This window comes from Allomuricauda sp. TY007, from assembly GCF_010468565.1.
GTDB lineage: Bacteria > Bacteroidota > Bacteroidia > Flavobacteriales > Flavobacteriaceae > Flagellimonas.
The window spans coordinates 1-57,671 of sequence record NZ_WUEG01000013.1 but is presented as its reverse complement, the minus strand read 5'-3'; the positions used below and the strand labels follow the sequence as shown (position 1 = coordinate 57,671).

At 42.0% G+C, this 57,671-nt stretch carries 51 protein-coding genes and 1 tRNA gene (1 of these 52 running past the window's edge); 30 read left to right on the top strand and 22 right to left on the bottom strand.

Translation table 11 applies throughout. The features are described from left to right. Positions 1-893 carry the 5' end (the start) of an outer membrane beta-barrel family protein gene (locus GO009_RS13655; protein ID WP_163626835.1) on the bottom strand. The gene continues 1,558 nt to the left of window position 1, outside the view, so only the first 893 of its 2,451 coding nucleotides appear in the window; it begins with the start codon at positions 891-893; its stop codon lies beyond the left edge, outside the window. Between the two features lie 349 nt (positions 894-1,242). Between GO009_RS13655 and GO009_RS13650 the strand changes: the two genes are divergently transcribed. Next, entirely contained in the window at positions 1,243-1,602 is a 360-nt protein-coding gene (locus GO009_RS13650; protein WP_163626833.1) for a CoA-binding protein, read from the top strand. On the opposite strand, the gene GO009_RS13645 is transcribed toward GO009_RS13650, so the two are convergent. After that, positions 1,586-3,073, bottom strand: a complete 1,488-nt coding sequence (locus tag GO009_RS13645) for a sodium:solute symporter (protein WP_163626831.1) — start codon at positions 3,071-3,073, stop codon at positions 1,586-1,588. The two genes, GO009_RS13650 and GO009_RS13645, sit on opposite strands and share 17 nt — an antisense overlap. A 76-nt stretch (positions 3,074-3,149) precedes the next feature. Between GO009_RS13645 and recR the strand changes: the two genes are divergently transcribed. The 14 genes from recR to GO009_RS13575 all read left to right on the top strand — a co-directional run bounded on the left by recR (position 3,150) and on the right by GO009_RS13575 (position 15,622). Beyond that, positions 3,150-3,770 (top strand): recombination mediator RecR, encoded by a 621-nt coding sequence (gene recR, locus GO009_RS13640; protein ID WP_163626829.1) that lies wholly within the window; start codon positions 3,150-3,152, stop codon positions 3,768-3,770. Between the two features lie 79 nt (positions 3,771-3,849). Next, positions 3,850-5,214, top strand: coding sequence for a dihydrolipoamide acetyltransferase family protein (locus tag GO009_RS13635; protein WP_163626827.1), 1,365 nt, complete (start codon positions 3,850-3,852; stop codon positions 5,212-5,214). Positions 5,215-5,286: 72 nt separating this feature from the next. Further along, complete coding sequence (locus GO009_RS13630) at positions 5,287-6,060, top strand: 3'-5' exonuclease (protein ID WP_163626825.1); 774 nt, start codon at positions 5,287-5,289, stop codon at positions 6,058-6,060. Positions 6,061-6,090: 30 nt separating this feature from the next. Further along, positions 6,091-6,702 (top strand): fumarylacetoacetate hydrolase family protein, encoded by a 612-nt coding sequence (locus GO009_RS13625; protein WP_163626823.1) that lies wholly within the window; start codon positions 6,091-6,093, stop codon positions 6,700-6,702. Further along, the gene (locus tag GO009_RS13620; protein ID WP_163626821.1) at positions 6,702-7,040 is read left to right on the top strand and encodes an Hpt domain-containing protein; all 339 of its coding nucleotides are present in this window, start codon (positions 6,702-6,704) and stop codon (positions 7,038-7,040) included. The genes GO009_RS13625 and GO009_RS13620 overlap by 1 nt, the downstream gene beginning before the upstream one ends. Next, entirely contained in the window at positions 7,041-8,291 is a 1,251-nt protein-coding gene (locus GO009_RS13615; protein WP_163626819.1) for a competence/damage-inducible protein A, read from the top strand. Positions 8,292-8,365: 74 nt separating this feature from the next. Then, positions 8,366-8,593 carry a 50S ribosomal protein L28 gene (gene rpmB / locus GO009_RS13610; protein ID WP_100817573.1) on the top strand — a complete coding sequence of 76 codons (228 nt, stop codon included), beginning with the start codon at positions 8,366-8,368 and terminating at the stop codon, positions 8,591-8,593. Positions 8,594-8,621: 28 nt separating this feature from the next. Continuing rightward, positions 8,622-8,804: a 50S ribosomal protein L33 gene (rpmG, locus tag GO009_RS13605; RefSeq protein ID WP_100817574.1), complete on the top strand. Its 183-nt coding sequence runs from the start codon at positions 8,622-8,624 to the stop codon at positions 8,802-8,804. 38 nt (positions 8,805-8,842) lie between these two features. Next, positions 8,843-8,995, top strand: a complete 153-nt coding sequence (locus GO009_RS13600; RefSeq protein ID WP_014033527.1) for a DUF4295 domain-containing protein — start codon at positions 8,843-8,845, stop codon at positions 8,993-8,995. Positions 8,996-9,170: 175 nt separating this feature from the next. Beyond that, entirely contained in the window at positions 9,171-10,127 is a 957-nt protein-coding gene (gene ftsY / locus GO009_RS13595) for a signal recognition particle-docking protein FtsY (protein ID WP_163626817.1), read from the top strand. Between the two features lie 4 nt (positions 10,128-10,131). Then, entirely contained in the window at positions 10,132-11,796 is a 1,665-nt protein-coding gene (locus GO009_RS13590; protein WP_163626815.1) for an amidase family protein, read from the top strand. A gap of 99 nt (positions 11,797-11,895) precedes the next feature. Further along, complete coding sequence (gene rimO / locus GO009_RS13585; protein WP_163626813.1) at positions 11,896-13,197, top strand: 30S ribosomal protein S12 methylthiotransferase RimO; 1,302 nt, start codon at positions 11,896-11,898, stop codon at positions 13,195-13,197. A 332-nt stretch (positions 13,198-13,529) separates the two neighbouring features. After that, complete coding sequence (locus GO009_RS13580) at positions 13,530-14,009, top strand: DoxX subfamily (RefSeq protein ID WP_163626811.1); 480 nt, start codon at positions 13,530-13,532, stop codon at positions 14,007-14,009. Further along, positions 14,006-15,622, top strand: a complete 1,617-nt coding sequence (locus tag GO009_RS13575; protein ID WP_163626809.1) for a Gfo/Idh/MocA family protein — start codon at positions 14,006-14,008, stop codon at positions 15,620-15,622. The genes GO009_RS13580 and GO009_RS13575 overlap by 4 nt, the downstream gene beginning before the upstream one ends. Before the next feature lie 120 nt (positions 15,623-15,742). Here the strand turns inward: GO009_RS13575 and GO009_RS13570 are convergent, their stop codons facing one another. From GO009_RS13570 to GO009_RS13560, 3 genes are read right to left on the bottom strand one after another with little or no spacing between them, the layout of a single operon-like run. Continuing rightward, positions 15,743-16,876 carry a serine hydrolase gene (locus GO009_RS13570; RefSeq protein WP_163626807.1) on the bottom strand — a complete coding sequence of 378 codons (1,134 nt, stop codon included), beginning with the start codon at positions 16,874-16,876 and terminating at the stop codon, positions 15,743-15,745. A gap of 10 nt (positions 16,877-16,886) precedes the next feature. Continuing rightward, positions 16,887-17,144, bottom strand: a complete 258-nt coding sequence (locus tag GO009_RS13565; RefSeq protein WP_163626805.1) for a hypothetical protein — start codon at positions 17,142-17,144, stop codon at positions 16,887-16,889. A 5-nt stretch (positions 17,145-17,149) separates the two neighbouring features. Continuing rightward, on the bottom strand, positions 17,150-17,602 hold the full coding sequence (locus GO009_RS13560) for an SRPBCC family protein (protein ID WP_163626803.1): 453 nt from the start codon (positions 17,600-17,602) through the stop codon (positions 17,150-17,152). 118 nt (positions 17,603-17,720) lie between these two features. Between GO009_RS13560 and GO009_RS13555 the strand changes: the two genes are divergently transcribed. From GO009_RS13555 to GO009_RS13530, 6 genes are all read left to right on the top strand, one after another. After that, positions 17,721-18,602, top strand: a complete 882-nt coding sequence (locus GO009_RS13555) for a peptidyl-prolyl cis-trans isomerase (protein WP_239057472.1) — start codon at positions 17,721-17,723, stop codon at positions 18,600-18,602. Beyond that, a complete protein-coding gene (locus GO009_RS13550; RefSeq protein ID WP_239057471.1) occupies positions 18,586-19,986 on the top strand; it encodes a peptidylprolyl isomerase in 1,401 nt (466 codons plus the stop codon). Before GO009_RS13555 ends, GO009_RS13550 begins: the two co-directional genes overlap by 17 nt. A 4-nt stretch (positions 19,987-19,990) precedes the next feature. Then, a complete protein-coding gene (locus GO009_RS13545) occupies positions 19,991-20,944 on the top strand; it encodes a MoxR family ATPase (protein WP_163626798.1) in 954 nt (317 codons plus the stop codon). A gap of 104 nt (positions 20,945-21,048) precedes the next feature. Next, a complete protein-coding gene (locus GO009_RS13540) occupies positions 21,049-23,316 on the top strand; it encodes an aconitate hydratase (RefSeq protein ID WP_163626796.1) in 2,268 nt (755 codons plus the stop codon). A gap of 80 nt (positions 23,317-23,396) precedes the next feature. After that, a complete protein-coding gene (locus GO009_RS13535; protein WP_163626794.1) occupies positions 23,397-23,957 on the top strand; it encodes a TlpA disulfide reductase family protein in 561 nt (186 codons plus the stop codon). Beyond that, the gene (locus GO009_RS13530) at positions 23,954-24,520 is read left to right on the top strand and encodes a TlpA disulfide reductase family protein (RefSeq protein WP_163626791.1); all 567 of its coding nucleotides are present in this window, start codon (positions 23,954-23,956) and stop codon (positions 24,518-24,520) included. Before GO009_RS13535 ends, GO009_RS13530 begins: the two co-directional genes overlap by 4 nt. A gap of 3 nt (positions 24,521-24,523) precedes the next feature. On the opposite strand, the gene GO009_RS13525 is transcribed toward GO009_RS13530, so the two are convergent. The 7 genes from GO009_RS13525 to GO009_RS13495 form a co-directional block, all read right to left on the bottom strand. Continuing rightward, positions 24,524-24,976, bottom strand: a complete 453-nt coding sequence (locus GO009_RS13525) for a sterol desaturase family protein (RefSeq protein ID WP_163626789.1) — start codon at positions 24,974-24,976, stop codon at positions 24,524-24,526. After that, positions 24,973-25,815, bottom strand: a complete 843-nt coding sequence (locus tag GO009_RS13520; RefSeq protein ID WP_163626787.1) for a phytoene/squalene synthase family protein — start codon at positions 25,813-25,815, stop codon at positions 24,973-24,975. The genes GO009_RS13525 and GO009_RS13520 overlap by 4 nt, the downstream gene beginning before the upstream one ends. After that, positions 25,812-27,272, bottom strand: a complete 1,461-nt coding sequence (locus tag GO009_RS13515) for an NAD(P)/FAD-dependent oxidoreductase (protein ID WP_163626785.1) — start codon at positions 27,270-27,272, stop codon at positions 25,812-25,814. Before GO009_RS13515 ends, GO009_RS13520 begins: the two co-directional genes overlap by 4 nt. 6 nt (positions 27,273-27,278) lie before the next feature. Beyond that, positions 27,279-28,178, bottom strand: coding sequence for a B12-binding domain-containing protein (locus GO009_RS13510; protein ID WP_163626783.1), 900 nt, complete (start codon positions 28,176-28,178; stop codon positions 27,279-27,281). 176 nt (positions 28,179-28,354) lie between these two features. Further along, the gene (locus tag GO009_RS13505) at positions 28,355-30,001 is read right to left on the bottom strand and encodes a sodium:alanine symporter family protein (protein ID WP_163626781.1); all 1,647 of its coding nucleotides are present in this window, start codon (positions 29,999-30,001) and stop codon (positions 28,355-28,357) included. A 106-nt stretch (positions 30,002-30,107) separates the two neighbouring features. Continuing rightward, positions 30,108-31,211, bottom strand: a complete 1,104-nt coding sequence (locus GO009_RS13500; RefSeq protein WP_163626779.1) for a hypothetical protein — start codon at positions 31,209-31,211, stop codon at positions 30,108-30,110. Positions 31,212-31,370: 159 nt separating this feature from the next. Further along, positions 31,371-31,454 (bottom strand) — tRNA-Leu (locus GO009_RS13495). Between the two features lie 165 nt (positions 31,455-31,619). Between GO009_RS13495 and GO009_RS13490 the strand changes: the two genes are divergently transcribed. From GO009_RS13490 to GO009_RS13460, 7 genes are all read left to right on the top strand, one after another. After that, the gene (locus tag GO009_RS13490) at positions 31,620-32,180 is read left to right on the top strand and encodes a sigma-70 family RNA polymerase sigma factor (protein WP_163626777.1); all 561 of its coding nucleotides are present in this window, start codon (positions 31,620-31,622) and stop codon (positions 32,178-32,180) included. Between the two features lie 121 nt (positions 32,181-32,301). After that, on the top strand, positions 32,302-33,255 hold the full coding sequence (locus GO009_RS13485; RefSeq protein WP_163626775.1) for a FecR family protein: 954 nt from the start codon (positions 32,302-32,304) through the stop codon (positions 33,253-33,255). Positions 33,256-33,406: 151 nt separating this feature from the next. Further along, positions 33,407-36,661: a SusC/RagA family TonB-linked outer membrane protein gene (locus tag GO009_RS13480; RefSeq protein WP_163626772.1), complete on the top strand. Its 3,255-nt coding sequence runs from the start codon at positions 33,407-33,409 to the stop codon at positions 36,659-36,661. Between the two features lie 17 nt (positions 36,662-36,678). Continuing rightward, a complete protein-coding gene (locus GO009_RS13475; RefSeq protein WP_163626770.1) occupies positions 36,679-38,424 on the top strand; it encodes a RagB/SusD family nutrient uptake outer membrane protein in 1,746 nt (581 codons plus the stop codon). An 80-nt stretch (positions 38,425-38,504) separates the two neighbouring features. Next, the gene (locus GO009_RS13470) at positions 38,505-39,635 is read left to right on the top strand and encodes an alkaline phosphatase (protein ID WP_163626768.1); all 1,131 of its coding nucleotides are present in this window, start codon (positions 38,505-38,507) and stop codon (positions 39,633-39,635) included. Next, a complete protein-coding gene (locus GO009_RS13465) occupies positions 39,632-41,401 on the top strand; it encodes an alkaline phosphatase (protein WP_163626766.1) in 1,770 nt (589 codons plus the stop codon). The genes GO009_RS13470 and GO009_RS13465 overlap by 4 nt, the downstream gene beginning before the upstream one ends. A 166-nt stretch (positions 41,402-41,567) precedes the next feature. Further along, positions 41,568-42,839 carry a mechanosensitive ion channel family protein gene (locus GO009_RS13460; RefSeq protein ID WP_163626764.1) on the top strand — a complete coding sequence of 424 codons (1,272 nt, stop codon included), beginning with the start codon at positions 41,568-41,570 and terminating at the stop codon, positions 42,837-42,839. Positions 42,840-42,841: 2 nt separating this feature from the next. Here GO009_RS13460 and deoD read toward each other — a convergent pair whose 3' ends face one another. From deoD to GO009_RS13440, 4 genes are all read right to left on the bottom strand, one after another. Then, a complete protein-coding gene (gene deoD / locus GO009_RS13455; RefSeq protein WP_163626762.1) occupies positions 42,842-43,546 on the bottom strand; it encodes a purine-nucleoside phosphorylase in 705 nt (234 codons plus the stop codon). 10 nt (positions 43,547-43,556) lie between these two features. Next, a complete protein-coding gene (gene deoC, locus GO009_RS13450) occupies positions 43,557-44,198 on the bottom strand; it encodes a deoxyribose-phosphate aldolase (RefSeq protein ID WP_163626761.1) in 642 nt (213 codons plus the stop codon). Between the two features lies 1 nt (position 44,199). Next, complete coding sequence (locus GO009_RS13445) at positions 44,200-44,604, bottom strand: hypothetical protein (protein WP_163626760.1); 405 nt, start codon at positions 44,602-44,604, stop codon at positions 44,200-44,202. A 152-nt stretch (positions 44,605-44,756) separates the two neighbouring features. Beyond that, a complete protein-coding gene (locus tag GO009_RS13440) occupies positions 44,757-45,815 on the bottom strand; it encodes a PAS domain S-box protein (protein WP_163626759.1) in 1,059 nt (352 codons plus the stop codon). Positions 45,816-46,410: 595 nt separating this feature from the next. Here GO009_RS13440 and GO009_RS13435 point away from each other — a divergent pair. Together GO009_RS13435 and GO009_RS13430 are read left to right on the top strand one after the other, a co-directional pair. Further along, positions 46,411-51,552: a gliding motility-associated C-terminal domain-containing protein gene (locus GO009_RS13435; RefSeq protein WP_163626758.1), complete on the top strand. Its 5,142-nt coding sequence runs from the start codon at positions 46,411-46,413 to the stop codon at positions 51,550-51,552. 33 nt (positions 51,553-51,585) lie between these two features. After that, positions 51,586-52,476, top strand: a complete 891-nt coding sequence (locus GO009_RS13430; RefSeq protein WP_163626757.1) for a type IX secretion system membrane protein PorP/SprF — start codon at positions 51,586-51,588, stop codon at positions 52,474-52,476. Between the two features lie 359 nt (positions 52,477-52,835). On the opposite strand, the gene GO009_RS13425 is transcribed toward GO009_RS13430, so the two are convergent. The 6 genes from GO009_RS13425 to GO009_RS13400 all read right to left on the bottom strand — a co-directional run bounded on the left by GO009_RS13425 (position 52,836) and on the right by GO009_RS13400 (position 57,276). Further along, positions 52,836-53,333, bottom strand: coding sequence for a VOC family protein (locus GO009_RS13425; protein WP_163626756.1), 498 nt, complete (start codon positions 53,331-53,333; stop codon positions 52,836-52,838). A 179-nt stretch (positions 53,334-53,512) separates the two neighbouring features. Further along, a complete protein-coding gene (locus GO009_RS13420; protein ID WP_163626755.1) occupies positions 53,513-54,529 on the bottom strand; it encodes a TQO small subunit DoxD in 1,017 nt (338 codons plus the stop codon). 6 nt (positions 54,530-54,535) lie between these two features. Further along, positions 54,536-54,952: a DsrE family protein gene (locus GO009_RS13415; protein ID WP_239057470.1), complete on the bottom strand. Its 417-nt coding sequence runs from the start codon at positions 54,950-54,952 to the stop codon at positions 54,536-54,538. A 6-nt stretch (positions 54,953-54,958) separates the two neighbouring features. Beyond that, positions 54,959-55,357: a DoxX family protein gene (locus GO009_RS13410; protein WP_163626754.1), complete on the bottom strand. Its 399-nt coding sequence runs from the start codon at positions 55,355-55,357 to the stop codon at positions 54,959-54,961. 68 nt (positions 55,358-55,425) lie between these two features. Further along, positions 55,426-55,803 (bottom strand): hypothetical protein, encoded by a 378-nt coding sequence (locus GO009_RS13405; protein ID WP_163626753.1) that lies wholly within the window; start codon positions 55,801-55,803, stop codon positions 55,426-55,428. Between the two features lie 207 nt (positions 55,804-56,010). Next, positions 56,011-57,276 carry an IS256 family transposase gene (locus GO009_RS13400; protein WP_163626752.1) on the bottom strand — a complete coding sequence of 422 codons (1,266 nt, stop codon included), beginning with the start codon at positions 57,274-57,276 and terminating at the stop codon, positions 56,011-56,013. Positions 57,277-57,671: the final 395 nt, after the last annotated feature.

Genomic DNA, 57,671 nt, shown 5'->3' with positions numbered 1-57,671 from the left:
TGGCGTGAGTTTTCCTCGATTCGAAGAATGCTTCCATCGTTGACCCATTTACCGATATTGTTTCCATAATTCCCATAAAAGTTGAATTTTCCATTGCGGTAGTTTAAATCAATGGAGCTATTGAATTTGGCCTCGATACCTTTGGTAAGGCCCATGTTCACGTTTCCGTTGAAGCCAATGTTTGCATTTTTGTGCAAAACAATATTGATGATGCCGCTCATCCCTTCGGGATTGTACTTGGCAGACGGATTGGTGATCAGTTCTATGGATTTAATGGATGTGGACGGAATTTGCTTGAGCAATTGTGCAACGGGAACGTTGGATAGTTTGCCATCGACCATGACACGTACATTGGAATTTCCACGTAGGGTAATATCGCCTGTTTGGGAATCCACATTAACGGATGGAATGTTGTTCATAATATCCGATGCCGAAGCACCTGCTGTGGTAAGGTCTTTCCCTACATTGATTACCTTTCGGTCCACACGTTGTTCTATAGTGGTTCGTTCCGCTACCACCTCAACGCCTTCCAGTTCCTTAGTCTCTTCCTCCAAGATTACGGTTCCCAAGTTCAGGTTTCGTTTTCCTTTGGCTATTACTAGTTTTTGGGAGTAGGTCTTGTAACCGATAAACTGTACTTCAAAAAGAAAGGTGCCATCGGGCAGCTTTTCAATTTCGAAGCTTCCATCTTCGGTAGTAATGCCACCGGTAATGGTCGTTGACCCATCTTCGGATTTGATGACTACCGCTGCGTATGCAACAGGTTGTTTGCTGATATTGTCCACGACCGTTCCGTTAACGGAGCCTAAAGCCGTATCGGGGTCGTTTGCTAAAGAAATTGAAGGAAATACAGTGCACAAGAATAGTGCAAAAAGAATGCTCACATGTCTCATGAGTTGTTCGTTTTTTGATTGATGATTCGATTGATTGATGTTACTTTTAAGACGCTCGATACTGAAGAATGTTACAGAAGAAAATTATTTTAACATTCCTTAACATAAAATATGATGGCTTTGCCCATTTTTGTAGGGCATTCTGGTTTGGAGGGGCAATTGCGGCAAGTCTATAAAAGAAGAAACCCCGGCAAAAATACCGGGGTTATACATTGATAAGCTATACTAAACACTAACCATTAACTATAAAAATACAGTCTTACCAATGACAATATAATATATGAATAATAGACGAGTTTTCCTTTTAAAAGTTACAGTCTATATTAAAGTTTAACACAAAAATTAACAAATGTCAAAAACACTTGTCGTAGGGGCTTCTACAAACCCGGAAAGATACAGTAACACAGCAATTCGTAGGTTGGTTGACAATAATATTGAAACAACCGCATTCGGGATACGTGGGGGAACTGTATCAGGGGTACAAATTAAAGACAACTTGGGTGATTTTCAAAATATTGATACCGTAACTTTATATTTAAGTCCAAAAAACCAAAAGGAATATTATCAAAAAATAGTGGATCTAACACCCCGAAGAGTGATTTTTAATCCGGGTACCGAAAACCCCGTGTTCTACAAAATCCTTGAAAATGCGGGGATTGAGGTAGAAGTGGCCTGTACTTTGGTGTTGTTGGCTACTGGGCAATACTAGTTTTTGGCTTGGGTTCCTTGGTCCTGATCAGCCAAAGACCGATAAATGTCAATAAACCGTTGAGTGGTAACAATTCATAGCCAACCTGATACCCTCCCAAATAATCTGCAGGTACACTGGCGACCAAAACTATGGTGGCAACCGAAGCTAGTGCAACTATCCAAACATAACCATCCTTGATCTTATGCTTGGTGAAGATGCCAAAGGCAAAAAGCCCCAATAAAGGACCATAGGTATAACCGGCCACAGTGAGCAGGCTATCAATAACATTGCTGCTTAGAATATATTTAAATGCGATAATAACAATCACCAATACTACGCTCATTACAATATGGGTACGTTTTCTGATACGCTTTTGTTCTTTATCCTCTTTTTCTTCGACATTTAAAAAGTCCACACAAAAAGATGTGGTCAGGGAAGTAAGTGCACTGTCGGCACTGCTATAAGCGGCGGCAATCAACCCAAGCATAAAAGTAATGGCCAAAGCCAATCCCAAGCCGCCATTTAGGGAAATTTCAGGGAATAACAGGTCGGTTTTAGGAGTGCCATCCATTAAAGGAATTCCAATGCCTTCTCTTTGTGCAAAGATATATAGTAGGGCACCCAATAGCATGAATAAAAATGTGACGCCAACCAGGACAAAACTAAATGAGACCATGTTCTTTTGGGCATCTTTCAAGGATTTGCAAGTGAGGTTTTTTTGCATCATATCCTGATCCAGACCCGTCATACAAATGGTCACGAACATTCCCCCTACAAAGGATTTAATGAAATAGCTTTTATCCAAAAAGCTGTCGGTTATCAAAAATTTATTGTAACTCTTCAATTCTTCCGAAGCCAAGAAGTCACCAAAACTCCATCCCAATTCCTTGTTGATCATCACTATGGAAAGAATTACGGCCAAAATCATAAAAAGTGTTTGCAAGGTATCCGTCCAAACAATGGTTTTGATGCCACCCTTGTTGGTATACAGCCAAATCAATAGGATGGAGATGACCACGGTAAACTCAAACCGCACGCCAAGGTCATCAAAAACAAATTGTTGCAAAACAATGGCGACCAAATACAATCTGAAAGCGGCACCCAACACCCGGGATATAAAAAAGAAAAACGCCCCGGTACGGTGACTTACTTTTCCAAAACGATCATGCAAATACTCGTAAATAGAGGTGAGGTTCAGTTTGTAGTACAGGGGCAACAATACAAACGCTACCACAAAATAGCCAAAAAGATACCCAAGAACCACTTGCATGTAGGTCAATTGGCTATCTCCTACCCATCCAGGAACCGATATAAAAGTTACACCCGATAACGAAGCACCCACCATTCCAAAGGCAACAACGTACCAAGGGGATTGCTTGCCGGCTTTAAAAAAATCGGCGTTGGAATCGTTTTTTCCAGTAAAGTATGAGATAAGGATGAGCACCAAGAAATAGGCACCTATAAGCAACAGAATTTGTGTAGCTGTCATATTTGCAATTTGATTTGCAAAGTACGAAAGTAAATTGGTAAAGGTAAAATCGTAATTTTGTAGTAGAATTGAAGCTATGGAATTTTCATCGAAGCTATTGGAAAATGCAGTTTACGAAATGTCGCAATTGCCGGGAATCGGTAAGCGAACGGCATTACGGCTGGTATTGCACCTGCTAAAACAGCCCGAAGAAAGGACCGAACTGTTGGCACATGCCCTGCTAAAATTGAAGAGCGAGGTCAAATTTTGCAAAAACTGCCACAACATTTCCGATACCGAAGTGTGCGAAATCTGCGCCAATCCCAAACGGGATGAAACCATAGTCTGTGTGGTGGAAGATATCAGGGATGTAATGGCCATTGAGAATACATCGCAGTACAATGGATTGTACCATGTACTTGGGGGTAAAATATCCCCTATGGAAGGCGTGGGTCCCCAAGACCTAAATATAGCATCGTTGGTCAATAAGGTGAAGAATGGGGTCGTAAAAGAATTGATTTTGGCCCTGAGTTCCACCATGGAGGGAGACACCACTAATTTTTATATTTATAAACAATTGGACGGACTGGAGGTCACAACTTCCACGATTGCCAGAGGTATCTCGGTCGGGGATGAACTGGAATATGCAGACGAGGTAACTTTGGGAAGAAGCATCATCAATAGAGTGCCTTTTGAAAGCTCTATAAAAGCTAATTAATGAACATAAATCAAAAATAAGTCGATTTCTTTAGTATTTTTGTAAAATACAAATCAAAATCACTTTGATAAATACGAATATGTCAAAATTTGAATTGAAATTACCGCAAATGGGAGAAAGTGTCGCAGAAGCTACCTTGACCAACTGGTTGAAGGAAGTGGGCGATACCATTGAGATGGACGAGGCCATCTTTGAAATTGCCACCGATAAAGTGGATTCCGAAGTTCCCAGTGAAGTGGATGGCGTGTTGTTGGAAAAGCGGTTCGATGTAGATGATGTCATAAAAGTTGGTGAAGTGGTCGCCGTAATCCAAATAGAAGGTGAAGCTGACCATGTAACAGATGACAGCACCGATGATGCAATGGTGGTAGAGGAAACCGCAGAAGTACCAGCAAGGGAATTGGAAGCCCAAATGGCAGGAGTGAAAGAATCTGTTTCCGCCCCAGCACCCGATTTTTCAAATTCGGAACGATTCTATTCACCTTTGGTGAAGAATATTGCCAAGGAAGAAAATGTTTCCATGGACGAATTGGAGGCCATTGTTGGAACGGGAAAAGAAGGCAGGGTCACCAAGAACGATATTATGGCCTATTTGGAAAACCGTTCCAATGGAAACGAAACCAAAGTAGAAGCAGCACCACAGCAAGAAGTCAATACTGAAAAAGCGGCAACGCCCATAGCACCAAAAGAAACGGTCGCGGACAAACCAAAAGAATCCAAAGTTCAAGTAGGGGCAGGAGATGAGGTGATTCCGCTCACCCGAATGGGCAAATTGATCGCCCATCACATGATCGAGAGTGTATCCACCTCCGCACACGTACAAAGTTTTGTGGAAGTGGATGTGACCAATGTGGTGAACTGGAGAAACAAGGTGAAAAATGCTTTTCAGCAACGCGAAGGGGAGAAATTGACCTTTACGCCTATATTTATGGAAGCCGTGGCCATGGCCCTAAAAAAATATCCAATGATGAACATATCGTTGGACGGGGACAAGGTGATTAAAAAGAAAAATATCAACTTAGGTATGGCAGCGGCCCTGCCCGATGGCAATTTAATAGTTCCCGTGATTAAAAATGCAGACCAATTGAACTTGGTAGGCATGGCCAAAACCGTGAACGATCTTGCCAGTAGAGCCAGAAATAATCAGTTGAAGCCCGATGAGGTAAAAGATGGCACCTACACGGTAACCAATGTCGGTTCCTTCGGAAGTGTTTTCGGAACGCCGATCATCAATCAACCACAAGTGGGAATCCTTGCTTTGGGCGCCATCAGAAAGATGCCATCGGTCATCGAGACCGATCAAGGAGAATATATTGGTATCCGCAGTAAAATGTACCTATCACACAGTTACGACCACCGTGTTGTAAATGGTGCCTTGGGGGGTATGTTTGTAAAAGCCGTGGCCGATTATTTGGAAGCTTGGGACATAAACAGGGAAATATAACGGAAAACCGTTCATATTCTTTTCACTATTCTTAATTTAGAAGCCCAGTGAATTTTATTTAAAACGTCCCACATGCAATTACAATTGACCAAACCTATCTGCTTTTTCGATTTGGAGACCACGGGAACCAACGTAGCGAAGGATAGGATAGTTGAAATATCCATCCTAAAGGTTTTTCCCAATGGAAACAAGGAAAGCAGAACATGGTTGGTGAACCCAGAAATGCCGATTCCGGCAGAATCTGAGGCCATTCATGGAATTTCCGATGAAAAAGTGGCCAACGAGCCCACATTTAAACAGTTGTCCAAAGACATTTATGCCATGATCCGCGATAGTGATTTGGCAGGTTTCAATTCAGACAGGTTCGATATTCCACTGTTGGCGGAGGAAATGCTCCGGGCCGATGTGGATTTTGATATGAAGAGCATGGTTTCCGTAGATGTCCAGACCATTTTCCATAAGATGGAAAAGCGAACGTTGGAAGCGGCCTACAAATTCTATTGTGATAAGAATTTGGACGGTGCGCACAGTGCTGAAGCCGATACCATGGCCACTTATGAAGTTCTGCTCGCACAGTTGGAAAGATACCCCGAACTGGAAAACGATGTTAAAAAACTATCGGAGTTCACTACCCGAAAACAAAATCTCGATTTTGCCGGTTTTATTGGATTGGATGAAGAGGAAAACCCTATTTTTTCCTTCGGAAAACACAAAGGGAAAACAGTGGATGAGGTCATGGAAAAAGAACCAGGATATTTTGGTTGGATTTTGAACGCCGACTTCCCGCTGTACACCAAAAAAGTACTTACCCAAATAAAGTTGAGCAAGCTCAACAATAAATTTTAAGATAAGAAGCGTTAACCCCCATAACAGATTATGAAGCTGATTTGTATAGGACGCAATTATGTTGATCATATTGATGAATTGAATAATGAGCGTCCGGATGAACCTGTGGTTTTTATAAAGCCCGATTCTGCTATTTTACCCAAAGAGCAAGATTTTTATATCCCCGAATTTTCTCAAGATGTACATTATGAAGTAGAGGTATTGGTGAAAATCAAAAAAGTGGGAAAACATATTTCCAAAGAATTTGCCCACAAGTATTATGACGAAATTGGGCTGGGTATAGATTTTACGGCAAGAGACCTTCAATCCAAATTAAAATCCAAAGGATTGCCCTGGGAAAAGGCCAAAGGATTTGATGGGGCGGCCGTGGTAGGCAAGTGGTTGTCCAAAAACAAATTTAAAGATTTGGACAATCTAAATTTTTCACTGTCAAAAAATGGAGAAAAAATGCAAGAAGGGAATACCTCTTTAATGCTGTGGAAAATAGATGAAATTATAGCGTATGTATCGACGTATTTTATGCTGAAAAAGGGTGATATCATCTTTACCGGTACGCCTGCCGGTGTTGGTAAAGTAAGCCCAAATGACTACCTTGTCGGTACATTGGAAGGAGAGCAACTGTTTGATATTAATGTAAGATAATGATTTACAACCTCGATAAAATAAATGAAATGGCCGAAGGTGATGAGGATTTCATTACCTCGGTAATTTCTGTGTTTTTGGAAGAAGTTCCAGAAGATTTGGAAAGCCTTGAAAAGGCAATCAGCTGTAAGGACTACGAAAACATATACAAGCTGGCGCACAAAATTAAACCCAACGTGGATATTTTGGGCATGGAACAAACAAGGGCCAAGGCACTCGAAATAGAAACCTTGGGCAAAACAACAGGCAGTATGCAGGAAATAGAGGAAAAATTTCCCATCCTTAAAAAGGATGTGCTCCAAGTGGTCACCGAACTGAAAAACGACTTCAATTTATAGATGCAAGCCGAAATAATTACCATTGGGGACGAAATTCTCATTGGCCAGATTGTAGATTCCAATTCAGCGTTCATTTCCAAAGAACTGAACAAAATTGGGGTCTCGGTCTATCAAATTACTTCCGTACAAGACAATAGGGAACATATACTCAAATCTTTAAAAGAAGCAGGGGAACGTTCGTCGGTGGTCATTATTACAGGTGGGTTGGGCCCCACAAAAGACGATGTGACCAAGCACGCCCTTTGTGAGTTCTTTGAGGACGAACTTGTTCGGGACGATTCAGTATTGTCTCACATTGAAGAGCTTTTCAAAAAATATATTACAACCCCAATTTCGGATTTGAACAGGGAGCAAGCCATGGTTCCATCCAAGGCTACGGTGCTGCACAACGAATTTGGTACCGCTCCTGGCTTGTGGATAAAAAAAGGGAAGACCGCCTTTGTTTCACTTCCAGGTGTACCTTATGAGATGAGAAATCTCATCACCAAATCCGTATTGCCCAAAATTGTTGAAGCATACGAACGTCCCCATATTGTTCATAAAACTATTATGACCTATGGTATGGGAGAGAGTGCCGTGGCGGAAAAACTGGAGGATTGGGAGAATGACCTGCCATCTTTTATAAAGTTTGCCTACTTGCCTAATCTTGGGAGCGTAAGGTTGCGGCTTTCTGCCAAAGGAACGGATAAAGAAGCCTTAATGGCCGGCATAGAGGAACAGGTTAAAAAGTTGTATCCTTTGATTGGCGATATAATTTATGGTGAGGAGGAGGAAGATGGACGAGTGGAGAAACAAATCGGTACTTTGTTGACCAATAAAAAAATGACATTGTCCACGGCCGAAAGTTTTACGGGCGGCAGTATTGCAGAAAGAATTACCGCAGTTCCGGGAGCATCCAATTATTTTAAGGGAAGTATAGTGTGCTATGCCACCGAGATGAAAGTGAAATTGTTGGACGTGCCACAAGAGCTTATAGATAAACATTCCGTAGTCAGCGAAGAAGTTGCCATGGCCATGGCCAACAATGTGAAGAAAAAGCTGGAAACCGATTTTGCGATTGCCACTACAGGTAACGCGGGGCCCACCAAAGGGGATTCCGATGCCGATGTTGGAACCGTTTACATAGGAATAAGCACACCAAAAGCTACTTTTGCCCAAAAATTTGTAATGGGCAAGCATCGGGAAAGGGTTGTCAAAAAGTCTGTAAACAAGGCTTTTGAGCTCTTGTACAAAGAAATTTTAAATTTCTGAAAAAGATTTTTGTACGTCCCATTAAAATGGTATAAATTTGCAGCCTCAATAAAATCACTCAAATAGTTAGGGAGATGTCTAAAGTTTGTGAAGTAACAGGAAAAAAGGTGATGTTTGGAAACAACGTTTCCTTTTCTATCAATAAGACCAAAAGGAGGTTCGATGCGAATATCTCCAAGAAGAGATTTTATATTCCAGAGGAAGATCGTTGGGTAACCTTGAACGTTTCTGCCCGTGGGTTGAAAATCATCAACAAAAAAGGAATCTCTGCTGTCTTGAAGGAAATCAATTCCAAAAAGTAAGTTGTAAAAGCATTATAAGTACAATACAATGGCAAAGAAAGGAAATAGGGTTCAGGTAATTTTAGAGTGTACAGAACACAAGGAATCTGGTATGCCAGGTACTTCTAGGTATATTACCACAAAGAACAAGAAGAACACGCCAGATAGGATGGAGATCAAAAAGTATAATCCTATCCTTAAGCGTATGACCGTTCATAAAGAAATTAAGTAATAGCTTTTTACAAAGTAAATAGCATAAAAATATAAGCCATGGCAAAGAAAACAGTAGCAACACTTCAGTCATCATCCAAAAGATTGACAAAGGCCATCAAAATGGTTAAATCTCCTAAAACTGGAGCATACACTTTTGTAGAGTCCGTTATGCCACCAGAAATGGTTAATGACTGGTTGAACAGCAAATAAGGAAATCTCCTTGTAGACAATATAGAAGCCGCTTTTTTAGCGGCTTTTTTATTTTCTTGACTTTGTATTTCACCAGCCTATGCTGCAATCATAAGGGTAATCCGTCCCGATCAAATTTTGTATTAACAAAACTCCCCTTACTTTCCTATCTTTGACCATTAGCAAAGAACACAGGATGAGCTTATTCAAAAATATATTTTCAAAGGATAAAAAAGAGACCTTGGACAAGGGGCTCGAAAAATCCAAAACCAGTTTTTTTGGTAAACTGGGCAAGGCCGTTGCAGGTAAATCCAAAGTGGATGATGAAGTATTGGACAATCTGGAAGAAGTTTTGGTTACTTCCGATGTAGGCGTAAATACCACCCTAAAAATCATAGATCGTATCGAAGAACGTGTGTCCCGTGACAAATATATGGGCACCGATGAACTCAACACCATTCTTCGAGAAGAGATTGCAGGTTTGCTTTCCGAAACAAACTCGGGCGAGGATACCGAAATTTCAGTTCCACAGGATAAAAAACCATACGTGATTATGGTGGTCGGCGTAAATGGTGTGGGAAAAACAACCACTATCGGGAAATTGGCCCATAAGTTTAAGGCAAAAGGGCTAAAAGTGGTGCTGGGTGCTGCTGATACCTTCCGTGCCGCCGCCATAGACCAATTGGAAGTTTGGGCAAAACGGGTGGATGTGCCCATCATCAAACAAAAAATGGGGAGTGACCCCGCTTCCGTTGCCTTTGACACCCTAAATTCCGCCGTAGCAGAAAACGCCGATGTGGTTTTGGTGGATACCGCAGGGCGTCTGCACAACAAGGTCAATCTAATGAACGAGCTTTCCAAAGTGAAGCGCGTAATGCAAAAAGTAGTCCCCGACGCGCCTCACGAGGTGCTTTTGGTGCTAGACGGATCTACGGGACAGAACGCATTTGAACAGGCCAAACAATTTACCAAGGCCACCGAAGTAACCAGTTTGGCCGTAACCAAGTTGGACGGAACAGCAAAAGGTGGGGTTGTCATCGGAATTTCCGACCAATTCCAGATCCCCGTAAAATATATTGGTGTAGGTGAGGGTATCGAAGATCTTCAAGTGTTCAATAAATATGAATTTGTCGATTCATTCTTCAAAATATAATATCATGTTCAGATATTTTCTATGTGCTTTTCTACTCATCGGAGGATTCATTTCTTGTAAAGATAAAAATGCTGAACCCAAGGAGGATATTGTTCTCTGGACACCCTATAACGATTCCGCTGAGGTTGCTGCCAATGCAGATCACGAGAACAAGAGGATGCGCTATAAATTCATCCAGAGCAAGGTCTTGGATAAGAACGAAGTGTTTCTTCCTCTGTATGACGAAGTATCCCAGTTCACCGAAGCGCAATACGAAAAAATGAAACCTTTGGTTTTGGAACAGGATATCCCAACCATTCAAAACCATATTGATGATGGAACTTTCACCTACGAAGATTTGGTATTGTTCTACCTACATCGAATTTATAAATACGAGTTGCCGAACAAAACCACCTTAAACACCATAATTGCATTGAATCCAAAGGTGCTTGAAGAAGCCCGTCAACTGGATGAGAGCAAGGAGATCCATCATCTTATTTATGGAATGCCCATTTTATTGAAGGATAATATAGGAACCTCCGAAATGAAAACCACAGCAGGTGCCATTGTTCTCAAAGAAAACCAGACCGATGATGCTTTTATCGTGGAACGTCTAAAGTCAAAGGGAGCATTAATTTTAGGTAAGGTAAACCTAAGTGAGTGGGCTAACTTTATTTGTAGTGTATGTCCCAATGGCCAGAGCGCCATAGGCGGACAGACCTTAAATCCCTACGGAAGAAGGATTTTTGATACGGGTGGTTCCAGCGCGGGCAGTGGAACTTCTACAGCGGCCAACTATGCCGTGGGTGCAGTTGGAACCGAGACTTCAGGAAGCATACTTTCACCATCCAGTCAGAATTCTGTAGTGGGATTGAAACCGACCATTGGCTTATTGAGTCGAACAGGGATTGTGCCCATATCGAGTACCTTGGACACCCCAGGTCCCATGACTAAAAATGTGACGGACAATGCCATTCTGTTGGATGCCATGTTGGGGAAAGATGAAGCAGACTACAAATCAGTGACTGCGGAACCGGGTATTTTATCCGCTTGGATGAATCCAGAGCCGCTTCAAGAAATCCGTTTGGGTGTGATGAAGAATTTAATGGAGCGGGATTCCATTTATGCTACGAACGTCGAAGCATTACGGGAGGCTGGCGCACAAATCGTAGAATTTGAAGCTAAGAATATTCCTTTGGAAGGGTTCACTACCTTGTTGAATTTGGATATGAGGGAGGATTTGCCTGCTTATATAAGTGCGGAGGTCAAGGATAAAGATGCCGTGCGAGTGGAATCAGTAGAAGATGTGGTTGCCTTCAACCAACAAGATTCCTTGGTGAGGATACCTTACGGACAGGAACGTTTTGATGGTATTTTGGCAGATTCGACCACAACTGAGCAATTTGAAAAAATCAAACAAAATCTAAAGGAATCGGGTAGGGCCTTTTTCAATATCATGGAAGAAAAGCAGCTTGATGCCGTGTTGAGCATCAACAATTACCACGCTGGCTATGCAGCAGTGGCCGAATATCCCGCTTTGACCGTTCCTATGGGATATAAAGTTGATGGCGAGCCCGAAAGTTTGACTTTTATTGGCAAACCTTTTTCTGAAGCACATTTACTCCGTATCGGTAAAGCCTTTGAAGAATTGACCAAGGTTAGGAAAATGCCTGAAGGATATCAGGAATAACCAAACCGTAAGAGTTCTTTTCAATTCCATAAATATTATAGTTCAAAGTGATTGTAATGCTCTGTGTTATTGTATTTTTGCACTCCATTTAAAGGAACTATGCGCACAAAATCGCTCAAAAGGAACAAAATCAATGTGGTAACCTTAGGTTGCAGTAAGAACGTCTACGACTCGGAAGTGTTGATGGGACAACTGCGTGCCAATAACAAAGAGGTGGCTCATGAGGAGGAAGGCAATGTAGTGGTAATCAATACCTGCGGATTTATTGCCAATGCAAAGGAGGAAAGCGTCAATACCATTTTGGAGTATGTTCAAAAGAAAGAGTCCGGAGATGTGGACAAAGTTTTTGTGACCGGTTGCTTGAGCGAGCGCTATAAACCAGATTTGGAGAAAGAAATTCCCAATGTGGATGAGTATTTTGGGACTAGTGACCTTCCCAATTTGTTGAAAGCGCTTGGCGCCGATTATAAACACGAGTTGATTGGCGAGCGTTTGACCACTACACCAAAAAACTACGCCTACCTTAAAATTGCCGAAGGTTGCGATAGGCCTTGTTCGTTCTGTGCCATTCCATTAATGCGGGGCAAGCACCGTAGCACACCCATTGAAGAATTGGTTGCTGAAGCTGAAAAGTTGGCGGCCAATGGGGTAAAAGAACTGATTCTGATTGCCCAAGACCTTACTTACTACGGTCTTGACCTTTATAAGAAAAGAAATTTGGCAGAATTACTTCAGGCCTTGGCCAAAGTAGACGGCATTGAATGGATTCGTTTGCACTACGCATTTCCAACAGGATTTCCAATGGATGTTTTGGAGGTGATGCGCAACGAGCCCAAAATCTGTAATTATATTGATATTCCACTTCAACATATTGCCGACTCCATACTTAAAAGTATGCGACGCGGTACTACCCAGGCCAAAACGACGAAGTTGTTGCAAGATTTTAGGGAAGCCGTTCCCGAAATGGCCATTAGAACCACATTGATCGTTGGCTACCCAGGAGAAACAGAGGAAGACTTTGAGACCTTAAAGAAATGGGTCCAAGAAATGCGCTTTGAACGTTTGGGCTGTTTCACGTACAGTCATGAGGAGAATACCCATGCCTACAATTTGGAAGACGATGTTCCCGAAGAGGTGAAACAAGAGCGGGCCAATATTATCATGGAAATCCAGTCCCAAATTTCTTGGGAACTCAACCAAGAGAAAATCGGGGAAACCTTCCGTTGTATCATCGATAGAAAAGAAGGGAATCATTTTGTGGGACGTACTGAGTTTGATTCTCCCGATGTAGATAACGAAGTGCTTATTGATGCGACCAAACATTACGTAAAAATCGGTGACTTTGTCAACATCAAAATCACGGACGCTTCGGATTACGATTTGTTTGGTGAGCCAGCCTAAGGGTTTTGCTTAGGGCAATATTCTTCTTCTTATCATCATAGGCGCGTGATTCCATAATATACTTGCTCTGCCTTGCACAGTTTGGTGTATTATCTCAACATGCTTTTATTTGACGAAAATTCTTTTCAACCATTTGTTTAAAGTCGCGATTTTGATGTTTAAACAGAAGCAATAGGTCTAATCCTTGAAAATGACATTTGTCATGGTATTTGGTGGTGGTGTTAGGTACTTTTAGTATTTCAAAATAAAAGAAGATCAGATGTGTCATTTCCCAATTCTTGATTTCTAAAACATATCAGAAGCAACGATTGTTTGCAATTAACTATATAACTATGAACCAAAATCAAAATAAACTGAAAGCAAGTGTTACCCTGCTTCGTATTTTTATCGGGTGGCACTTTTTATTTGAAGGTGTGGTGAAGATGTACAATCCCGAATGGACATCGTTTGGGTATTTGGCAACCGCGCAAGGACCTTTTGAGTGGTTTTTTACCATGTTGATCGGCGATGCAACCATAGGTTGGGTGGATACTTTGAACATTATTGCCCTTATGGTGGTTGGGGTCACCTTTACCCTTGGAATCTTTGAAAATATCGGGGCCATTGTGGGCATTGGTCTGCTGGCATTGTATTTCTTGGCCCATCCACCATTTCCCGGTTTAACACAAATGAACGCAGAAGGAAACTACTGGTTGATCAATAAGAATTTAATTGAACTTGTGGCCTGTGTTGTGATTTACCAACTACCAACAGGCAAATACTTTGGCCTGGATTACCTTAGAAAGTACAAACTTAAAACTCAGGAACAATGAAATGGACTAGAAGGGATCTTTTACTAGGATTGGGAGGCCTGCCCATACTCGGAGCTGTATGGTGGGCAGGAGCGGCGACCTCTGTGGGGTCTAGAAATAAACGCACGGAAATATTGGAACAACTTAATATAAAACCATCATTGCCCCCTGCTGTTCCGGCTATTGGCGGTGAACCTGTTCGAATCGGAATTATAGGTTTTGGTATCCGAGGGGAACAATTGACCAGGGCATTGGGCTTTGCCACGGACGAATGGAAAGAAGAAATGCGTTTGGAAGCCGAAGAAGATCCGAACAATAAAAGATTGGAGGATTTTGAGAAACAAGAACCGCTCAATGTAAAATTGGTAGGCATTTGTGATGTATTCGATGTACGTGCTGAGAAATTCATCAACTCCTTCTCTACGGATGATAATAAAATCAAAAGGTATGTGACCTACAAAGATATGATTCAAAGTGGCGAAGTGGATGCCGTGGTAATCGCTACGCCAGACCACTGGCATGCACCTATGTCAATCGAAACTTTGAATAACAATGTGCATGTCTACGTGGAAAAACCCATGACGCATACTGTTGGCGAGACCTATACCTTGCGTGAAGCGGCCGAAAAATCCGATGCGGTTTTTGCGGTAGGACACCAACATAGACAAACCTTAAGTTTTGGCACGGCCCGCGACATTGTGGAAAAAGGAACGCTGGGGCATGTGTCCTTGATCCAGACAAACACAAACAGGAACGACGACAACGGGGCATGGAACTACGATATTCACGAAAAAGCCAGTCCCGATACCATTGATTGGGAACAATTCTTGGGGTCGGCACCAAAGGTGCCGTTCAACAAAAATCATTTTTTCAGATGGCGTAAATGGTGGGCCTATGGCTCCGGACTTTCCGGGGATTTATTGACGCACGATTACGACCGCTTGAACTGCGTCCTCAATATGGGAATTCCAGCTTCGGTAAGTGCTTCAGGTGGAATTTATACCCATAACGATGGCCGAAATGTTCCCGATGTGATTCAAGTGAATATGGAATTCCCCGATTTCAGTACGGGAAGCAGTCAAACCAAGGGCAAGGAAAAAGGAATGACCTTTTGCTATAGTGCTACCTTGGGCAACGGTTTCAACCGCCCAACTATTTTAATGGGTCACGACGCCACAATGGAACTGGGCAATAGATTAACGGTTTGGCCCGATGGGGCGTCTACCCGGTATGCCGATATGTTGGAAATGGAAAAAATGAGACCTGACGTACCTATCTATCAATACGACCCAGCAGCGAATGCAACAGATGCCGTATCATCGGCAACATCGCAGTACTTTGCCGATAAAGGCCTAATGTGGACTTATATTGATGGGGTTCGTGTAGATTCTACCTTTTTGCACATGAGGGAATGGTTAAGTGTTATTAAAAATGGTGGAAACGTAAGCTGTGGCATCAAAGAAGGTTTTGATGAGGCTATTTCTGCCCACATGGCAGGTTTATCCTGGAAGTTGGGAAGAAAAATAGAATGGAACGCAGCAAGCCAAACCCTAAAACCGATTGAAGGTATAGATTTTGACCAAGTGCTCTTGGGTAACGAAAACTGGAACATGCAACCAGAAATGGTTGGATGAGGTTTCTTGACTTTTATGGATTCTTCTAGTCCGGAAGGTGGGATATTGCCGAAAAGAATTTGATTCTTGGGTCAATATCCCACTTTTTCTTAGGGCTCAAAGAGAGGTGAATTTTTCCAGTCAACGTTTACGACTTAGCTCATACTCGTATAGTTCCCGACCCAATTGTGCCAAAAATGGAATGCCCACTTCGTCGTATTCGTAGGCATCATCATTAAAAATACCATCACTATTGACCAATATCGTTGCCGTGAGCATAAAATCAACATTGTTTTTGGTGTCCTTGATATAGGCGCAATCTGTTAACGTGCCGTATGCGTACCCCACCTTGTTATATATTTTGATGTGTTCGGGCATGGGCTCGGTGCTATCGCCAAACATAAAAAACTTTACATAGCTGTCATAAAACTCATCGGGGTCATAACCTAATTGGGGCGGAAGTGTGTGCATGGCGGTCAACAAATATTCGCGTTGATCATCACTCAGGTCAAAACGTTGTTCCCTTGGGAATGCTTCAGGAAAGATGATACGTTTTAAAAGCGCAGTTTGTGCCTCGATGGGATAGTAGTTTTTCAACGAAAAATCAAAAGGACCCATTTGTAAAGATTCATCCGAAATAAAACCTTTTCCTTTTTTAACCCTATTCAATTCAAGTGGTTTAATGGGCGAATTTATAATGGGTTCGCTCAATGAGGTCGTGGAATCGTTTAGGTAAAAAACCAATGGTTTTGTAGTTACATCATCAGCATTGTCCGTAGATAAACGATGGGCTATCCTAATGGGCGAAACGCCTCTTCTTTGCATTCTTTCATTCAAGTCGTCTTGCCCTAAAAACTCTACCAATCGGTTGTTGGCAGCATTGTCCGAAACGGCAAAAATTTCAGAAATGGCCTTTGTGAATGTTGTGTTTACGGAATCACCTTCAACAAAAAACCGGGTGTTTAGGGAAAGTGAGTCAATTTCGTTGAGTTTTTCCGCAGCGGCCACTGCAGCGGGGAACTTAACCGTGCTTGCAGGGTAGAAATAGTTGTTTTTATCCACCTGAAAATCAAAATCCGTAAAAATAATGCTGTCATTTTTTCGGTCTATCCGGGTATACCGGACCTGGACTTCGTGCTTGTCCAGATGATCCATTACCCTTTTAATTTTTGGGTCTTCGGAAGAAAGGACATTGGCCAGAGGGTCGGTCGGGTTGTTTTTTGCACAAGATGTGCCCCACAAGAGCAAGCTCAATACAGCAACTCTAAGCCACATAGATAAAAAATTAAATTTTCCCTGAATACACTTGGCCCCGATGAGGTTTAAGAATGCTTCTTACCTCTTTAAGTTCGACCTCGTCCACCACCAAATAGGCGATACTATGTGTAGGGCTAAAATGTTCCAAGCCTTCAAGGTCGTATTTTAGTTCCTCGACTTCAGCAAATTCTTTAAGGTGTTTAAGGTAATGTTCGGCCGTATGTGATGCGGTTGGGCCCCTAAAGTCCCAAATAATCTTGATTTTTCTGTCCAAAAGTTTTTCCATGGTTTTTATGAGTCGGTTACGGATTTGCCGGTTTCGGCGAAGGATTTAAAATCTTGCATGTATTTTAGGGACTGTTTTTTAAACGCCCCGGGCATAAAAAGCCCCATAAGTTTCATGCCAAATCCCGAAAATTGGAATTCAGACTCGGAAATCCAGCGGGTTTTGCCCCCTTCTTCCTTAAAATAATTTTTTTGAATATTGTGCACACCTTTGGTGTCGTAAATGGTGTGCAGTTCGTCGGGAAGGTTTCTTTTGATGATGGTCTCTACCATAGTGATTTCCCGTTTGCCCATTTTGTAACTGAGGCTCATTTGGGCACCTTCCTGTCCAGGGTTTTGTGATAGTTGTTCATAGTTGACAAGACCTCTTTGCCAATGCCTCATGTTTTGGGGATCGTCCATCTTTTTGATGAATTCTTCCCTTGGGACATCAACAACAATTTCGGTAGTGTACTTCATGTTTGGTTTGGTTTTGCACTAATGTAGCAATTTCTGGCATCTATCTCCAACTAAAAAAAATCTGTTAATGAAATTAGAACCTTCTTGTAAGGGATTTTGTAATTGTTATTTTTGCGAAATGCTTAAGCACCAAAAAAATACGCTGTTCCTTCTTTGCGCTTTTATAGCAATCCTCGTTTCTTCTTGCGAGGGCATGTTCAACAAGGAAGAAGAAAAGGAACCTTTGGCAAGGGTTGACGAAACTTTTTTGTACAAAGAGGACATTGCTTCCTTGATCGGGGATGATATGACAGCGGAGGACAGCACCATATTTGTGACGAATTATATAAACAATTGGGCATCGAAGCAATTATTGTTGTCCAAATCTAAAATAAACCTGCCCGAAGAAAAGTTGGCCGAATTTGACCGTTTGGTGTCCGATTATCGGGCCGACCTTTATACAAGGGCTTATATAGAAGCATTGGTGAACCAATCCCAAGACACTTCCGTTACCAAGGCACAGCTACAGGAGTTTTACGAGCGAGAGAAAGAGAACTTTAAACTGAACGAAAAATTGGTGCAGCTCAGGTTTGTGGGTATGTCCGAAAAGTTTTTGGACAGGGACGGTGTAGAGGCCAAAATAAAAAAATGGGACGATTCGGATAAGAGGTATTTGGATTCTATCGCGGTACAGTTTAACAAAATTCATTTTAACGATTCTATTTGGATAAGTACATCACGGGTAATCGAGGAAATCCCACCTTTAACGCGGGCAAATGAGGAAACCCACTTAAAAAAATCACAATTTTTTGAGTTACAAGATTCGTTAGAGGTATATTTGGGCTTGGTGACCAATGTGTTGGAAGTCAACGAAACAGCTCCTTTTGATTATGTGGAGCCGGACATCAAACAATTGATATTGAACAGGAGACGGTTGAACTACATAAAAAAACTGGAAACCGAAATTATTGATGAAGCTATTAAGAAGAATGAATTTGAGGTTTATGACAAAGAAAATTAAAGGACTTTTTATTGCATTTTTTGCATTGTTCGGTATGGTACAAGCGCAGGAAACCGACGAAGCATTGGGTATAAAGGATTCCACAAGTAACACCAAAAAAGTAAAATTGGATGGTATTGCCGCCGTGGTCGGGGATTACGTGATCTTGGAATCGGATATCGATAAAACATTGATAGACCTTCAAAATCAAGGGGCATCCACCGAAGATGTTACCCGATGCAACCTATTGGGCAAACTTATGGAGGATAGATTGTACGCTCACCAAGCGGTACAGGATAGTTTATTGGTGTCCGACGATATGGTAAATGCCCAAAGTGATCAGCAGATACAACAACTTACCCAACAAATAGGTAGTGTTGAAAAAATGCTGAGCTATTATAAAAAGCCCGATATGGAAAGTTTCCGAGAAGAACTTTTTGAGATCAACAAACTGCGTATGCTCTCCGAAAAAATGCAAAACAAAATTGTTGAGGAAATCGAGGTGACCCCAGAAGAAGTTCGCCAATTTTTCTATAAAATTCCAGAAGATGAAAGGCCTGTTTTTGGAGCAGAACTGGAAATTGCACAGATTGTGAAACAGCCAGAAGCACCAGAGGAGGAAAAACAAAAGGTCATTGACCAGTTAAAGGAAATTCGTCAGGACGTTTTGGAAAACGATGCTAGCTTTAATGTAAAGGCAATTTTGTATTCACAAGATCCAGGTTCTAAATCCAAAGGAGGTTTTTATAGTATGACGAAAGAAACTCCGTTTGTAAAAGAATTTAAGGATGTAGCCTTCAGTCTTCAAGAAGGGGAGATATCGGAGCCCTTTGAAACAAGTTTCGGTTATCATATTATTTATATAGAAAAAATCAGGGGACAAGAGTTGGATCTTCGACATATCCTGATGATTCCTAAAATTCCTCAAAGTGCTATTGATAAGGCCGTAAATGAATTGGATACTATCCGCCAACAAATTTTGGATGGCAAATACACCTTTGCAGAGGCTGCATTGAACTTTTCAGACGAAAAAGAGACCAAGTTCGATGGTGGATTGCTCCGTAACCCAGTAAACTTTGATTCCCGTTTTGAGCTGACCAAAATGGATCCAACACTATACAATCAAGTTAGGGATTTAAAGGATGGTGAAATATCACGTCCCATTCGTGAAGATGACCAAAGAGGAGGAGCTCCCAAGTTCAAAATCATGAAGATTTCCAACAGATATGACGAACACGAGGCAGATTTTGCAAAAGACTACATGAAAATCCAGGAACTGGCACTACGAGAAAAACAATTCAAGGCCATTAAAGAATGGATGGACGAACATATAGAGGATACTTATATCCACGTTGACTCCGAAAGTAGGAACTGCGATTTTGCAAACAACTGGGTAAAGGAATAATTGTATGTCGGATGTGGTTGCAGTAGAAAATCTGGTAAAAAAGCACCAAGATTTAAAAAAAGAGATTGCCAAGGTCATTGTGGGCCAAAATGAAGTGATCGAGCAAATACTACTATCCGTTTACACGGGGGGGCACTCCTTGTTGATCGGTGTTCCCGGTCTGGCAAAAACCTTAATGGTCAACACCATTGCACAAACCTTGGGGCTGGATTTTAAAAGAATCCAGTTTACGCCCGACCTAATGCCCAGCGATATTCTAGGAAGTGAGGTGTTGGACCAAAACCGAAACTTCAAATTTATAAAGGGACCTGTTTTTGGCAATATCATTTTGGCGGATGAGATCAACCGTACACCACCAAAGACCCAAGCAGCTTTACTGGAAGCCATGCAGGAGAGAGCTGTGACCATTGCAGGAAAGCAGTACAAATTGAATCGGCCCTATTTTGTACTGGCCACACAAAACCCGATAGAGCAAGAAGGGACCTACCCATTGCCCGAAGCGCAATTGGACCGTTTTATGTTCGCCATAGAGCTGAAATACCCCTCGATCGAAGAGGAAATCCAAGTGGTGAAATCCACTACTGCAGATGATGAGGTCCAGATAAACACACTTTTCAATGCCGACGAAATCATCCAAGTGCAACATTTGGTAAGACGTATACCCGTACCGGACAATGTTGTGGATTATGCGGTTAGGTTGGTCAATAGCACAAGACCAGACCAAGAAGGTGCGTCCGATTACGTAAAAAATTATATTGATTGGGGAGCGGGCCCAAGGGCGTCACAGAACCTCATTTTGGCCGCCAAGGCCCATGCAGCAATCAATGGGAAGTTCTCTCCGGACATTGAAGATGTTAAGGCAGTTTCCTTGGGAATCCTTCGCCACAGGATATTAAAAAACTACAAAGCGGAGGCTGAAGGCATCAATGAGGAAAAAATTATCACGGAATTGTTGTAAAAAATAAGAAAGTCAACACTTATTTAGTGCGATTCTAATTCCAAATTACTTCTCATTTTAGTAAATTTACCGAATTACGAAAATCTTAAAAACTCAATTGTATAATGGCATTTGATATAGACATGATTAAGGGTGTTTACGCTTCCATAGGGGAACGTGTGGAAAAAGCCCGTGAATTGGTGGGCAAGCCCCTTACACTTTCCGAAAAAATCTTATACTCCCACCTTTGGGACGGTAAACCCGAAAAAGCATTTGTAAGAGGCAAGGATTACGTTGACTTTGCACCCGATAGAATCGCTTGTCAAGATGCAACGGCGCAAATGGCCTTGCTTCAATTTATGCAGGCGGGCAAGGATAAAGTAGCGGTACCTACAACAGTTCACTGTGATCACTTGATCCAAGCCAAGGATGGCGCAGCCACGGATTTAAAGCACGCCAACGAAACCAGTAAAGAGGTTTTTGACTTCTTGGGGTCTGTATCGAACAAATATGGAATTGGGTTTTGGAAGCCAGGTGCAGGTATTATTCACCAAGTTGTCTTGGAAAATTATGCATTTCCCGGAGGTATGATGATCGGAACCGATTCCCACACGGTAAACGCCGGTGGATTGGGAATGGTGGCCATTGGAGTTGGTGGAGCTGATGCTGTGGATGTAATGGCAGGAATGGCTTGGGAACTCAAATTCCCTAAGTTGATTGGTGTAAAATTAACAGGAAAACTTTCTGGCTGGACAGCACCTAAAGATGTTATATTAAAAGTGGCCGAAATTCTTACCGTAAAAGGGGGAACAGGTGCCATTGTGGAATATTTTGGCCCAGGAGCCACTTCCATGTCCTGTACAGGTAAAGGAACCATCTGTAACATGGGTGCTGAAATTGGGGCAACCACCTCAACCTTTGGTTATGACGAGTCCATGGAGCGCTATTTAAGAGCTACGGACAGGTCCGATGTTGCCGATGAAGCCAATAAAGTTAAAGAACATTTGACCGCTGACCCAGAGGTCTATGCCAATCCAGAACAATATTTTGATCAAGTAATCGAAATCAACCTTTCCGAATTAAAGCCTTTGCTAAACGGACCATTTACCCCGGATTTGGCAACCGAAGTAGGTACCATGAGGGAAAAAGCAGAAAAAAATGATTGGCCTTTGGCTGTTGAGTGGGGATTGATAGGTTCTTGTACCAACTCTTCCTACGAAGATTTGTCGAGAGCATCATCTATTGCACAACAGGCTTTGGATAAAAAATTGAAGACAAAAGCTGAATTTGGTATCAACCCAGGTTCGGAACAAGTAAGATATACTACGGAGCGTGATGGTATCCTTGAGATATTCGAAAAATTGGATGCCACGATCTTTACTAACGCTTGTGGACCATGTATAGGTCAATGGGCCCGTTATAAAGACCCAAAGAACGCACCAAAGAACAGCATCGTTCACTCCTTTAACCGAAACTTTGCAAAGCGCGCCGATGGAAACCCCAATACACACGCTTTCGTAGCTTCGCCCGAAATGACCGCTGCAATCGCTATTGCAGGTCGTTTGGATTTTAACCCCTTAACGGATAAGTTGATCAACGAAGATGGCGAAGAAGTAATGTTGGACGAGCCAACAGGATGGGAATTGCCACCAAAAGGTTTTGAAGTAAAAGAGAACGGCTATGTTGAGCCACGCGAAGACGGAAGCGGTGTAGATGTGATCGTGGCCGAAGGTTCGGAGCGTTTGCAATTGTTAACCCCTTTTGAACCCATTAAAGCCAGTAACCTTCAAGGAATGAAACTCTTGATCAAGGCATTTGGAAAATGTACTACGGATCACATTTCCATGGCAGGACCTTGGTTGCGTTTTAGAGGGCATTTGGACAACATTGCCAATAACACCTTGATCGGAGCCGTAAACGCCTTTAACCAAAAAACCAATTTGGTAAAAAGCCAATTGACCGGTGAGTATGGAGGAGTTCCGGATACGCAACGTGAATACAAGAAAAAAGGAATCATGACGGTTGTTGTGGGGGACCACAACTACGGAGAAGGTTCTTCACGTGAGCATGCGGCCATGCAACCAAGACATTTGGGTGTTGCCGTTGTATTGGTAAAATCCTTTGCAAGGATTCACGAGACCAACTTGAAGAAACAAGGGATGTTGGCGTTGACCTTTGCCAATGAGGACGATTACGATTTGATCCAGGAGGATGATACGTTCAATATTGTTGATGCAGCTGAGTTTGCTCCGGACAAACCTTTGACCATCGAAGTAGTGCACGCCGATGGAAGTAAGGATACCATCAAGGCAAACCACTCCTACAATGATGCGCAAATCAAGTGGTTCAACGAAGGTTCGGCCTTGAACCTGATTAAGAAACAGAATGCTTAATTGTATCTAACATAATCTGTAAAAACTCCTGATGTTGTAAAAGATGTCAGGAGTTTTTAATTTTTGACAAATAATTTTCAATGAAGATCAACAAAAAGACCATTCTCAATGTTGTATTGATTCTTTTTATCCTATCGTTTTTTGTGACCCCGATCGGTTACTACGGAAAAATTTGGTTGAACAGGGTGTTTGCATTTTCTCCCGAAGTCATCGAAAAAAGCGAGCAACAAAAAATCACCGATTACGATTGGGAGCTAAAAGATGCAGAATGGAACTTTTTCAACTTTGAAAAATCTAAAGGAAAGGTAATTTTCATCAACTTATGGGCTTCATGGCGATTGCCATCGGAAGCAGAGCTTGCAAGTATTCAGGAATTATACGACAAATATAAAGGTGAAGTTGATTTTTACATCATCACCAATGAGGAGAGAGCACCTGTTGAGGCTTTTATGGAAGAGCACGAGTTTACATTTCCGGTAACCTATTTGATCATAGGTGAAAAAATGCCCATTGATCCCAGCGAGGTACCTTCTTCCTATTTAATCGATAAATCAGGAAACATTGTGATTCACGAAGAAGGAATTTCGGATTGGAGCACCAAAAAAGTTTATAAATTAATGGAAAGGTTAATCGCAGAATGAAAATCACCAAAGAACAGATTAGCAACGCTATATGGATATTGGCCATAGTACTCATACTTTTTACCCCTTTGGGCTTTTATCCACGGGTATGGGTCAATAAAATCGTTGCCACAGTAATCAGTCCAAGCACAGTTGACAAGGATGAACAAGCTACATTAAAAAACTATAATTGGGACCTTGTTGACCTTGAAGGTAAATCAACTAACCTTCAATCTAAACAGGGAGAAGTTATTTTGGTGAACGTTTGGGCAACCTGGTGCCCGCCATGTGTTGCAGAACTTCCTGGATTTGTGGAATTGTACTCGGATTATAAGAATAAAGCCGCATTTGCCTTCGTGGCCAATGATGAGAAGGAAAAAGTAAAAGCTTTTCTAAAGAAAAAAGGCTATGATTTACCAGTATATTTTCAGGCTTCGGCCACACCAAAGGAGTTGGAAAGTGGTAGTATTCCCGTAACCTATATTATTGATAAAAAGGGCAATGTAGTAGTGGATAAAACGGGAGCCGCCAATTGGAATTCCGACAAAACCCGTAGCCTGTTGGATAAGTTGATTTCCGAATAGCTATTATTTCTTCTTAAAATATTTGAAAGGGACGACCAACATTCCAAAGCATTCCCCATCTTCTTTGCCCAAATGTTTATGATGGATTTTGTGCGCTCTACGTACTCCTCGCGCATACCAATTATTGGCATTCCTAAATATTTTAAAGCGTTGGTGAATAAATATGTCGTGGACCGTAAAATAAGCAATGCCATAGGCCAAAATGCCAAATCCTAATGGCCATCCATACCAAAACGAGGTGTAACTGCCCAAGTAAAACAACGTCATGCTTACAACGGCGTAAAAAATAAAGAAAGCATCATTCCGCTCAAACCAAGAATTATGGTCTTTTTTATGGTGGTCCTTATGAAGGCTCCATAGAAAACCATGCATAACGTATTTATGTGTAAACCACGCCATAAACTCCATAAAGCAAAAGGTTGCCAAAAATATCAATATCCAAAGTGCTACTTTCATTGTACCAATTGTAATTTATAATTTACGTACGATTGTGCCAACAGACCAAATTTTTGATAATTGGGTACGCGGATCCTAGTGTTTTTGATTTCCAGAGGAGGTGTTCCCTGCAATTTTTGAAGCAGTTTTTTATAATATCTATATGCGGTATAAACTCCAAACTTGGCTTGTTCGGGCAACTGTACAATTCCTGAGTACCCAAGTGCAAAATCGGCCTTGATCTCGTTTACGATACGCTTTTTGGACTCCTCGTCCAGTTCCATCAAGTTGGTGTTCGGGAAATAGGTCCGGTTCAAATGCTCGTAATCAGCTTTTAGATCACGTAAAAAGTTCACTTTTTGAAAAGCGGAACCCAAAGCCATGGCCGATTCTTTTAGTTTTTCATACTTTTCCTTGTCGCCTTTTACAAATACACAAAGGCACATCAATCCAACAACATCGGCAGAGCCATAAATATACTCACGGTATTCATCAAAAGTCTCATAGTTTTTTTTGGTAAGGTCCATACGCATACTTTTCATAAACGACGCTACCAAATGATGTGGAATGCCATACTTGTGATAGGTATACTGAAAGGAATTCAAAATAGGGTTAAGGCTTATTTTGTCCTCAAGGGCCTGTTCCATATCTTTTTCAAAGCCATTGAACAATTTTGCTTTGTCATACTCATGGAAAGTGTCCACGATTTCATCAGCAAAGCGTACAAACCCATAAATATTATAAATATCGGAACGGATGGACGGAGCCAACATTTTGGTGGCCAACGAAAAAGAGGTGCTGTAAGACTGCGTCACGACCTTGCTGCAGTTGTAGGATACTTCGTCAAAAATAGTTTTCATCTTTTTACTTCCTTAATGATTAAATCAGCCACCAATTTTCCGGAGATCAGGGATGGTGGTACCCCTGGGCCGGGGACGGTCAACTGACCGGTAAAGAACAATTTTTTTACTTTGCTACTTTTGAGGTTAGGTCGTAAAAAAGCGGTTTGGCGCAACGTGTTTGCCAAGCCATAGGCATTACCTTTATAGGAATTGTACTGCTCCACAAAATCGTTTACACAGAAACTTTCCTTAAAAATTACTGATTTTTTTACAGTTTGCTTGGTTAAATTTTCAAATCGGTCCATTACAATATCAAAATATTGGTCACGTACTTGTGGTGTATCTTCCAATCCAGGGGCAATGGGCACCAAGAAAAAACCTGTTTCTTTACCATTTGGCGCCATTGTGGCATCGGTTACCGACGGAAAGTTGGCATAGAACAACGGATTGCTGGGCCATTGGGGGTTATCATAGATTTCTTGGGCATGTTTTTCAAAGTCGGTATCAAAAAACAAATTGTGATGTTCAATATTTTCCAACTTCTTGTCAAAACCTATATAGAACAACAGAGAGGAAGGGGCGTAGGTTTTTTTGTTCCAGTATTCTTCGGAATATTGTCGGTATTTTTTGTCCAATAAAGTTTCGGAATGGTGATAGTCGGCACCGCTCACTACATAATCACCAAGATGATTTTTCCCTTTGCTTCTGATGCCCAAGACCTCTCCATCGGATACTAGAATATGTGTTGCGGGACTATTGGTGTGTATGGTTACGCCCAATTCTTCTGCCACACTTTGCATGGCCTTGATGATTTCGTACATACCACCTTTTGGATGCCAAGTGCCAAGACCAAAGTCGGCAAAATTCATAAAATTGTAGAAGGATGGGGTTTTGCTGGGTTTGGCCCCCAAAAAAAGTACGGGAAACTCCAAAGTGGATACCAACTTTGGATTTTTGAAGCGTTTACGCACCTGTTGACTTATGGTTTTAAAAAACTGGTCAACCTTTAAAACGGTTTCTTTGGTTACAAGTTCCAAAGGCGAAAGACCTGGCCTCAACACCACCTTGTTGATAGCGATATTATAATTTTCTTGGGCTTCGGCTATAAATTGTTTCAAATGTTCGCTGCTTCCCGATTCAATGCGTTCGAACTCGCTGCATATTTTATCCATACAGTCACCTATGGTGATAACATCATCTTCGAAGAAAATTTTATAGGCCGGGTTTAGCTTGTCCAACTGGTAATAATCCGAAGTCTTTTTGTTGAAGTCAGCAAAAAAATTATCGAAAATATCGGGCATCCAATACCAACTTGGACCAATATCAAATGTAAAACCATCTTTGATCAATTGTCTTGCCCTACCGCCCACGGTATCATTTTTTTCGAATAGTTCCACCTCAAACCCTGCTTTTGCCAGATAGCATGAGGCGGATAGGGAAGAAAAACCAGAACCGATGACAATTACTTTTTCCATTTGGGCTTAAAGCGATTCTATCAGTTGATTAATGGATTTAAATATTTTGATGGGACCCGAAGGTTGCTCATCCTCAAATTCTTGTATCTGATGACCCAAAGCGTAAAGTTTGGAACCGGGCGATTTTTTTAACACCTTACGGAATCGTTTAAAATAGCCATCAATGTCATCTTTGGTGGGCGCTACGGTAAAGTAGGAAATAAACCTGATGTCATCGTAATACTTTAGTAAATCTTCAAGACTTTCCACGGGCATGGTCTGCCCCAAGTAAATAGTTTTGTAGCCGTTAAGGGCCAATTGGTAATTGATATACAACAGTCCCAATTCGTGTATCTCGTTTTCAGGAAGAAAAAGTACGTATACTTCATCTTTTTTTGTGGGATTTTCAAATTGAAGCTTCTCGGTATGGATGTATATTTTTTGTTTGATCAAGTTGGATATGAAATGCTCGTGGGCCGGGCTTATGGTGTTGGTTTGCCATAACAATCCAAGTTCGTTCAACAGGGGTATAAAGACCTCGTTAAAGATTTGCGTAAACGATTTCTCTTCCATAAGCCCGTTGTAAGTCTTCAAGAAAAGGGATTGGTCAAAATTGAGCATAGATAGTTTCAACGAATTGAGTGCATGGTTCTTTTCACTTTTTTGTGAAACAATCTCATTGACCAATGCGGGTATTTTTTCATCGCCCAACTTGGCAATTTTGGAAATTTTGTACCCATTGTTATAAAGTAGGGTAACGTTCAATAGTTTTTGAAGACTGCTTATGTTGTACGTGCGGATATTGGTGTCTGTTCTTTCAGGGCTGAACAAATTATATCGCTTTTCCCAAATTCTAATGGTATGGGCCTTTATTCCCGAAAGGTTTTCCATATCCCGAATACTAAAAGAAGTTTTTACACTGTTCATCTTTTGCGTTTAAAGATTAAACAAATTTACGATTAAATAGATGCCATCCTAGATTTTTATCATAAAATTTGCACTAACCCTCAAAAAGTTATAAAGGATTGCAGAGTTCAACGTCAAAGTCCTTGTTCTTGATATATTCCTAAAGGCAGACAGGATTTTCCCTTGGAAAAAAACTCTTATAGGTGTTTCTTGCCATTATCTTTTTTAAATGCTGATTTTTTGGCAATCAAATGCATATAGCCTTTGAATTCTTTTTTTACATAGGGGAACAAGATGAGCAAACCGATCATGTTTGGGAATACCAGGGCCAATATCATGGCATCTGAAAACTTTATCACTGCATCCAGGGTTATCGCAGCACCCAGCACTGTAAACAAAAGGAATATGATTTTATAGGTTAAGTCAACTATTTTTCCCCTTCCGAAAAGGTATTTCCAGGCCTGTAGCCCATAATAGGACCAAGATAGTATGGTACTGAAGGCAAACAGGCATACAGCGGCCATTAGGATCCAGGAAGAACCGTTAATGGAATTTTCAAAAGCCAGGGATGTAATGTTGACCCCGCCCAACCGACTTCCATCAGTCATTAAGGCTTGGCCCTCAACAACATTGCCATATACAAAAACACCGTCCATGTTAAAGAGGATGATTACAACGGCTGTCATGGTACACACAAGAACGGTGTCAATAAAAGGTTCCAACAGGCCAACCAGTCCTTCCGACGCTGGGAACGAGGTATTCACGGCCGAGTGGGCTATGGCGGCAGAGCCTGCGCCCGCTTCATTGGAAAAGGCAGCTCTTCTAAACCCCTGGATCATTACACCTACAAATCCACCTGTAATGGTTGCTTCGGGTGTGAAAGCTTCTTTTATGATGAGAGCAAAGGCATCATCGACCCATTCAATTTTAGAAAATATAATGAAGAGTGCAGCACCCACATAAAGTATGGCCATAAAGGGAACCACTTTTTCCGTAACCTTGGCTATGCGTTTGATTCCACCAATGATTACAATTCCCGCCAAAATTGCAAAAACAAGGCCAATGATGCTTCCCGTAGCATCACCGGTCAAACCAAAACGTTCTATAATCTGGGCGGCGGCCTGGTTGCTTTGAAAAGCGTTTCCACCACCAAAGGAAGCCCCCACGCAGAGTATGGCAAAAACGGCGGCCAAAAATTTGCCCAAGCGGGAAAACCCTCGCTCTTTTACCCCTTTCGACAAATAATACATGGGACCACCATATACGTTTCCATCAGTATCAATATCTCGATATTTTACCCCAAGGGTGCATTCCACAAACTTAGTGGACATGCCAAGTAATCCGGCCAGTATCATCCAAAAAGTGGCCCCGGGGCCTCCAAAGGAAATGGCCACGGCAACCATGGCTATATTGCCCAGACCTACAGTGCCTGATACTGCGGTGGCCAAGGCCTGAAAGTGGTTTACCTCTCCGGAATGCCCTTCATCTTTAATGGTATCCACCAAGTCACCATCAACTTCATAAACCTGTGGTTTTGGTTTGGGGGCTGTCTTTTCAAATTCATCATATTTTCCACGGACCACTTGTATGGCTGTTGGAAAATGACGGATGTTGACAAATCCAAAGTAGAGAGTGAAGAACAGAGCCCCCAATATCAGAATGATAAGGATTATTGGAATGCCATGCCCGAAAATGGGGATTTCTGCCAAAATCAGGTTTTCCCACCATACAGCAAAGGGCATAAAGGCTTCATTTATTTTTTCGTCCAGACCTTTTTCGGATGTGGATGCTAAAATTGCATTGCTTGGAATACATAATGTGCTGTACAAAAGAGTTTTATCCATAGTCGAAAGTTTGCCTGAATTTCGATTGTTGGATTGAACTTATTGGGAATTGTCGGAATGAATCTTAAAATGTCAGTAACCAAAGAACTGACAAATAAAAGCTAAATCATTCATTTTCAACATGTATGTTTTCTTTTGGGATATGTAGCCTAATTTTCCTTTCCCTGTTTTCCGACATTTCGAACAAAGTGCTTTTTAAGGGATTATAGTGCTTGTCCCTTGTCCAATTCTTTTTACCGAAGAGTCCATTCAGCAGAGCTTCCAATAACCTTTTAAGCTCATTGTGGTCGTTGATGTCGTAGTTTTTGGAAGCTTCAAAGTTTTTAGGTTTGATTTCCAACCAATTATCGGTTGAATTTAGTTTGCGTTCGGCAAATGTTCTCAACAAGCGGTAGAGGGCAGGGGTGAGCCGCACGATTCTATCTTTATTGCCAGCAAACCCGATCAAGGTCACGGAGGTTTCGCCACCGCTTTTTTGGTTATCGGTTTTGCCAAATAAAAGTTTTAGCTGATGGGGTTCTGGTATCACCGTTTCGGTAAGTTCCTTTACCCAGCTTAGTGCCAGGGCAAAGAACAGCATGATCAGGGAAGTTTTGAATATAGCGGAAAACAACAACAGATTGATGGTGCTGTCCATCAATTTGTACATCTGGGCCATCAACGTTACCAAAATGGTGATCAATGCCAACCAACCCAAGAGGGGGAGTCTTCTTTTTATAAAGGATTCCCATAGAACAAACCCTAAAAATAGTAAGGTCAACAGCGCATAAACAACATCGAGTTCATTGATGACGTATGCTTCACGGACCAGAAACATTTTGAACAAGGTAGGAAACAGTGCAAATGCAAAAGGAATACCGATGATGTAGGGCCAAAACTTCGATTTTATCAAAGGAGCCAATTGTTTGGGCAAATATTTGAACCAAGGCAGAGCCATCAAAATAAACAAACTGTTGGTCAAGGATAAGGTGCTTCTGAGCCCGTCTTTAAAATGTGGGTAAAGTCCGTTGTAGTTAAGGGAAATGATTTCAACTAGTCCGGATAATGCCCAACAAAGTACGGATAGGGCCAACCAAACAGGGCCATAATCATTTTGCTTTTTCCCGATATGGTACCAAATGGCCATTAGGGAAAGAAATGCAAAAAGGCATACCGAAAGCTGCCACCATCCATAAAACATGGAAATTTCACTTGATACTTGTGCATCCATGTCTATTGTTTATATAAGGGATAAGTATTCAACTATAACTGATTAGGAATCTCTCGGAAAATAAATAAAAAAAGCAGAAGTAAAAAGAAAGACGAAGAATTGAGGTTTATCCGTAGCCTAAAAAATAAGAAAACCGCAATCTCTTGCGGTTTTCTTCTGTGCCCACGACTGGAGTCGAACCAGCACGTCCTTACGAACACTACCCCCTCAAGGTAGCGTGTCTACCAATTCCACCACGTGGGCCTTTGGCATTTTAGGTGTGCAAATATAATTTTTTTGGATAAAAGGGAAGGGTTTTAATGGCTTTTTATGGGAGATGGTTTTTAAAACCAATACGAGAACAAGTTTTCGTAAAGTTTACAATATCATAATATCCGTCCACTCTTATTTTTATGAAATTTGTCTTTGATGAAACACCCCCATACAAATGAAGCGCAGTATAAACTTGCTGTCCGCGTAAAGGCTTCGGACAGGGATGCATTTAATAGCCTGTTCTCCATGCTATGGGAACCCATGTATGTTTACGCTGCTTCTTTGGTAATGAACGATTCCCTTGCAAAGGATTTGGTACAGGAAATATGGATAGACTATTGGCAGCGAAGGGAAAGTATCGAGGTCGACAACATCAAATCGTACTTGTTCAAGGCCATATGTTATAAGTGTTATAATGCCTTGAGGGATGCCAAGTTCAATAAAACGCAGATAGAAGCGGCAAATTCGGTTTATGTGGCCTCGGAAACGGAGTTGGAAGAGGATGTTCTGGAGCTCTCAAAACGTATCGATGTGAGTGTGTCCACTCTTCCCCAAAGATGCCAAGAGGTATTTCGGTTGAGCCGGATACACAACATCAGTAATAAGGAAATAGCGCAACAGTTGAACATCTCCCACCGGTCGGTCGAAAACCAGATTTCTTTTGCGCTTAGGCGTCTTCGTAAGGACCTTTCCATTGTTAAGTCAATGTTCCTTTAAATGCCTTCTTTTTTAGCTAAAGGTTAAGCACTGCCCATTAAGTTTAAGTAATCATTAAAACAGAATTTTTGAGTGTGCGTCCCTGTGCGTTTGTGGTACTAGTAGTTGAAACGGACATACAATGACTGAAAATGAGATCAAAGATTTGATGAAAAAATACCTTAATGGTACCATTACCAAAAAGGAAGAATCGATTCTGGAGGAGTTCGACCATAGGTTGCTTTCCCGGAACCATCAAAGCGTATTTAAAAATCCAAAACACAAAAAGAAGATTGGTCAAAAACTGATCAGGGACATCAATACTTCCAAAAGGAGACCAATTCTAAAATGGAGCGGTGTGGCAGCTTCATTAGCTTTGTTGATCGGGCTTGGGTATATGGCTTACACTTTCACACAACATAAGGAAGTCTTGAAGCCCATCGTCCAAATAACAAAGAGCACGGATTGGGGACAAAAATTGAATCTGGTTTTGGCCGATGGCACCGAAGTGTACCTAAACTCGGGCAGTACCATAAAGTTCCCTAAACTATTCGAAGCCGATAAGCGGGTAGTGGAGTTGGATGGTGAAGCCTTTTTTGATGTGGCAGAAAACCTGGATAAACCCTTCATCATAAAATCTGGAGAGGTGGAGACCACAGTTTTGGGAACATCTTTCAATGTAAATACCTATTCCGAAAGCAATCAAGTGGCCGTAACCGTAGCCACGGGAAAAGTAAAGGTGGCTTCTAAGGAAAAGGAAATCTTCTTGATGCCAAACGAACAAGGTGTGTTCGATAAGCAATCAAAATCCATTTCAAAGAAAAAAATTGATATCGCTGCATTACTACATTGGAAAGATGGTGTCATTCATTTTGAAGATGCAGAACTCTCCGAAGTACTCGAGACTTTGGAACGATGGTATGGGGTGACCTTTTTGGTAGATAATAAAAACATCGGGGAGTGCCATCTTACAGCATCATATAACAACGAAAGGTTGAGTGCCATCCTAGAAAGCATAGTTTATGCGAAAAAGGGAATAAGCTATGAGTTCCTGAACAGCAAAAAAATTCAATTAAAGGGAAAATGTACAGACTAAAACCATACTGAAACCAAACATCAATAAACTATGACATAGAAACAAACTCATTAAAAAAGAGACAGCCCATTACACTTTGGCGAGCGGAAATAGGCTGTCGATAGTTCAATAATTACAAATAATCATAACCATTTAAACATTATGTGAAATTATGAATTCACTAACTATTAAACAATTAATCAAGTTGACATTCCATACATTTTGCTTTCTGATTGTTTTGTCCCTGCTGAATCCGGTGCTTGCTGCCGATGCCAGAGGTCAGAATTTGGAGAGTTTTAAGGTGGATCTGTCCGTGGACGACGCCACCGTAGTAGATGTGCTGAGACAAATAGAAGACCAAACGGACTTCAAATTTGTGTATGACCGCAAAGTGGATAGGTTGCAGAATACCTATAACATTGCGTACCAAAACGTTTCATTGAAATCTGTTTTGGAATTGATGGCCAAAGACGCCGACCTTACTTTTAGAAGAATAAACAATACCATTTCCATAGATGTAAAGCCCAAAGCACCTAAACGAGTGGTTGAAGTGGTTTTTCTGACAGTTACTGGGCAGGTAACCGATGAAAACGGAGTTCCCTTGGCAGGTGCATCCGTAATGGAAAAAGGCAAGGGCAACGGTACCATTACCGATTTTGATGGAAATTACACCATTGAGGTCGAGGAAGATGCCGTGCTTCAGGTTTCTTATCTAGGGTACAAATCGCAAGAAGTTGCGGTAAACGGGCAGAGTACTATCAATGTACAGCTGCTCCAAGATGCCACCATGCTGGAAGATGTTGTTGTGGTTGGATATGGAACCCAAAGAAAAACGGATGTAACCGGTTCCATTGCCTCGGTGGACAGTGAGGATTTTAACAAAGGAATTGTAATGAACCCAGGTCAGCTTTTACAAGGTAAGGTTGCCGGTGTAAATATTTCCAACGTAAGCGGTGAACCGGGTGCACAACAAGATGTGATCATTCGGGGCGTAGGTAGTCTTCGTTCCGGAACAACGCCATTATATGTAATTGACGGATTTGCTCTGGACAATACCAGTACCGGGGTGCCGACCAACCCGTTGAACTTCATCAATCCACAGGATATTAAAAGTATCGATGTTTTAAAGGATGCCTCTGCTGCAGCCATTTATGGGGCTAGGGCAGCCAATGGTGTAATTGTGATCACCACAAAAAGGGGCAAGGCCGGAAGGACCCAAATGGATTTGAACGTGTCCACTGGTTTTTCGAGCTTGGCCAATCAAGTGGATGTTTTCTCTGCAAATCAATTTAGACAAGAGGTTGTTGCCGCAGGCGGTACTTTGGATGATGGCGGGGCCAATACCAATTGGCAAGATGCGCTTAGCAGAACCGGGTTTACCAAGAATGTGAACTTGGCCATGAGCGGAGCATCCGAGCAATTTTCGTACCGTGCCTCTTTGGGAGTTAATGACCAAGAAGGAATTCTTAGGGGCAATGACCTAAAGCGTTATTCAGGTCGATTGAACCTTACTCAAAGAGCATTCAACAATCGATTAAAAGTCGAGTTTAATATGACGGCAACTCGCACAGAGAACCTACGCGCCGATTCTGATGCCATAGTAAGGGATATGCTTCAGTTGAACCCTACCTTGCCATTGTATGTTGATGGTGAGCCAGCTTTATTGGACAATATGCTCAACCCTTTGACAAGGGAGCGAATTTATAGTGATGATGCCATCAACCATCGCATTTTGGCCAACCTTGCGCCATCCTTTGAAATAGTAAAGGGACTTACCTATAAGTTGAACTTGGGTGTGGATTACTCCTCCACTGAAAGGGATGTACAGTACAAACCCTATTCTTTGCTGGAAGGTTATAGTAGAGGGGAGCTCAACAGTATTTACACTACCAATAAGAATAGCCTTATCGAGAATACCTTGACGTACAACCTCTTGACCGAAAGGCATAATTTTACTTTCCTAGTGGGGCATACCTACCAAGAAACCTTTGTGCATCAAAAGAGTTTTGAAATGGAAGAGTTTTCGGATAATGGTATCGATCCAAAATACCAAGATCAGATAAGTTCTGAGGAAACACCGACCTACATGAACACCTATGCCACCAAAAATGAGCTGCAATCGTTCTTTGGAAGGGCCAATTATGTGTTTGACAATAAGTATATGTTGACCGCCACAATGAGAGCGGATGGTTCATCCAAGTTCGGAGGTAACAACAAATACGGATACTTTCCTTCCGTAGCAGCAGGTTGGAACATTATGAACGAGGAGTTCATGAGAGAAAATGCAACGATCAACAACTTGAAGTTGAGAGCGAGTTGGGGTAAGACAGGTAACCAGGAAATCCCATCAAAAATCACCAAGCGAAGCTTTACCGATAGTAGGGACAATAACGATTCCTATCCGCTGAACGGTGACGAAAGCACATTGGCTGATTACCCATACGGAACCATTTACACCCGTTTGGCCAATCCGGATATCCAGTGGGAAGTATCACAGCAGACCAACATCGGTTTGGACTTTGGTCTTTTCAATAACCGTTTGTCCGGTAGTTTGGATTACTTTAATAAAGTATCCGAGAATATTTTGTTGGAGGTAACTCCAGCTGACCCGGTTCAGCCTACCGATAAATATTGGACGAACATTCCCGATATGGAAATCAAAAACAACGGTATTGAATTCGCATTGGATTATAAAAGTGATTATACAAAGGATTTCTCCTATAACATCGGAGGTAATTTGGCCTATACCAAGAACGAAGTATCCAATTCCCCTTACGAGGTGCTGACCACAGGGGCGGCACAGGGAGCAGGTCAGACCGATGCCACGATAAATGGTAATATCAACGGTGAACCTATTGGAGCTTTTTATATGCAAGAGTTTATGGGAATAGGAGAAGATGGTTTGAGTATACTTTCCGAAGACAGAAAAGTAGTGGGAAGTGCACTGCCGGATTTGATCTATGCCTTTTACCTGAATTTCAATTACAAGAATTTTGATCTTGGGTTGAATTTTAATGGAGTATCCGGAAACAAGGTCTATAACCACACTGCCATGTCATTGTTCAGCAAGGGGCTTTTGAGCTCCAATTTCAATACCACATCCATCGCCACGCAGTTCCCCAATGAGGATATCACCAATTCCAATGCCGTTTCTACCCGATACCTGGAAAATGGTGATTTCTTGAGATTGAACAATGCAACCTTGGGGTATAACCTAAACCCGGAACTGATTGGGCTTGATGGGTTGGTCAACACGATCCGCTTGTCCGTTACGGGGCAAAACTTGTTTGTGATTACGGATTACAGTGGTTTTGATCCCGAGATCAATTCGAACTTGACCGTTGACGGGATACAGACCTTTGGGATTGATTATTTCAATTACCCTAAAACAAGAACACTTGTATTTGGCTTAAACGTATCATTCTAATAAAAAAAACTTCAAAAATGAAGCATAAAATAATAATCGCACTGTTCGGAATAGGCTTGTTGTCCAATATAAGCTGTACCGATTTAGAAGAAGAAGTTATTGATGAATCCTTGGAAGGTAGTGGTCAGGCAGAGGCCATCAGTGGGGCCATTGCTCCTGCGTATGGACAAATTGCCTGGACTTGGAGGCATACCAATTATTTTGGATTGCAGTTGATTCCTTCGGATGAGGCCATTTTGCCATACCGTGGAGGAACGGACTGGTACGATAACGGAAAGTTTTTGGAAGCACACCGCCATACTATTGCCCCAAGTAACAGCTTGGTAGGGAGCTCTTGGAACGAAGTGACACGAAATATTTCCAGGGCCATCACCGCTATCGAAGTATTGCAGCCATTGGCAGATCAAGGGAATACCGAGGCAGAAGGTGCATTGCACGAAATGATAGCCCTTAGGGCATATTTAAACATGCTGACCTTGGATAGTTGGGGGTTGGCCTTTAGGAAAGAAGCCTCGGGAGAACTTGCCGAAGTAATCCGGGGACAAGAAGCCATTGATTACATCGAGAGTGAACTGCTTTCCGTTGTTGATGTGATAAATGCCAGCAGAGGGCCGGGAAGAATTACCCAATCCGCTGTTTGGGGATTTTTGGCGAGATTGAACCTGAATGCCGCAGTGTATCGCGACCCTTATGGAACTCCTGATTTTACCACAGAGGACATGAACAAGGTGATAGAGTACACCGATAAGATTGTCAATTCTGGAATGTACTCATTGTCGCCTGAGTATTTTGAGCTTTTCAATGATGAAAACCACGATAACCCAGAGTTGATCTTTGCTTTGGACCAGCGCGGTGTCATGAACAATGAACACAGCCGTTGGGCCTATTGGTCCTTGGCAGGGTCTTGGTATCCCAGACCGGAATATCCTGATGCGGATGGAACCGACGGGCCGGCCATTACCCCCGATTTTTATCAAACTTGGGTGGATGCTTATGGAGATGTAGATCCAGCGGAGGCAGATGCAAGGTTTTATAAGGAGAATCAAATCATACCAGCCGAGCTTCAGGATTTGACCGGAGTTTCACCTGAGAACGATGCAAATCATTACTACTGTATGTCCGCAGAGGATTTTGAAATCAACAGGGGGATTATCCGAGGTGTGATCTGGGGACCACGTAAAGATGAAAATGGTGCTTTTTATACTTGTGATGGAGGGTACCGAATTTACCCTGTGATCCAAAGAAAGGGCAATGGACCCGATAAGGATGTGGATTATGTGAACCATACCTTGCAAGTGGACTTTACCAACGAAGGTAGATTGCACAGGAACGGTTATCGCGTATCCAAATACCAGTTTAGCCGCACCTCTAACGATGGTAACAACTATAGTAGCGTTGACCTTGTCTTGATGCGTTTGGCGGAAATCTATTTGATGCGAGCCGAAGCCAAATTAAGAATAGGGGACAATGCAGGTGCTTTGGCCGATGTAAATACAGTTAGGACGTCAAGGACTGCGCGCCCAGAACAAACCCCGAAAGCATTGCCGTCCATTGATTTGGATATACTCTACCGCGAACGTGGTTTTGAACTGTACTGGGAAGGTTTCCGAAGAAGCGACCAGATTAGGTTTGGTCGTTACGAAGATACTTGGACAGAAAAAACAGACGACAACGTATACCACAGATTGTTCCCGATTCCTCAGGATGCCATAGATGGTGCATCCAATGTTGCAGGATATTTGGAACAGAATGAAGGATATTGATCAGGTGTATTTTTTAGCTGAGCGGCAAGTTGGTTTTCCACTTGCCGCTTACATTTTTAATAAATCAAAAGAACAGAAGTATGAGAATTTCATTGCAGGCATTTGTGGTTTTATGGGGGGCGCTTGTTTTTGTTGGGTGCAATTCATCAAAAAAAGAAGCGGAGCCCTTAGAAACAGCGAAAGAGGAACCCTTGAACATTATTTTCATGATTGGTGACGGAATGGGTGTGCCACAGGTATCATCCGCCTATTATTTTGGTGATAGCTTGCCGAATTTTTCACGGTTCAAACAAATTGGGTTTCACCAAACATCCGCCACAGATTACACAATTACCGATTCGGCCGCAGGGGCCACTGCCTTCTCCACTGGTGAGAAAACCTATAATAGGGCCATAGGGGTTTCCGTTGATTCACTTCCGCAGGAAACTATTTTGGAACGGCTTCAGGGGGAAGGGTACCAAACTGGATTGATCAGTCTTACCACGATCACCCATGCCACTCCGGCCAGTTTTTATGCCCATGTTCCCGATCGTGACATGCACGAGGAAATTGCATCACAACTGGTCGAATCTAATGTGGATTTCTTTGCCGGGGGAGGTAAAAAATTCTTCAACCAGAGAACAGATGGAAAAAATCTTTTTGAAGAATTGGTGGACAAAAACTATCATTTGGATACTTTAGAACTTTCGGAAACCATAAAAGGTAAAAAAAATGCCTACGTGCTGGCCGATGATGGGATTCCGTCAAAAATTGATGGGCGGGGCGATTATTTGTCAGAAGCAACTACAATGGCCTTGAATTACTTTGATCAAAGGGAAGAACCGTTTTTTATGATGGTGGAAGGCTCTTATATTGACTGGGGCGGACATGCCGAAAATGCAGAGATGATGATTTCCGAAGTAGCGGATTTTGATAAGACCTTGGGCGTTGTACTGGATTATGTGGAAGCGCACCCGAATACCTTATTGGTGGTTACTGCGGATCACGAGACCGGAGGTGTGAGTATCGGGAAACATTATGAGGTAGACAAGAGTACAGGTAAGAAAAAGGAAGTGCCGGAAAAGGTAACCGTTTACTTCAATTCCAATCAGCATAGCGGAGAGCTTATCCCTGTTTTTGCCAAGGGCAAGGGAGCGGAAAACTTTCAGGGCATCTATGAAAACAATGAGATTTACCACAAAATGATCAACGCTATAAATCAAGCAAAATGAAAAAGAGAACAGCCTTTTTACTACTAGTGGGATTGATTTTCTTCATTACGGGGAAAATCTTTTCACAAACCGATTATAAAGTCCACTCCCATAACGATTATGCCCAAAAAATGCCATTTTGGTATGCCTACAGCAATGGAGCATTATCCATAGAGGCCGATGTGTTTTTAAAAAACGACTCCCTCTACGTTACCCATGCCGAAGATGAAATAGTTGAAGGGAAAACTTTGGGCAAATTGTATTTGGATAGGCTCAGTAGTTTGGAAAAATCAGGAGAACTTAGGGAACTCCAGTTGCTAATCGACCTAAAGTCTGAGGCATACACCACATTGGATAAACTTGAAGAAGTGTTGAAAAAATATCCAAGCTTGGTAAACAACGGCAAAGTCAAGTTTGTGATTTCGGGCAATCGTCCTAAATCTGAAGAGTACAGGAATTACCCTGATTTTATTTGGTTCGACCATCAAAATTTGGGCGAGTTGAACAAGATTGACTTGGATAAGGTCGCTCTGGTAAGTTCTAGCTATAAAAAATATTCCGTTTGGAATGGCTACGGTCGGATGACAGCTCTTGATCTGGAGAAAGTGAAAAGGGCCATAAGTTTGGCAAAGGCATCAGGGAAGCCGTTCAGGTTTTGGTCTACACCAGATACCAAAACAGCTTGGGCTCGTTTGGCAAGATTGGGTGTGGATTATATAAATACGGACCAGCCCGCTTTGGCGAAACAGTATTTGGATAAATTGGATGAAAACACTTTCAATTTAGAAAAAACGGTTGGGGTGTATCAACCCAAATATGAATATGATGTTGATTCCAAACCGACCAACATCATTTTAATGATAGGCGATGGCAATGGATTGGCGCAAATTAGCTCGGCCATGATTGCCAATCGGGGCAAACTAACCCTGACCGGATTAAAAAACATTGGACTGGTAAAAACCGCCTCGCATGATGATTTGATTACCGACTCTGCTGCAGGAGGAACCGCAATGGCAACGGGCAAAAAGACCAATAACAGGGCTATAGGCACTGGGCCACAGGCTGAGCCCCTGACAAATTTAGTGGATGTGATGAGCAAAAAAGGTTTCAATACGGCGATAGTTACCACAGATGCAATTTATGGAGCAACTCCCTCTGCTTTTTATGCCCATCGAGTTGAACGGAACGATACACAAGGAATCGTTGAGGATTTGAAAAAAAGCAAGTTGGATTTCTTTATGGCAGGCGGAGAAAAGGAAAAGAATGCCATTGAGCAGGTATTTACAACTCAGGAGTTGGAACCATTCAAGGATTTTAAAGAGCCCACGGGAATTTACCTTGGCGATAACAAAGCACCTTCCGTTGCAGATGGTAGGGGAGGGACCCTGCCCAGAGCCGTGACCAAGTCCTTGGATGTGTTGGAAAGCAATGCCGAACCTTTTTTCTTGATGGTCGAGGCCGCCCAAATAGATAACGGGGGGCACTCCAACAGTACTAGCGGTATTATTCAAGAAATGTTGGATTTTGACCAAGCCATTGCCGAGGCATTAAAATTTGCCGATGCCAACAAAAATACATTGGTGATCATTACAGCTGATCACGAAACCTCTGGTTTTGGAATCGTGGGGGGCAACATGGAAGAGGGTATCGTTCAAGGTGATTTTTTAACCGTGGACCACACAGGAATTATGGTGCCTTTGTTTGCATACGGACCAAAAGCCGAAAATTTCAATGGTATTTATGAAAATACCGAGGTTTTCGATAAAATTCTAAAATTATTGGAATAAAATAAGGTCAATGGTACTTGATGAATCGTTAAGTGCCATTGATTTTTAATGAAATCATTCCAAAGCCAAACATCCATTGGCACTCCTGAAAAAATGATGATTCACTTATACCGGGAGCAAGATTAGATTCTGTAATTTTGTACCTTATTTCTTTCAACTGGAAATTATGGACAAAGACCTGGGCCGCTTACTTTACAATTATTTATTGGAGACAGGGATGAATGAGAGCTTGGCAGCATACATCAACCTATTTGTGTTGATGATCGTTGTGCTTGTGCTTGCTTTTTTGTTGGATTTGCTTATTTGGAAGGTATTGCGTGCCTTGTCCGTAAGATTGGCCAGAAAATCCATCAACAATTTTGATAATTTTTTGGTGGCGCACAGAGTGCCCCGGTATGTGGCTCATATTGTTCCTTTGACAATCTTGTTGGAGTTTGTTCCGATAGCCTTTGCAGATTTTGATTATGCTGGGGTAATTGCATTAAAGACCATTAAAATACTTTTCGTTTTTTTGACTCTGATTATACTTCGGAAGTTTTTTAAAAGTGTCAATGGGTATTTAAAAACCCGTCCCAAGTTTAAGGACAAGCCCATAAACAGTTATGTTCAGGTATTCATGATTTTTGCATGGGTAGTGGGGGTGCTCACTGTTTTTGCTATTGTCACCGATACTACGGTTTGGAAATTTTTTACCGCATTGGGTGCTGCTTCCGCAGTAGTACTGCTCATTTTTAAGGATTCCATTTTAGGTTTTGTGGCCAGTATTCAGGTTACCATTAACGATATGGTGCGTATTGGGGATTGGATCACATTCGAAAAATATGGAGCCGATGGTGATGTTGTGGAGATTAGCTTGGCCACGGTAAAGGTCCAAAATTTTGATATGACCATAACCACCATACCCACTTATGCCCTTATTTCGGATTCCTTCAAGAATTGGAGGGGCATGCAGGTTTCGGGTGGACGACGGATCAAGAGGTCGTTGATTATTAGGCAAAAGAGTATTCGGTTTTTATCTGAAGAGGAAATAGAAAAGCTTAAAAAAATCCAACTGGTAGAAAATTATATAGGTACAAGAAACGAACAGATCAAGGCCTATAATGAAGAAAACAAAATCAACAAGGAGGTGTTGGTGAACGGAAGAAACCTGACCAACTTTGGCGTTTTCCGAAAATATGTGACCAATTATCTAGAAAATCATTCCGCTATAAACAAGAAAATGACCTTGATGGTACGGCAGTTGCAGCCTACTCCGCAAGGTATTCCTTTGGAAATATATGCCTTTAGTTCGGATAAGCGATGGGAAAATTACGAATATGTGATGGCGGATATTTTTGACCATTTGCTCGCTGCCCTGCCTTATTTTTCGTTGGAACTTTTTGAGTTGCCTGTGGGAAAGGATTATGTTTTTGCCGGAGATGATGAGCCTAAAGCCTAATTTTAGGGCAAAGCAGCCGCCAAGGCAATTTCTACCATATCCTTAAAAGTTGTTTCCCGTGCGTGGGCAGAAAGCCTTTCATCCGTTACCAAGGAATCGGAGATGGTTAAAATAGTCAAAGCCTTAATGTTATATTTTGCCGCAATGGTATATAGCCCAGCGGTCTCCATTTCCACACAAAGCACACCGTATTGGGCCCAAAGCTTGTATTCTTCGGGGTCGTCATTATAAAATTCGTCCGAGGAAAGCACATTGCCTGCTTTTATGGGGATATTGTTTTTTTGGGCATAATTAACGGCTTTTATAAATAGATCAAAATCGGCAGTTGGGGAATAATCCGAGTTGATAAATCTGGAATTGTTCATGCCCGAAGTGGTGGAAGCGGCCATGGCCAAGACCACATCATTGAGTTTTACATCTTCTTGGTAGGATCCTGCAGATCCCACTCGAATAATGTTTTTTACTCCATAATCGTTGATGAGTTCGTGAAAATAGATCATGGCAGACGGCATTCCCATACCGCTACCTTGTACAGAAATCCGTTTGCCTTTGTATGTACCCGTGTAGCCCAGCATTCCGCGTATTTTATTATAGCAAAACGGGTTTTCGAGAAAAGTTTCGGCAATCCATTTGGCCCGCAAGGGGTCGCCCGGCATGAGTACCGTTTCTGCAATTTCTCCTTGTTTGGCTTCTATATGGGTGCTCATTCCTAATTTATTATTGTTCAATTAAAGCAGGGCCTGATGAGGTTCCTATGCGAGATACCCCAAGTTCTATGTATTGTAGGGCTTCTTTCTTTGTTTTTATACCACCGGAAGCTTTTATTTTTAACTTGTTGCCCACAACGCTTTTCATGAGTGCCACGTCATCCAAAGTGGCACCTCCGGTTCCAAACCCAGTGGACGTTTTCACAAAATCCGCCTTTGCATCAACCGCTAGGGTGCAGGCAAGTTTTTTTTCTTCATTGGTCAGGTAGCAGGTTTCTATGATCACTTTCAAAATATTGTTGCCAATCGCTTGTTTTATGGCCCCGATTTCATCTCTAACAGCATCAACCTCTTTTAATTTAAGCCATCCAATATTAATTACCATATCTATTTCGTCTGCACCATTTTTAATGCAGTCCATGGCCTCGAACACTTTTGCCTTGGTAGACATGGCCCCAAGGGGAAAACCGATTACAGCAGCCGTTTTTATTTGACTTCCTTTTAAAACTTCTGTGGCCAAAGGTATATGGCATCCGTTTACACAAACAGCATAAAAACCGTGTTCAATGGCTTCTTTACATAACTTTGTTATGTCGGCTTGGGTGGCGGTGGGTTTTAGATTGGTGTGATCTATATATTTTTCCAAAGACATGTTAATGGTTAAAGAGCTGTTTGAGCTTAGAGATAGCCAACATCTCCGATCTATTTTTCCCAGCAAAGGATTTGGCTATGGATTCGGCGGTTTCAACAACCAACTTTTTGATAGGTTCGGTGAATTTTTCGGGATGTTCTTTATAAAACTCCTTGAATTCCTTGAAATATTCTTCACCATCTTTCTCCTCCCCATTTAACCAATCGAAAACAATTTCTATTTGATAGGCTGCATCGGTATGAAACTCATCTTCAATTTCATCGATATCCAGCCAATGTTGTCGAACATATTTCCGTAACCTTTTTATTTCGACGGGTCTTACATTGTTATCTGCCATGGCCACAGCATAAAACAGCTTGCCAAGGTTTTGGTAGAATTCGTTTCCTATTTTCTCAGAATTTAGCATGGTTATGGTTTTTAAACTCAACTAAAATTATGATTAATCAAATAAGTTTAAAATGACATTTCTCAATTGCTTTTTGAAAAATGTCCCGAATATTATCGTAATTGGTTTGGAAAACAAAGTAGATGGTACGATCAATTTGCAAGCGAGGGGGCTCACGCTTTGAATAGAATTGTAAAGGTGGTCCCTTGGTTAACCTTGCTGTCCACCGAAATACTTCCTCCAAGGCTGGTAACTTGTTCGTGGACCAAATATAAACCAACACCTTTACTGTCTTCGTTGCCATGAAATTTCTCGTTCAACTTAAAAATAAGGGAGCCTACTTTCTCCATATCGAAGCCAAGACCATTGTCCGTATAGGTTAGTTTCTTTTTTCCATTTTCTTGTGCTGTGCTCATTGAGATGATGGGAGGAACACTTGGTCTGGCATATTTAATGGAATTGGTGATTAAATTCAAAAAAATACTTTCCATGTAAATATCCTTGAAATGTACACTAGGCATAGCACTAAAATCTATATGGAATTTAGCACCAGCCCTTTGTATAAGTGAGCTTATAGAGTTTTGGACCTTATCAAAAACATTTTTAAAATCGACATCTTCCAATACCATATCCCGAACGTCCTCTTCGGAATAGGAATCTATATATGCGTTCATGGTATTCTTCAATCCTTCGGCAGATAATTTTATTAGACTGAGTATTTCCTTGGTATCCGCATCATCAATTTTGGTCAAATCCAATAAATTGACCAGGGAAAGCATATTGTTAAGAGGTGATCTAAGATCGTGTGATGTGCTATAGTTCTGTTGCTTAAGCTTTTCATTTACTTTGGAAAGTTGGCTTAAATGCAATATGCGCTCCTTTTCCAGTTTTTTTGTATGCGTAACGTCCTTGGCTATGGCGTAGATCAATCGCTCATTTTCCAATGGTATGGATGTCCAATGAAGCCAGACAATAGCTCCTGACTTGCACACATACCTGTTTTCGAAATTCACCAGTGGAACATTGTTTTTTAGTTCTTCCCTGTGAGCGGCCGTACGTTCCCTATCTTCGTGATAGATGAATTCGGAAATTAATTTTGAGCCCAGCTCTTCTTCAGTATACCCCAATAGCTTTATAAAAGCAGGATTTACTCTCACAAAATACCCATTATAGTCTGCAATACAGAGACAATCCATGGATTGATCAAAAAAAGGTTCTAATTGGGGGTTCATTGTTTTAGTTATGGTTTTTATCATTCCATCTTCCTTTGTGAGAAAACAGGGTCTCTTTTATCAATATATCTAGTCTAGCGGTTAGCTATCCAGTACCAACTTGGACTAAATTATATTTGCATACTTTTTGGTTTTGTAAATGGGAAATGGCAAACATGTCCAATACATTTTTTAACTGAAAAGGCAATGGTACAATGCCACTCTTTTTTACCAGCTCGTTAAAATATAGGGTAAAACAGAAATAAGCAAATACATTTTATTGATCGTCACCAAGGTTGCATCATTTTTTGTAGGGATGGAAGCCTTAATGCAAACCATGCCTTTTTCTGGTAACAGACTAAGAAATAATGGAAGGTATAAAGAATACAAGATATGGAGCTAGAATATGATGCTTTCAGAATTGGTGAATACAAAGCCGACTTACAGCCGGTTCCAAATTGTTTGCATTCAAACAATTATAATTTAACAATATTAAACCTACAAAATATATCAGCTTAAGCATCATAAATATATACATTCACAACATTTATATGTAGGAAAAAGTATAATGTTATAGTATTGCCCTGTTTTAAAAAAAGCTTAACACTTTTCCTTCATGAAAATAACGGCCTACTCTATTTTATTTCTATTATTTTTTAGTATCACTTCATCAATTGTTCATGCTCAGGCACCTTCGGATGAAAATTTTGATGATAACACCAGCTTTGATTTAACCAGTAACGATTTTACACTTGATGGAGTGAGGTATCAGATTTCAGGAAATGGGTCAACCTATCGCCATGCTACATTTAATAATACCTTTAATTTATCAGAGGGTGGAGCGAGTGATTATGCACTTCAATTTGATAAAAATGCTAATGGAGGCATAAGCAGTATTACTATAAGTGCAAGCAACGGTAGTGCATTTCAGATAACTGGAATGTCGATGGATATCTTGTCTGATACCCCTGTTCAAATTACGTCTGATAATGGGGGAAGCTTTAGCTTGAATGCCAATGACGGACCTTATGTTTTTTATCAAAACTATGATTTCACAACACAATCAGGCTTTGATAATATAACGACACTGACCATCTCTGGCACAAATATGGTGGCGGATATTGACGATCTGAATTTTGAGCCAGCCGTTTTACCAGCAACAGCCCCAACCTTAACCTCTTCAGCCGTCTCATCGATCACCGCCACTGGAGCCACTTTCAGCGGCAACGTAACCGATGATGGCGGAGCTACCGTAACCGAGCGCGGTTTTGTTTATTCTACCAACCCCAATCCCACCACATCCGATACAAAAATACAGGTTGGAAGCGGAACGGGGTCATTTTCGGATGCTGTTACCGGGCTTTCCGCAGAAACCACCTATTATGTACGTGCCTATGCCATCAACATCGAAGGCACGAGCTATGGGAGTGATGAGAGTTTTACTACGAGTGCAGCACTTTGCGCTCCAACAATTGGAGTAACGACATTTGACGGAACGAATAATAATGTTGCACCTTATGGAACACTGCCAAGAAGTGGCGTTGTGGATTGTTGGGAATTTACGTCAAATGGAACCGGTAGTGGGTCCATTAATCACAATGGGGCCAATAGCCCATCCAATGTAAATCTATTTACCCAGACCGCTTCTACTATAAGTATTAAAAGTGATGATGGCAGCGAATTTGATCTGAATTCCTTTACAGCGCAGTGGTTCAATTTTGCCGGAACGTATACCATCTCAGCCTATAGAGATGGTAATTTAATTGGGTCAATTACCAGTACTGCAAGTTCAAATTATACACAAGTGGATATTACATCAAACAGTGATTTTAGTAATATCGATGAGTTTATTCTATCTGGTTTTGGTGGCAGTGATGTGACTTTAAACTTAGACCAGATTTCCATAGCTTCGCCATCCATAGATGATGCCGACGGTAACCTAACTGCCAGCTCCGGTGTAACCGAACCCGTAGGAATTCCCACTACCGCGAATTCTTCCGCAGCGGCTGTAAATGTGTTTGACTTTAACATCAGTGATGGAGGAGGGGGAGACGGTTTCCCTCTCAATGTATCCTCGATTGATGTAAATGTCTCCGGCACTTCTACAGATACCGAACGCGTAAAAGTAACCTGGCGCTTAGATGGTCCGGATGTTTCCAACGAAACAGGAACCTATAATGCCGGCACAGGTAAAATCACCTTTTCAGGCCTGAATATTTCTGTGGCTGACGGATTCGATGAGACCTATACCGTCAATGCCTATTACAACGACAATACTGGACTTAGTGAAGACCGTACCTTTGTACTTTCTGTGGATGGGGACACCGATTTAACCTTAGTGAACGATGGTTCCAAAACTCAGATGGGTTCAACCTCACCAGTAGCCAATGGCAGCGGCAGCACGATTGATATTACTGCTACACAATTGGCATTCACCACTCAACCAGCTGGCTCGGTATCGGGCAGTGCTTTGAGCACTCAACCTGTGGTCTCCGCACAGGATGCCTTTGGCAATACCGATGTGGATTTTACTGAGACGGTTACTTTAACAGAGGCCAGCGCAGGGAGTCTATCCGGAGATGTTGATATGGTGGCAGTTAGTGGTGTGGCAATCTTTACTGATGTAGTCTATGCGGCAACTTCAGACCAGGAGTCTTTCACGCTCACGGCCAACGATGAAGCTAGTATTGACACCGATTTGCCAACTGTAGATGCAAATTCGGTCACCAGCGATGTCATTGCAATAAAACTCAGCTTTACCACAGAACCGGTCCCAACTTCCGTGCAAGATGGCGTGCAAAGCTCATTTACCACCCAACCCGTTGTTGCGGCCGTGGATTTAAACGACATAGTCGACACCGACTACAGTACAGGTATCACATTAACAGAGACGAACGGGGCAGGGTCGGCAACACTATCGGGTACTGGGGACACCGATGGAGACGAAGCCGCAGTTTCCATATTGCCCTCTTCTGGCGTGGCAACGTTTAACGGATTGCAAATTACCTATAACGTTTCGGGAAGTAGTAATGAGACTTTCAACCTGCGAGCCTCATCCGGAGGATTGACCACCGTCAACAGCACTCAGCTTACGGCTATCGTCAATATAGCTCCAATTGTGGATACCAATACCGGATTAACAATGACAGAAGGAGAAACGGGGAACGTAGACAGTGGCAAATTACACTTTAACGATGATGAAACGATGGATGACGCCCAATTGACGGCAACCATTACAAGCGCTGTTGCATATGGAACATTGTTTCTTGATACCAACCTTAACAATACTTTCGATGCCGGGGAGGAAGAACTCATCGTAAACTCAACATTTACTCAAGATGATATCAACAATAACCGACTCAGGTACACCAATACTGTAGGTAATCAAACTTCAGATAGCTTTGGGTTTACCCTGAGCGACCCAGATGGTGGTGAATTGACAAATCAGACGTTTACAATAACCATCAATTTGCTTGAAATACCAACCGTGACTACCTCAGCCGCTTCAAGTATTACGGAAACCACGGCTACCCTTGGCGGTAATGTAACCGACGATGGTGGAGCCACGGTAACCGAACATGGCTTTGTGTATGCCACCAGCTCCAATCCCACCACTTCCGATACTAAAGTTCAAGTTGGAAGTGGAACCGGTTCATTTTCGGATGCTGTTACCGGACTTTCCGCAGGGACCACATACTACGTTCGCGCCTATGCCATTAATAGCGAAGGGACGAGCTATGGCAGTGAGGTTTCTTTTACGACCACATCTAACGATATGCCTTCAGGTTCTGTAATAACAAACCAGTCTGAATGTATCAACGGTTCGGTTTCGGGACTTGCTTTAACGATTACGGACACTTTTCCGGGGGACAATACATTTGTGGTTAACGCAGCCTCTTCAAATACAAGTGTAGTTGCCAATACGGACATTGTAATTACGGGAAGCGGCAATACCCGCTCTCTAGCAATAACACCTGTATTGGATACGGCAGGAACAAGTACCATCACAGTTTCAATCGAGGATAGTTTAGGAGAAATAGGGACACAAACCTTTGATGTAACCTTTAATGATCTTATTCCGCCCACATTGACCGCTGTATCGGATAGAGAGGAAGATCTGGATGCCAACTGTAATTTTACCGTTCCCGATTATACAGGCCTGACGACCGCAACGGACAATTGCGGAGCAGCAACGGTCACCCAATCGCCAATCGCGGGCACCGTGATCAGTGGGCACGGAACGGTACAAACAATAACATTGACGGCAGATGATGGCAACGGGAATACCGGAAGCACCACTTTTGATGTTACATTGGTGGACGTGACGGCCCCGACTTTGACCACTGTAACGAGTATACAGGAAGACTTAAATGCTAGCTGTGATTTTACCGTTCCAGATTATACTGGCCTGACGACCGCAACGGATAACTGTGGAACAGTGACAGTCACCCAATCGCCGATTGCGGGCACCGTGATCAGTGGGCACGGAACATTACAGACCATTACCCTTACTGCCGATGATGGGAATGGAAATGCCAATAGCACCACTTTCAATATCACATTGGTGGACATTACTGAGCCAACAATTACAACACAGGATGTTACAATTCAATTAAATGACACAGGGTTGGCCAGCATCACAGCAGAAGCCTTCATAGTTGATAGTTATGACAGCTGCGGTATAGCAAGCATAAGTATTGACCGTACGGATTTTGACTGTGCCGATTTAGGGGATTACACCATCATGATAGCAGCAACGGACATTAATGGCAATGTTAAAATGGAAACAGCAATACTTACCTTGACCGGGGAAGATACGGATGGGGATTCCATAGCTGATGCTTGTGACACCGATAATGACAACGACGGTACTCTGGATGACGAGGATGCCTTCCCCTTGGATGAAACAGAGGATACGGACACGGATGGCGACGGAATTGGCAATAACTCCGATACCGATGATGACAACGACGGTACTCCCGATAACGAGGATGCCTTCCCCTTGGATGAAACCGAGGATACGGACACGGATGGCGACGGAATTGGCAATAACTCYGATACCGATGATGACAACGACGGTACTCCGGATAACGAGGATGCCTTCCCCTTGGATCAGACCGAGGATACGGACACGGATGGCGACGGAATTGGCAATAACTCCGACACCGATGATGACAACGACGGTACTCCAGATGATGAGGATGCCTTCCCCTTGGATCAGACCGAGGATACGGACACGGATGGCGACGGTATTGGCAACAATTCCGACACCGATGATGACAACGACGATACTCCAGATGATGAGGATGCCTTCCCGTTGGATGAAACCGAGGATACGGACACGGATGGTGACGGTATTGGCAATAATTCCGATACCGATGATGACAACGATGGGGATTCGGATGAGGATGAACTGGCAAACAATACAGATCCGTTGGACGATACTAGCTTTTTTGTTCCAGAGGAAGATGATATACCAGTGACGCCAACCTTGGTACCTGCCCAGGCCTTTACGCCCAACGGTGACGGCAACAACGATGCCTGGATCATACCTGGGATAGACAACTACCCAAATAATGTGGTGAAAGTCTATAACCGATGGGGACATGAGGTATTGTCCACTAGGTCATACAAAAACGACTGGGAAGGCTTCTACAAGGGCAGAAGTGAAAAACTTCCCGCAGGTTCCTACCTATATGTCATCAATTTAGGTGATGGCTCCGCTCCCTTGCAAGGATGGATATTCATCAACTATTAATGCCAACAGAACAAAAAACACAAGATAAAAGACATGAATTTCATCAATAAAATACAGGTGCTGGCAGTTGCAATGGCGTTCTGTGCCACAATAAACGCCCAACAGGACCCCAACTATACCTTTTACCGCTACAACATGAACATCTACAACCCCGCCTTTGCCGGAAGCTCGGAGGCTGCCGAGCTCTCCTTGGGCATCAGGAGCCAATGGGCGGGTGTTGAAGGTGCTCCCGAGAGCCAAAGTGCTATCTTTGGCATGCCCGTCGGCAGGAACGTGGGGCTTGGCGTTTCCATCCTCAACGACCGTACCTTCATAGAACAGCAGACGTGGATGGCCATCGACATTTCCTACCACATCCAATTGGACGGGGACCACAGGCTCTACTTCGGGATCAAGGGAAGTGCCAACTCCTATGATGCCAACACTAATGGCCTCATTACCTATGGCGTGGGCCAGGATGGCACCTTGATGGACTACGATAGCCGTTTCACCCCCAATGTCGGGGCGGGGGTCTATTTAAAGCACGATAGGTATTTTGCATCCTTATCCGCTCCCAAGCTGCTGACACCTGATCGTTTGCAGGAGCGTGATGGAAATGCCTATTTGGGAACCGACCGTATGCACGCCTACCTCAGTGGGGGGTATACCTTTCTCTTGGGCAAAACCTTGGATTTGAAGACCATGGGGATGTTGCGCTACGTGGATGCTTCCCCCATATCGGTGGAACTGACAGGTATATTGGACTTTGGGGAACGTTTTGAATTTGGTGCTAGCTACAGGTATGATGAAAGTATCAGCGGGCTGTTCCTGTTCAATATCAGCAACGGGTTCAACTTGGGCTATGCCTATGAGACATCCATCCAAAATCCTATTGATGGATTGGACAACAATACCCATGAATTGTTTATGAGATTAAGGATGTAACTGGCTTGGACGGATAACGGGTTTTTTTTCATATTTGGTGAAGTATTAACCTGTTTGGGATAAAATCACCTTTTTACGCAATAGGTCAAGGCAAGGTATAGTAAGGGTGGTTCAGGTGCTACTGTAAATTATAATGGTCCATCTCACCATATATCGGTTAGTGTTCACTTTCAAGGATTTGATAATTCCACTATTTAGCAAAACCCTAGGACGACTTTGAGCTAGGGAAACTGTCTCCGTAAGATGGAGTATTATTGCCAAATCAAGTCAAGTAAATGAACCACGTTGCCTATCCAGAGCCTGTCTGAAAGGCACACTCTGCTATTAAATGACGGAGCCATCCACTCCATTGGCTGTAGTCAATTTATTTCGTTCATTAATCCATCAAGGTCAAGGGGTTTTGTATACATATCCAATGAGCCATCAGATTTTTGTGGCCATTGGTCTTTCGGTTTGTCCCAATATAGTTCAACACCATTACCGTCAGGATCATCTAAATATAAGGCCTCTGAAACACCATGGTCCGAAGCACCTGTCAACGGGTAGTCTGCTTGTTTTAGGCGATAGAGAATAGTTGCAAGGTCTTTTCTTGTTGGATACAGTATTGCCGTATGAAATAGTCCTACCGTATTTCTTGCTGCTGGTGGGGCGTTTTTGCTATACCAAACGTTCAAGCCAATATGGTGGTGGTAGCCTCCTGCCGATATGAAGGCGGCGTCAGTACCATAAGTCGTTGTAAGTTCAAAACCCAATAGTCCGCAGTAGAAGTCGAGTGAGCGCTGTAGGTTGGAAACCTTCAAGTGTACGTGCCCTATTTTTGTGTCCTTTGGTACTTTATAGTTTGTTGTAATATCCATTTGTTTCTCTTTTTTTGTTTACAGCCAATTTGTTTATATCTATAAGTTTCCGCATATACTACCAAATAGGTTGACAGTGCCCAAGTCTTGCCTTTTTATGCAAAGCATGGTCTCCGCTGTTCATAGGCTTGTGTGAACCTGTCCGCCGAAGGAGGGTCGGTTACCAATGTCGGGTTTTGTTATTTTTTGATGGGATGTGTCCAATATGCACCACTTATATCAGTAATTTTAAGCCTGTATGTTCCACTTTCCAAGTCTAATAGGGATTCATTGTCCAAGTTTAATTTTGCTTTGGCTCCCAGGGGTACAATCAGGCTATGTTTTCCTGGTTCAATTTTAGCAATATAATAATTATTGATATCCTCCTGATGTAACTCAGTAAGGTCTTCTTGTGAATATTTAACAATGGTATTGTTTTTTTCATCCATTAATTCAATGGCTATTACCCAAGAGCCATAAACGTCAACACCTTCTGTTCTGAAAACATCAAATGATAGTGTGGATTTTTCAATTTTACCATCTGTAATTTCAAGTTTTGGTTTAACAGACTTATTATGGAGTGTACCCCACAAACCACCGTGAAATACTTGATTCGTTATTAAGGTCATTCCAAGAACAAACAAAGACCCGATCAGTACTACTTTAGGGAAAATACTTTCCTTGACCGGAATGTTACCGGAGCCTAGCCAGGCAAACCATTTCTTTTTGGTTATTGAAAAATTATTGGAAATCAAATAGTTGTCCATAGAATATTTTCCACTTCCTGTTAAGAATAGAACAAATCCTGTTGCTATTCCTAAAACGCCTATTTGCCATTCATCAAGACAGGTTGTGCCAATCCATCCGGAACCTAGAAGTATGCCCATTGCCAGACCAAAAACGCCAATACTCATCAATCTGGTAAAAAGACCAAAAATGATAAATAGTCCGACAATACCTTCTATGATTGTAAAGGCAACCATATTTATCCATAGTATGTCCGGATTTTCCACTAAATATTGAATTATCGGTTTTATACCTAGTGCGTTAGGTAAGAAATGATTGAATTTTTCTCCTATGTAACCTGCTGCTTCCGGGTCTAATTTGTCAGCTAGTATTGTTCTTCTCCAAAAGGCAGAAAAATAAGTCCACCCTATAACCAGCCTTACTGCCAAGGCTAATGATCCGGCATCATTTTTTATATTTGGATTTTTCATTTCTTGTTATATAGTTAAAGTAGTAAACCCTTTTTTAGTAAGTAGTAACCCGTCTAGGATTCCATTTTTAGTTACTTCTATGGACTTAGGTATATCATTGGGGTCTATTCCAAACTTTTTTAATGACAGTCCACATACGAAGACTTTCAAGTTTTGTTTTTTTGCCTGTTTGGTGAGCGAAACGAATTCATTGTTTTTTGAAATGTCCTGAACCGTTTTACCGCAAAAAATCACATAGAACTCGCCATAATTGTTGCCATCTTGCTTTGCCAGTTCGGTTGCTGTCAGCATCACGGGTTTGAGTTGTTGTATGTTCTTTGAAAGCACCAAATAATTATTCTTTTCATGGTTGACTGTTTGTGCTTGTGCAGTTCCTATTGCGAAAAGGAACATTAGCATTGCGATTATTGATATACGTTTCATTGTTTTTTACATTTTGTTTGAATTCATGCTGAAAAAAATAAGACCTCCCAAAATGGCAATGTTCTTAAACAAAGGCCCTAAAGTGGCCGTTTGACCAACTTGTATGGTCAACGTGATAGGTATCAAAACGGCAATTAAAATTATAGCCGAAATTCTTGTTTTAAAGCCTGCCAATAATGCTATGCCGGCGATTAGCATAGCAATTCCTGAAAGTATGACTGCAATTTCAGGGGTTCCCAATATATTGGCCATAAATCCGAAATGGGCACTTTCTATTCTTTGGACTGTTTGCTCCAGTTTAAAGAAATGGCTCGTACTGGCCACTATAAAAATTAAGCTAAGCATTATGCGAAGTATGGCCACGGACAAGTAGCTTACTTCAAGTTTTTTCCCTTGAATTTTCATTGGTAGATATAGATAATTGATTATTAAATACAGTTGGGTAACTGTTTGGTATTAAATGAAATAATCAATTACGAATAGACCTGAATGTTTTGATATAAAATGTAAAGGGGTATGGAAGGAATCAGCTTTGAGTTGCTGAGTTGAAGAGTGCTGTTCGTTTTATATCGAATTGGAAGCTGAAAAGTGAATAATTCCCCATCAACAAAGTTGTCAAGTGCTTTTTTAACCGATGTTGAAGACGAATGGTCAATCCCAGAAACATCAAAAGCCACACAACTTGTAGCCGAAATTGTGGTTTGATTTTTATGTAAGACCTCGGTTGGAGGTACATCCAATTCAGCCTGAATAAAATTCCTGACCTTACAGGGCGAAAGCAAAAGCAGCAATGCCAGTCCAAAGAGGGAAAGGATTGTTTTGTTTTTCTTTATGCCTGGCTTTTCTTTCATTTTTTGCAAATCTAGCAATAACGATTTTATTGCTGTGTTTTAATATGATAATAAAAGTTAAAGTTTGGTTTATGGAGAAAGGGTGATACTGAAGCACCACTCGGTCAGAAGGGTAGCATACAGATGTTCACTGTGGTTTTTGAGGGGCACACTACGTCATTTAATGGCGGGGCCGTCCACTCGATTCTACACCGTTGGGTCTGTAAATTAAACTCTGTCTGATGTTTCAATTCCTCTGGGGCTAGCCCCAGAGGAATTGGCGTTTATGGCCAGCGGTATCCGGTCTCCAAATTTAATATAAAATTGCTGAATCGTGAGGCTCCAATTATGCAAAGGAGCTGTCCATTTCTTCTCGATGTTCCTTGTTGCCAGGTAGACTAACTTGAGTAGTGACATATCATTAGTAAATGCTCCTTTGGTCTTGGTAACTTTCCTGATTTGGCGATGGAAGCCCTCTACGGCATTGGTGGTATAAATAATCTTTCTTATGGGTTCTGTGTACTCGAAATACTGGGAGAGCTGCTCCCAGTTACGCTGCCAGCTTTCAATAACTACAGGATATTTACTTCCCCATTTCTCTTCCAGGTTCAATAGTTCATCTTCGGCTACAGCTTTAGTGACAGCCCTATAGACCTTTTTCAGATCTTTCATAAATTCTTTTTGATCCTTCGAGGCGATATACTTCAATGAATTACGGATTTGGTGTACGATACAAAGCTGAACCTGAGCCTTTGGATAAACGCTCAAGATAGCCTGTGTAAAGCCTTTGAGGTTATCCGTACAAGCAATCAGGATATCTTGTAATCCACGATTATGAAGATCGGTGAGCACCTGTAGCCAGAAATTAGCACCTTCACTTTCAGAAATGTACATCCCCAGGATTTCCTTTTTTCCTTCTTTTGTAATACCCAGGATATTATAGAGTGCTTTATGAGTAATCTTCCCATCCACCTTAACCTTATAATGCATCGCATCAAGCCAGACAATGCAGTATAGCGGTTCTAAAGGACGACTTTGCCAGGCTTTGATATCAGGAATGATCTGATCGGTGATCTGGCTTAAAACTGTATGGGAAATATCAGTGTCGTACATTTCCTTGATATGACCCGAGATGTCACGGTAGCTCATTCCAAGTCCATAAAGACCAATGATTTTTTCTGAAAGATTATCCGCTAGAATAGTCTGCCGTTTTTTTACCAGTTCAGGCTGGAAGCTGCTTTGACGATCTTCAGGGGTTTCAATATCAAAGGAACCAAAGCCACTTTTGAGCTTTTTGTTTCCCTTACCATTGCGCTTATTCCCTTTGGAGCGTTCCTCACTATCCAAATGGGAGTCCATCTCTGCTTGAAGAGCTTTCTCAATAACGTTCTTTAGCATCGGTGCAAAAGCACCGTCTGCTCCAAAAAGGCTCTTGCCAGACATGAACTGGTCAAGTACTTTTTTCTCGAATTCTTGTTGTTCTTTTGTTGTCATAATTCTATCTGAATTAAATTAATAAATAATTCTATTCAGACAGAGTTTATTTTACACCCTCAAAAATCATCTATACATCCACGTGTCCAAAATATCAGAAACGCTTGTGCTGACTTCTTTTTTCAAACGAAGGGATAATTCCTCGTCACTTAGTCTCGCCGTTCTATCCAAATCGGTATTGATTAGAAAATTATGGAGCCTTTCTAATATATGCCGATCACCGGAATCAATAATCGACCTTGCATGTTTGGAAACGCCGGACATAGTATACCACCCTCGCCGGGTTAAAGTGACCATAGCTGGCCGGACGAAAGTGACCCACCCCCGCCGGGCCAAAGTGACCCACCTTTAGATTAGATCTATCTGTAAAAAGTCTAAGTGCTTTTTTTGTTAAA

What these genes read in the sequence shown, in the direction of transcription:
- GO009_RS13650 (WP_163626833.1), top strand. Translation starts at nt 1,243, where the DNA reads ATGTCAAAAACACTTGTCGTAGGGGCTTCTACAAACCCGGAAAGATAC.
- GO009_RS13645 (WP_163626831.1), bottom strand. Translation starts at nt 3,073, where the DNA reads ATGACAGCTACACAAATTCTGTTGCTTATAGGTGCCTATTTCTTGGTG.
- recR (WP_163626829.1), top strand. Translation starts at nt 3,150, where the DNA reads ATGGAATTTTCATCGAAGCTATTGGAAAATGCAGTTTACGAAATGTCG.
- GO009_RS13635 (WP_163626827.1), top strand. Translation starts at nt 3,850, where the DNA reads ATGTCAAAATTTGAATTGAAATTACCGCAAATGGGAGAAAGTGTCGCA.
- GO009_RS13630 (WP_163626825.1), top strand. Translation starts at nt 5,287, where the DNA reads ATGCAATTACAATTGACCAAACCTATCTGCTTTTTCGATTTGGAGACC.
- GO009_RS13625 (WP_163626823.1), top strand. Translation starts at nt 6,091, where the DNA reads ATGAAGCTGATTTGTATAGGACGCAATTATGTTGATCATATTGATGAA.
- GO009_RS13620 (WP_163626821.1), top strand. Translation starts at nt 6,702, where the DNA reads ATGATTTACAACCTCGATAAAATAAATGAAATGGCCGAAGGTGATGAG.
- GO009_RS13615 (WP_163626819.1), top strand. Translation starts at nt 7,041, where the DNA reads ATGCAAGCCGAAATAATTACCATTGGGGACGAAATTCTCATTGGCCAG.
- rpmB (WP_100817573.1), top strand. Translation starts at nt 8,366, where the DNA reads ATGTCTAAAGTTTGTGAAGTAACAGGAAAAAAGGTGATGTTTGGAAAC.
- rpmG (WP_100817574.1), top strand. Translation starts at nt 8,622, where the DNA reads ATGGCAAAGAAAGGAAATAGGGTTCAGGTAATTTTAGAGTGTACAGAA.
- GO009_RS13600 (WP_014033527.1), top strand. Translation starts at nt 8,843, where the DNA reads ATGGCAAAGAAAACAGTAGCAACACTTCAGTCATCATCCAAAAGATTG.
- ftsY (WP_163626817.1), top strand. Translation starts at nt 9,171, where the DNA reads ATGAGCTTATTCAAAAATATATTTTCAAAGGATAAAAAAGAGACCTTG.
- GO009_RS13590 (WP_163626815.1), top strand. Translation starts at nt 10,132, where the DNA reads ATGTTCAGATATTTTCTATGTGCTTTTCTACTCATCGGAGGATTCATT.
- rimO (WP_163626813.1), top strand. Translation starts at nt 11,896, where the DNA reads ATGCGCACAAAATCGCTCAAAAGGAACAAAATCAATGTGGTAACCTTA.
- GO009_RS13580 (WP_163626811.1), top strand. Translation starts at nt 13,530, where the DNA reads ATGAACCAAAATCAAAATAAACTGAAAGCAAGTGTTACCCTGCTTCGT.
- GO009_RS13575 (WP_163626809.1), top strand. Translation starts at nt 14,006, where the DNA reads ATGAAATGGACTAGAAGGGATCTTTTACTAGGATTGGGAGGCCTGCCC.
- GO009_RS13570 (WP_163626807.1), bottom strand. Translation starts at nt 16,876, where the DNA reads ATGTGGCTTAGAGTTGCTGTATTGAGCTTGCTCTTGTGGGGCACATCT.
- GO009_RS13565 (WP_163626805.1), bottom strand. Translation starts at nt 17,144, where the DNA reads ATGGAAAAACTTTTGGACAGAAAAATCAAGATTATTTGGGACTTTAGG.
- GO009_RS13560 (WP_163626803.1), bottom strand. Translation starts at nt 17,602, where the DNA reads ATGAAGTACACTACCGAAATTGTTGTTGATGTCCCAAGGGAAGAATTC.
- GO009_RS13555 (WP_239057472.1), top strand. Translation starts at nt 17,721, where the DNA reads ATGCTTAAGCACCAAAAAAATACGCTGTTCCTTCTTTGCGCTTTTATA.
- GO009_RS13550 (WP_239057471.1), top strand. Translation starts at nt 18,586, where the DNA reads ATGACAAAGAAAATTAAAGGACTTTTTATTGCATTTTTTGCATTGTTC.
- GO009_RS13545 (WP_163626798.1), top strand. Translation starts at nt 19,991, where the DNA reads ATGTCGGATGTGGTTGCAGTAGAAAATCTGGTAAAAAAGCACCAAGAT.
- GO009_RS13540 (WP_163626796.1), top strand. Translation starts at nt 21,049, where the DNA reads ATGGCATTTGATATAGACATGATTAAGGGTGTTTACGCTTCCATAGGG.
- GO009_RS13535 (WP_163626794.1), top strand. Translation starts at nt 23,397, where the DNA reads ATGAAGATCAACAAAAAGACCATTCTCAATGTTGTATTGATTCTTTTT.
- GO009_RS13530 (WP_163626791.1), top strand. Translation starts at nt 23,954, where the DNA reads ATGAAAATCACCAAAGAACAGATTAGCAACGCTATATGGATATTGGCC.
- GO009_RS13525 (WP_163626789.1), bottom strand. Translation starts at nt 24,976, where the DNA reads ATGAAAGTAGCACTTTGGATATTGATATTTTTGGCAACCTTTTGCTTT.
- GO009_RS13520 (WP_163626787.1), bottom strand. Translation starts at nt 25,815, where the DNA reads ATGAAAACTATTTTTGACGAAGTATCCTACAACTGCAGCAAGGTCGTG.
- GO009_RS13515 (WP_163626785.1), bottom strand. Translation starts at nt 27,272, where the DNA reads ATGGAAAAAGTAATTGTCATCGGTTCTGGTTTTTCTTCCCTATCCGCC.
- GO009_RS13510 (WP_163626783.1), bottom strand. Translation starts at nt 28,178, where the DNA reads ATGAACAGTGTAAAAACTTCTTTTAGTATTCGGGATATGGAAAACCTT.
- GO009_RS13505 (WP_163626781.1), bottom strand. Translation starts at nt 30,001, where the DNA reads ATGGATAAAACTCTTTTGTACAGCACATTATGTATTCCAAGCAATGCA.
- GO009_RS13500 (WP_163626779.1), bottom strand. Translation starts at nt 31,211, where the DNA reads ATGGATGCACAAGTATCAAGTGAAATTTCCATGTTTTATGGATGGTGG.
- GO009_RS13490 (WP_163626777.1), top strand. Translation starts at nt 31,620, where the DNA reads ATGAAACACCCCCATACAAATGAAGCGCAGTATAAACTTGCTGTCCGC.
- GO009_RS13485 (WP_163626775.1), top strand. Translation starts at nt 32,302, where the DNA reads ATGACTGAAAATGAGATCAAAGATTTGATGAAAAAATACCTTAATGGT.
- GO009_RS13480 (WP_163626772.1), top strand. Translation starts at nt 33,407, where the DNA reads ATGAATTCACTAACTATTAAACAATTAATCAAGTTGACATTCCATACA.
- GO009_RS13475 (WP_163626770.1), top strand. Translation starts at nt 36,679, where the DNA reads ATGAAGCATAAAATAATAATCGCACTGTTCGGAATAGGCTTGTTGTCC.
- GO009_RS13470 (WP_163626768.1), top strand. Translation starts at nt 38,505, where the DNA reads ATGAGAATTTCATTGCAGGCATTTGTGGTTTTATGGGGGGCGCTTGTT.
- GO009_RS13465 (WP_163626766.1), top strand. Translation starts at nt 39,632, where the DNA reads ATGAAAAAGAGAACAGCCTTTTTACTACTAGTGGGATTGATTTTCTTC.
- GO009_RS13460 (WP_163626764.1), top strand. Translation starts at nt 41,568, where the DNA reads ATGGACAAAGACCTGGGCCGCTTACTTTACAATTATTTATTGGAGACA.
- deoD (WP_163626762.1), bottom strand. Translation starts at nt 43,546, where the DNA reads ATGAGCACCCATATAGAAGCCAAACAAGGAGAAATTGCAGAAACGGTA.
- deoC (WP_163626761.1), bottom strand. Translation starts at nt 44,198, where the DNA reads ATGTCTTTGGAAAAATATATAGATCACACCAATCTAAAACCCACCGCC.
- GO009_RS13445 (WP_163626760.1), bottom strand. Translation starts at nt 44,604, where the DNA reads ATGCTAAATTCTGAGAAAATAGGAAACGAATTCTACCAAAACCTTGGC.
- GO009_RS13440 (WP_163626759.1), bottom strand. Translation starts at nt 45,815, where the DNA reads ATGAACCCCCAATTAGAACCTTTTTTTGATCAATCCATGGATTGTCTC.
- GO009_RS13430 (WP_163626757.1), top strand. Translation starts at nt 51,586, where the DNA reads ATGAATTTCATCAATAAAATACAGGTGCTGGCAGTTGCAATGGCGTTC.
- GO009_RS13425 (WP_163626756.1), bottom strand. Translation starts at nt 53,333, where the DNA reads ATGGATATTACAACAAACTATAAAGTACCAAAGGACACAAAAATAGGG.
- GO009_RS13420 (WP_163626755.1), bottom strand. Translation starts at nt 54,529, where the DNA reads ATGAAAAATCCAAATATAAAAAATGATGCCGGATCATTAGCCTTGGCA.
- GO009_RS13415 (WP_239057470.1), bottom strand. Translation starts at nt 54,952, where the DNA reads ATGAAACGTATATCAATAATCGCAATGCTAATGTTCCTTTTCGCAATA.
- GO009_RS13410 (WP_163626754.1), bottom strand. Translation starts at nt 55,357, where the DNA reads ATGAAAATTCAAGGGAAAAAACTTGAAGTAAGCTACTTGTCCGTGGCC.
- GO009_RS13405 (WP_163626753.1), bottom strand. Translation starts at nt 55,803, where the DNA reads ATGAAAGAAAAGCCAGGCATAAAGAAAAACAAAACAATCCTTTCCCTC.
- GO009_RS13400 (WP_163626752.1), bottom strand. Translation starts at nt 57,276, where the DNA reads ATGACAACAAAAGAACAACAAGAATTCGAGAAAAAAGTACTTGACCAG.